This window comes from Bifidobacterium erythrocebi (assembly GCF_012932675.1).
Classification (GTDB): Bacteria; Actinomycetota; Actinomycetes; order Actinomycetales; family Bifidobacteriaceae; genus Bifidobacterium; species Bifidobacterium erythrocebi.
Genome location: NZ_JAAIIF010000014.1, coordinates 1 through 57,671 on the forward strand (window position 1 = coordinate 1; position 57,671 = coordinate 57,671).

Genomic DNA, 57,671 nt, shown 5'->3' on the forward strand with positions numbered 1-57,671 from the left:
TCAACACGGAGGCGGACAGGGAGCTGTACGCGAGGTACGAGGAGCTCGCGAAGGCCGAGCCGAACACCGTGTTCGGGGGGCGTCTGGGCACGTACAAGTACTACGACATGCACCAGGTGATCGACACTGCCCTGACCGCGTACGCCGAGCAGGTCGAGCCACTCCTCAAGAAGTAATACAGAAGCACTAAAGAAGCAATCCAAGCACCGGAGCACAACACCCGGAAAATTGTGAGGATTCGACGGAAACCTCTGTTTTTTCGACCAGACAAGGCGAAAAAACAGAGGTTTTCTCATGCCTTATGGTTACGGTAGAACATATGTCACAAACTCGTAGCGCAAGCAGTGGCCGCAGCACCCGCTCGTCGGGCCGATCCGCCAGTTCAGCGAAGACGAACGGAAATCGTCGCACGAACAGCGGTTCCCAGGCCAGGAAGAGGACGACGACTAACGCGCCGGCCGCACGCCACTACCGCGGCGGCAACCATCGCACCAACGGCAGGGGCCCGAAACTCAAGGGACGCCGCAAGCATCTTATTCTCAAATGGTTTTTCGGCCTGATCGGCGCAATACTCGTCGCAGGCATCGGACTCTTCGCCTACCTGTACATCACCACGGAGATCCCGCAGCCCGAAAAGGTCGCCATGGCGGAGAACACCACCGTGTACTACAACGACGGCACCACGGAACTGGGCACGTTCTCCAAGCAGAACCGCACCATCATCCAGTGCAACGCCCTGCCGAAGTACGTGGGCAACGCCATCGTCGCGTCCGAGAACCGTACGTTCTACAAGGACAATGGCATCGACCTGCGAGGCATCGCCCGCGCGCTGGTCAACAATCTGACCAAGGGCACGCGCCAAGGCGGCTCCACCATCACCCAGCAGTACGCCGAACGGTATTATCTGGGCGAAACCACCAGCTACAAGGGCAAGGTCAGGGAAGCCATCCTCGCGTTGAAGATCGCGCAGACGCAGGACAAGGACGAGGTGCTGTGCAACTACATGAACACCATCTACCTGGGCCGTGGAGCGTACGGCATCCAGGCGGCGGCCAAGGCGTACTTCAATAAGAACGCCCAGGATCTGACGTTGAACGAGGCCGCCATGCTGGCCGGCATCATCCCCTCCCCCTCCAACTGGGATCCGGCCGTGAACCAGAAGAAGGCCGAGTCGCGATTCAAACGAGTCATCAACATCATGCGCGAGGACGGCTACATCACCGGCAAGGAAGCCAAGGAGGCCCAGATGCCGGCGACCACGCAGAACACGCAGCTGCAGGACGTCTACAAGGGGCCCAACGGCTACCTGTTGCAGATGGTACGCAACGAGCTGGTACAGGCCAAGGCCTTCACCACCGATGATCTGGACACCGGCGGCTACAAGATCGTCACCACCATCGACAAAGGCAAGCAGGACCTGATGCAGCAGGTCGTCAGCCCGTCCAACAACGGCATGTCCGGCGTGGTGCCGGACGGCATGCAGTTCGGTGCGATGAGCGCCAATCCGCAGGACGGGTCGATCCTCTCCGTGTACGCCGGCGACGACTACCTGACGAAGCAGTACAACAACGCCACCCAGGCGCAATACGAGGTCGGATCCACCATGAAGCCGTTCGCGCTACTCGCGGCGGTGCAGGAGGGCGTAAGCCTGAACACCGTGTTCAACGGCAACTCCTACCGCACCTTCCCCGGCATCACCAGCACGGTGAGCAACTTCGGCAACGAGAACTACGGCTACATCAACCTGTACCGTGCCACCGCGCTGTCGTCGAACACCGTGTTCATGGACCTGCAGACCAAGCTCGGCACGAAGAAGATCGCGGAGACCGCCCGCACCGCAGGCGTGGAAAGCACCTCGCTCGACGGTTCCGAACCGTTCACCGTGCTCGGCAACAACGCGCTCACCGTCAAGGACATGACCGCGGCATACGCCACGCTCGCCAACCAGGGCAACAAGCCGACGCTGCATATCGTGGCCAGTGTGAAGAGCTCCGCGGGCAAGGACCTGTACCTGGCCCCCTCCTCCACCGAGCGCGTGTTCCAGGCCAATGACGTGAATCTCGTGACCAAGGCGCTGACCGGCGTGGTGCAGTCCGGCACCGCCACCGAAGCGCTGAATGTCGGGCACACCATCGCCGGCAAGTCCGGTACGTCGAACAACTCGTATGCGGCGAGCTTCTGCGGTTACACGCCTTCCGTGGTCTCCGTGTTCTCGATGTGGTACCCGGACGCCAACGGCAACCCGCAGCAAATCCCCGCCTTCGGGCAGTGGACGGGCGGCTCCGACTACCCGGTACACCTGTTCACGCAATACATGAAGCAGGCGCTGGCGGGAACACCGAACGAAGCGTTCCCGACGGCCAAGGACAACGGCAAGGTGGGCGGCTCCGATGGCACCTGGGGCACCGGGTACTCGCGGTCGTACTCGTACTCCTACCGTTCCTACGGCTGGAACTCCACCGGCGGGACCAACAGCAATAGCGGCACCACCGGCAACAGCGGCACGGATACGAACAGCGGCACCACGGGCGACGCCAACGGTACAAGCGGCGGCACCGACGACAACGGCGGAACCGGTACCGACAACGGCGGCACGAATACCGGCGGGAACACCGACGACAACGACGGCGGAGCAGGCGGCAACGTCAATTCCGGAGGAACCACCGGCGGCACCGAGTAGACCCGTTCGCACGGCCGCATCCGCCGTGTGACGCGCTGCGATATGCGAAAAGCCCTGTCCTACATGGAAACATGCGGGACAGGGCTTTTGCAGTTGTCGTTCGGCTGCGCCTTCGCATTCGCATCTCCCGACCATGCGGGAATACCCGTGTCGGCGCGCGTATCAGCGTATACGCGGTCAGCACACGGCTTTACGCGGATAAGCCGCGCACACAGACCGCATACGGGCCATACGGATAGCCGCCGGAGCCGCATAAACCAAGGGCCGCACCCGTTGCCAGGAACGGATGCGGCCCTTGCCTTACAGCTTGCGAAACGCTTCGGAGAATCAGCGCTCGGAACGGTTGATGGCCGAGATGATGGCCTTCAGCGCGCTGGTGGTGATGGAGGAATCGATGCCCACACCCCAGATGATCTGGGACTCGGCATCCTCACCGACCTGGCACTCCACATAGGAGGCGGCCATAGCGTCGGTACCAACGGACATGGTGTGCTCGGCGTAATCCATCACGGAAGCCTCGATGCCGAGATTCGACAGCGCGTTGAGGAACGCGGCGATCGGACCGTTGCCGATGCCGGAAACCTCACGCTCACGAGGCTCGTCGCCCGGCTCGATGCCACGATCAAGCACCTTGGCCTTCAGCACGGTATCGGAACCATCCTCGCCGGAAGACACGGCCACCTTGAGCAGCTTCAGACGACCCCACTGCTTCAGGGTCTCGTCCTTGCTGTCGCCGACCACCACGCCGGCGGCGGTGGCACCGGACTCCTCGACCGGCAGATACTCGTCCTTGAACAGACGCCAGATATCCTCGTCCTTGACTTCCTTCTTGGTCTCATCGGCGAAGTTCTGCACGACCTTGTCGAATTCGACCTGCAGACGCTTCGGCAGATCAAGGTTGTGATTCGTCTTGAGCAGGTAGGCCATGCCACCCTTGCCGGACTGGGAGTTCACGCGGATGATCGCCTCATAGGTACGGCCGATATCCTTCGGATCGATCGGCAGATACGGCACCAGCCACACGAACTTGTCCAGATCGGCGCCGGCACGATCGGCGGCCACCTGACGGGCCTCCAGACCCTTCTTGATGGCGTCCTGATGGGAACCGGAGAACGCGGTGAACACGAAATTGCCCGCATACGGATGACGCTCGGAGATCTTGATCTGGTTGCAGTACTCGACGGTCTTGCGGATCTCCGGCACGTTGGAGTAGTCAATCTGCGGGTCGATGCCCTGGGTCAGGAAGTTCAGACCAAGCGTGACCAGATCGACGTTGCCGGTGCGCTCGCCGTTGCCCAGCAGGCAGCCTTCGACACGGTCGGCGCCGGCCAGCACCGCAAGCTCGGTGGCGGCCACGCCCATGCCCTCGTCGTTGTGCGGGTGCAGGGACAGCACGATGGAATCACGGTCGTTGAGGTTGTTGGACACATACTCGACCTCATCCGCGAACACGTTCGGCGTGGTCATCTCGACCGTGGCCGGCAGGTTGATGATCATCGGATGTTCGGGGGTCGGCTTGATCACGCCAGTCACGGCGTTGCAGACCTCGACGGCGTACTCGGGCTCGGTGCCGGTGAAGGACTCCGGGGAGTACTCGTAGTACAGATCGATACCCTCGGCCTCGCTCTCCAGGCTCTTGCACAGTTCGGCGGCATCGATGGCCAGCTTCTTGATCTCTTCCTTGTTCTTGCGGAAGACGACCTCGCGCTGCAGTACGGAAACGGAATTGTAGAAGTGCACGATCGCACGCTTGGCGCCCTTCAGCGCCTCATACGTGCGGCGAATCAGATGCTCACGGCACTGGGTGAGCACGACGATGGTGACATCATCAGGAATGAGCTCACGCTCGATCAGCATACGGATGAAATCAAAATCGGTTTCGGAAGCCGACGGGAAGCCGACCTCGATCTCCTTGAAGCCCATCGACACCAACAGGTTCCAGAAACGCAGCTTGCGCTCGGAATCCATCGGGTTGACGAGAGCCTGATTGCCGTCGCGAAGATCGACGGAGCACCAACGCGGTGCACGCTGCAGTCGCTTGCCCGGCCACGTACGCTCCGGGTAATCAAACGGCACCTGCTTATCGTATGCGACGTACTTGGTGTACGGCATCTTGCTGGGCTTTTGCGGAGCTCCAATGAAACGCGCCGGAGGCAGCAGCGGGTCGTTGTTACCTCCGTTGGACGCTGCAGCCACAGCCGCGAGATCAAACACTGAAGATTGATCCTGACCCATCACTCCTCCTTATCTTGGTTTTGCCGGCTTTTCCGGCCAGTAATTGTTACGTGCATGTTACTCATGCGCTTGGGCTAATCCTAGCGGTTCCCCGCGCCAATAATTAACCGCGTTTCGTGATGTGACAGCATAGTGGTGCCGCACAGCATGGCATCGCCGTCATAACAATAAAGAACAATCTTGATTCCGCAGATGCGTTCAGCTATACTCATGCTGCTTTCTCTTAACAGTAAGGAAGGCTCCAAGCCGCCGGAGGTACTCCCCCGGCAATTTTTTCTCATAAACGGGTTGGGCCTGTTCCGAGGCTACGGAACAGGCCCGACTCATGGATCATCCGCGGAGCATTATTCTTCCCTAGGCACATATGCGTTGTAGGCACCGCCGTCATTCGTAAGAATGGCGGTATTCCACGATGTGCGATCCTCGTCCATGGTGCCCAGATTGATTTCCAGAGCAGTGATGACATCGGAGCCGTGGGTCATTGAGTCGAACGACGTGTTGGGAGGGTACCAGTGCCAGGTCGTGCAGGGAATAACACCTATGCTGTCCTTGTATTCTTTCTCGCCTTTATAGACGACCGATGACGCGTCGCACTGCATGTCATATCCGCCCAGACTGTTCTTCTCGATGGAAGAGAACCTGCCATGGAAGGGCATCTTAATACGCGGAGCGGTGGCGACGGAAGCACCGTGATCGAGATCCGCAACGTTCAGGTCACCCGTGAAACTGCCATCCTTGCCGACAGTGAGATACGTCAGCAGGGAACCGTCGCCGGACTGGTAGTACACATACTGGCCGGCGATATTACTGAACAGGGCCGCGTTCAAGGGCTTGCCCTGTTTGGCGTTCGTAACACCCTTGACCTTGGCGTCGGCGAGGGTGTCCCAATCGGGCTGCGTGCTTTCCACCAGGTAGTAGGCGGTGGCGTCGCTCGGAGCGGGCTTCATCCTGACCATATTCTTGCCACCATCACCATGCATCGGCACAAAGGGATTCTTGCCGAGAGAATCGCCATCCACATTCGCCGTAGTGGTCTTGTACAGTTTCGGATCACGGTACAGCAGGAACGGTCTGCTCGTATCGACGGACTTCTGAGCGCTCGCGGATTTCAACGCATCGGTGTCGAAATACCCCTTGCTCTCCAACGCCTTCAGATCCGTGCCCACCGGCGCGACCATGAAGTAGTTCATCATGCGGTATTCGCCGCCGCTGATGTCTTCATAGTCGGAATCCAAATCGTTATCGACAGGCACGCCGGCCTTACAGCGCTGGAGAGCCACACTGTTGGTAATGATGAACGATGAGCCGCACCAGTAGCCGTCATATGCACGGCGGGGAAACAGCTCGAATGCACCGGTATCGCCCTGCAATAGATAGTCATCGCCATCCGCGTGGCAGAAGAACTGTTGACCAACATCACAAGAGACTAGGACACTGTCATCTATGCCGTCTTCCTTACCAGAACCGCCCTCAGTGACCTTAATCCTGAAAACATTGGCACCTGCCTCCTCTGAACTCAGAGTTATGCAGCTACCGGAATTCGCGCACCAACGACCTTCGACCACAGTGGAGGAGCCAGCCAGAAGAGCATTATTATCCAAGTCTGAATATTTCAGCGCATACGACTGTTTGGCACCCTTGGCATCCACGCCCTCGTACAGGGTCACGGTCTGGCCGTCACTGAGCTTACTGCCGGGACCGGGGACGGAACCCGACACTTTACCCACGTACTTCTTGGATGACAGACGCTTCTCCGTCTTGACGGTGTAGCCTTTGGCCTCCAGATCCGCCTTCACATCGGACACGCCCCGGCCGACGATGTCCGCAGGCAGGCCGGCATCGCTTCTCACGGCCACACCCACATAGATACCGGTCTTCGTGTCCGTCACCCCGTAGCCCGGCTCCGGGTACGTGGCCACCACGCTGCCCGGCGCGATCTTGCCCGACTTAGAAACGGCCACCTGCTTGTAGCGCACCGGCACGCCCATGCCCCTCAGCTCGCCGGCCACCACGGACGCCTGCCTGCCCACGGTATCGGAAGGCACGCCGGGGCCCGCGGACTCGCGAACCACGACGCGCTGGCCGGCGCGCACGCGCTCGCCGCCCCTCGCGCCCTCGTAGCCCAGGAACGCGCCCTTCCGCTCGCCCGAGAACACCTGCTTCCTCGACGCCTTGAATCCCCTGTCCCCCAGCTGCTTCGCCACGCTCCGCGCGCTGGGCACCCTGCCGGACACCGACGAGCCCGCCGACACCCGAGGCAACGACCTGCCGCCCCACAGCTCCATACGGTACGTCACCACGCCCGCGACCACCGCGGCCACCAGCACGACCACCGCAACCACAACCAGAACAACCCCACGCCTGGAGAGCCTGGACTTCGACTTGCCGTTTGCCACACTATCTGTGGAGTCTGTTGCGATCGACGCTGCTTCGGTGTTTTGTGCCGGCTCATCCTGCGCGGGTTCATCCACGGCTTCCACGACCTCATCAGCAACCGACTGCAGCGGAATCGTATCGAAATCGTCGGCTTCGCCGTCCGTTTCGTCCGTTTCCCCAGCTTCATCCGCATCATGCGTCACATCGGGCTCGGACTGTGCAGGCTTAGACCGAGCAACGTCAGGCTGTGGGAGAGCAGGCTGCGAATGTTCAGGTTGCACAGGTTCGGACGCGCTTTCCGTAACCACCTGCGACTCGGCATCGCCGGTAGCATCCTGCATTGGTTCCTGAACCGACGGTATTTGATCAACGGAACCCTCATCAGTCCCGTTATGCGGCGCATTCACGCCTGCCGGCGGCATTTCCTCCAGTTTGGCGCCGCAACTGGTACAGAACCGGTCATATTCGCCGTTCCGGCTCCCGCAATGCGTGCAAAACATCCCCATCCCCTTCTCTTGGCACGGTTATAGACCCTTCTTGCATGACAAGTATAAATACCGGACAAAACCGCAGAAGGTCACACAACCGGCCAATAGGGAAAATGTTGCCCTACAGAAGGGCGCACAAACATGGACGCGAAGTCAGCGGAACAGACTGACGCCGCGGCGGGCGACGCAATAGGCATTGCCCAGCCAGGTGTGGCGTGAATTCGGCCAGACCGCACCGAGACGCGGGGCGTTCTGGCTCATCCAGATGCTCGGCACACGGCCATCCGTGGAACGCGAGCCCAGCAGATTGAAGCCGTTCTTGGTCTCCAGCCAATCAGGATGCTGGGTGGCGATGGCAAGCCCCTCCTCAAGCGTGAGGGGGAGACGGTCGTCGGCGTCGATGAGCTTGCGGGCAACATCCGGCTCGCGGTTGATATAGCAGGTGCCGGTATGCGGTTCGACGACCAGATAGAAGGGGCCTTCCGGCGGTTCAAAGCCGTCCTGCGGCAGGAAACTGGCGATGTCGCGCGGAGGCATGGTGGTGAATCCGGCCATGCGGTTGATGGAGGTTCGGGCGATCAGCGATTCCGGAGACACCAACTCGCGCGTGGGCACCAGCAGAATGTCGGAACCCAGATCGGAATGCTCCAGTGCACGGATAAGCGGAAACGCCAGCGCGCGGAAGGCGTCCGCGGACATATCGGCCACATCCGGGTAGCCCAACGCCACGATACGATCCAGCTGCTTCTGCGCTTCTTCTGATGCCTTCGACATGCCTACCAGTGTACGCACCATGCGGGAGCGATGCCTATCCAACCGTTTTCGCACCAGGTTCGGCCGCATAGCAGAGCGTTACCGTTCAGACCACCATACGGATAGCGGGAACGGCTTGACTGCACGTTTTCATAGAATTGAACAACGCGTGTGGCCGCCCACGAAGTCGTTTGGGGCCGGCTGGTCGACCTCAAGCGTGAATCAATCGAAATTTGCAGAGCAATTCCGTCATGTAAGCGAGAGGTTGTTATGTCCGAAAAGATCAAAGTCGGCATTCTCGGAGCTACTGGTATGGTCGGTCAGCGTTTCGTCACGCTGCTTGAAAACCATCCGTGGTTCGAACTGGTCACCCTTGCCGCGTCCGCGCACAGCGCCGGCAAGACCTATGAGGAAGCCATCGGCGGCCGCTGGAAGATGGAAACCCCGATGCCCGAGTTCGTCAAGAACATGGTGGTCAAGAACGTGGCCGATGTCGAAGACGTGGTCAAGGACGTCGACTTCGTGTTCTCCGCGGTGAACATGCCAAAGGACGAGATCCGCGCCATCGAAGAGGAATACGCGAAGACCGAGACCCCGGTCGTGTCCAACAACAGCGCCCACCGCTGGACGCCGGACGTGCCGATGGTCGTGCCGGAGATCAACCCGGAGCACTACGAGGTCATCGAACATCAGCGCAAGCGTCTCGGCACCAAGCACGGCTTCATCGCCGTCAAGCCGAACTGTTCCATCCAGGCATACACCCCGGCTCTGGCCGCGTGGCAGGAATTCGAGCCGCATGAGGTGATCGTGAGCACCTATCAGGCCGTTTCCGGCGCCGGCAAGACGTTCAAGGATTGGCCGGAAATGGTGGGCAACATCATTCCGTTCATCTCTGGCGAAGAGGCGAAGTCCGAGAAGGAACCGCTGAAGGTGTTCGGCCATGTGGATGAGGCCAAGGGCGAGATCGTGCCGTTCGACGGCCCGCTGCGCATCACCTCCCAGTGCATCCGCGTGCCCGTGCTCAACGGCCACACCGCCACCGTGTTCATCAACTTCGGCAAGAACCCCACCAAGGACGAGCTGATCGACCGCCTGGTCAACTACACCAGCAAGGCCGCCGAGCTCGGTCTGCCGCACGCTCCGAAGCACTTCATCCAGTATCTGACCGAGGACGATCGCCCGCAGGTGCTCAAGGATGTGGATTACGAGGGCGGCATGGGCGTTTCCATCGGCCGTCTGCGCGAGGATTCCATCTTCGACTGGAAGTTCGTGGGACTGGCGCACAACACCCTGCGCGGTGCCGCCGGCGGCGCGCTGGAAAGCGCCGAAATGCTCAAGGCGCTGGGCTACATCACCAAGAAGTGATGTGACGACTGCTCTTGCAGCAGAGTAAGCCGCCAATGGAACAGGCCGACTCTTCGGAGCCGGCCTGTTCCATTACTATGCTCACTATGCTCTTGCCATGTTGGTTGCGCTCCGAATCATTGCCAATGCATATCCATCCTCACGACCTGTACCGAGACTCAGCAGGTACGGGCACAGCAGGTACGTCGAACGCACCAAAAAGGGGTATGGCAGTGAAGCCATACCCCTTGAAGAAACGCGAAACAGCCGCAATCAGCGGCCGGTGCCGCCGTACACCACGGCCTCCACCTGGTCGGCGTCCAGACCGTATGCGGTGTGCAGCGCCTTGACGGCGTCGTTGAGCTGATTCAGCGGCACCAGCGCGGCGATGCGGATCTCGGAAGTGGAGATGATCAGCACGTTGATGCCCTTGTCGCTCAGTGCGTTGAAGAACTTGGCGGCCAGACCGGAGTGGGTCTTCATGCCGACACCCACCACGGCGACCTTGCCCACATTGGGATCCACGTCGAAGGACTTGTAGCCGAGCACGTCGTGCTTCTCGATCAGAATCTCCTGCACCTGCTTGACCGCGGATTCGGGCACGGTGAAGGAAATGTCGGCGGTGCCGACGGAAGCGCCGGCCTGCACAATCATATCGACGTTCACGCCGGCCATGGCCAGCTCGGTGAACACCTTGGCCGCCATGCCGGGCTCGTTCGGCACGCCGCGAACGGTGGCCAGCGCTTCGCTGCGGTCGTGGGCCACGCCGGAGATGACCGGAGCCTCCGGACCGAGATCGGGGAAGAGATCGCCCATGGATTCGTTCTTATCGCTCATTGTTAGTCTTGCCTTCGCTTCTTAAGGGTTGGTTCGTTGTTACTAGTCGAGGTTCGGCAGCGTGCGGGGGTCCACGCCGTTCGGCACGACCAGCGTGCCCGGGCGGTGGGAGAAGGAGGAACGCACGTGCAGCGGCATCTTGAAGCGCTGGGCGTATTCGACGCAACGCAACGCAAGCACCTTCGAGCCGCAGGCGGCCATTTCGAGGATCGATTCGTAGTCGATGTAGGGAATGCGCCTGGCGGTGGGGACGATACGCGGGTCGGCGGTGAAGATGCCATCCACATCGGTGTAGATCTCGCATACGTCGGCGTCGAGGGCCACGGCCAGTGCCACGGCGGACGTATCGGAACCGCCACGGCCGAGCGTGGTGGCATCGCCGTTGGCGTTGATGCCCTGGAAGCCGGCCACGATCGCCACATCGCCTTCGTCGAGCGCATGCTTCACGCGATCGGGCTTCACGGACTTGATGTGCGCCGCGCCATACCGTGCATCGGTGAAGAAGCCAGCCTGCTGACCGGTGAAGGAGTGCGCGCTGGCGCCTTCGGCGTGAATGGCCATGGCGAGCAGGCTCATGGAGATGCGCTCGCCTGCGGTCATCAGCATGTCCATCTCGCGTTCGGGCGGGTTGGAATCGATGCTCAGGGCCTGGTCGATGAGATCATCGGTGGTGTCGCCCATGGCCGAAACGACCACGGCAACGGAATTGCCCTTTTTCTTCGTCTCCACAACACGGCGCGCGACGCGCTTGATGGATTCCGCGTCGGCTACGGATGAGCCGCCGTATTTCTGCACGATGAGAGCCACTGTCCTATCCTCTATCTCTAAAGTTTCAAACCCGCGTCTCATAGTACGCAAGTGTGACGATTATATGGAGAAGCGTATTACCGTTTTCGGCGTCGTTCACGATTTGGGACGTTCGGAACGCCGACAAGCCGTGCGTCGCAGCCACGCCGCTAGGCCTCCCTTCGGCCGGAAAGCGCTCGGCCGAGCGTGATCTCGTCGGCGTATTCGAGGTCGCTTCCCACGGGAAGACCGCTCGCCAGACGGGTCACCTTGATTCCCACCTGGCCGAGCAGGCGGCTCAGATAGGTGGTCGTGGCCTCGCCCTCGATATTCGGATCAAGCGCAAGAATCACCTCGGTAACGCTGCCGTCGCCCAGCCGCTCCAGCAGCTTCGGGATGTTCAGGTCGTTGGGGCCGACGTTCGCCATGGGGTTGATGGCACCGCCGAGCACGTGGTACAGGCCGTGGTATTCGCGGGTGCGTTCGATGCTCATCACATCCTTGGGCTCTTCGACCACGCAGATCATGCTGTGATCGCGTCTCGGGTCCAGGCAGACCGGGCACGGCGATGTCTCGCACACGTTCCCGCACACCTCGCAGAACTTCACCTTCGCCTTCACCTCGGTGATGGCATCGGCAAGGTCGGCGGCTTCCCGCTCGTCGGCACCCAGGATGTAGAAGGCGATGCGTTGGGCACCTTTGGGACCGATGCCGGGCAGCTTGGAGAACGCGTCGATCAGGCGCTGTATAGCCCCGTCGTAAGCCAATGCCATGTGTCACTCCTCCGTATGCTTTGTGGCCTGGTGCATATTGCGCGGATTATGCGGGTCGTCCGCCGTGAATTCCTCGACCTTTTTGACCTCGAACAGGCGCTTGATGTCGTCCACGCTCATGGATGTGGCCGTTTCCAAGGATTCGTCGCTCATCGAGTACTCATCCTCGTCGGCGGCGACCTGAGGCTGCGGCGGCATGGCGGCTGCGGCGGCCATGGCCCACGGGTCGGGCTCAGTGGCCGGGTCCGGAACCGGTTCCGGCCCCGGCGGGATGGGTTCGCTGGCAGCCTGCCACGGGTCCTGCGCCGCGAGCTGATCGGCGGCGGTCTGTGCGGGTTGAACCTGCGTGTTCTGCGCCGGGCGGGACGGACCGCCGGCCAGTGGGTTCACGGATGCGGGCTGCGCGCCCGGTACCGATGCCGCTGATACCGATGCGGACGGTGCCGAGGAAGACGTTGCAGACGCTGCGGGTGTTGCAGGCGTGGCGGGTGTTGCCGGCGTGGCCCATGGGTCGATGCCATCGCTGATATCCGGCACCGCGACATGCTTGCCGTGATGACCGCCGTCCGCTCCGTTGCCGGAATCCGACTGCTGACCACTGCTCGCTTGCTGCACGGACTGTGCGGGCTTCGCGGGCACGGCCCACGGATCGTCATCCACGAGCGCCGTTTCCTGTTGCACGTTGTGCTCGGCGGTTGCTGGCACCGTGTTTTGGGTTACGGTCTGCGGCTTGGGTGCTGCCCAGCCGTCGTTTGTCGTATCGACCGGGTCTCCCCATCCGGGTACATGCTGCGAATCAGGCTGTTCCGGGGCGAATCCGTCCGCCGATCGGTGCGTGTCCCCATCGTCCGATGAGTTTTGCTGTCCGTTTGATGTGTCGGACTGTTCTCGGTCGGCTTCCTGAGCGTTTTCGCCCCATTGGGTGGAGCCCTGTGCCGTGAATCGCATGTTCTCCTGAAGCACCTGGGCTTTGATGCGCTGTTGTTCGCTTGCGGGAAGCTGTTTGAATGCCGGCGCGCGTACGCCGTCGTCCGTCAGCTTGGTCGGGGCGATTTCGGCACGTTCGCCGAATGCCTTGCGTACTTCGGCGCGTACGATGTCCACGACCTTGGTGGTGCCGTCGATTTCTTCCTTGGCAACGGCGAGCGCGAACGCGTATTTGCTGAGCGCCTTGTCGAATTTCAGCCATAAGCGGGGATTGCCGGATTTCGACACGGGATCGTATTTGATGCGCAGCACCTTGTCTCGGGCTACGTATCGGCGTACGTCTTCGGGCAGATCGCGGACCAGCGCGTCCCATTTCTCGTCCGGAGTACGGCTGTCCGTTGTCTCGACGGCAGGCGTTGAAACGCTGGCTTGAGCTGCGGCGTTCTGCGCGGATGCGGCAGCTGGGGTTGCCTGACCGCTCGTCTGCTCGCTTGCCGGGCTGTTCACCTGCTCATGGGCATGCTCTTGGTTACGGGCCGCGCCCGCGAAACCGGTATGTGTGGCAGTGTTGCGCGCGGCTCCGGCGAAACCGGTGTGCGCTCCGGCGGCAGGCGAAGACTGTTGCGCCGGCGTGGACGTAGCGGCTGCCGGTGCGCCTGAAACGCCCGGGGCACCCGATGCCATGCTGTTCGAGGACCAACCGTTTTCGCGCTCGGCGAGCAGTCTCGCGGCCAGCAGTTCCAACCGCATACGCGGGGAGATGGTGCCGGTCATATTGCTCAGCGTGGAATTCATCGTATCGGCCATCACGGTGAGTGCGGCAAGACCCAATGCCTTGCTTTGACGGTGCAGTTCGTCCATGTCCTCGCCTTCGGCGGAATCGGACAGTACGCTCTCCGCACGATCACCCGCCAGGGTGAGCACCATGAGGTCGCGCACGCGGGCAAGCAGATCCTCAACGAAACGGCGTGGGTCGAAGCCGCCAACCACGACTTTCTGCACCACTTCATACAGGGCCTCGCCATTGCCGTCGATCACCGCATCGATGGCCTGACCGATAAGCGTTTCCGGTGTGAATCCGAGCAATGCCACGGAAGCGTCGTGCGTGATGACGCCGTCGACGGAACCGATCATCAGCTGGTCGAGCACCGACAGGGTGTCTCGCATGGAACCGCCGCCCGCGCGCATGGCGAGTTTGAGTACGCCTGGTTCGGGGCGGATGCCTTCCTTCTCGCAGATCTTTTCAAGGTAGGGGCCCATGATCTCCTGCGGCACCAGGCGGAACGGATAGTGGTGGGTGCGGGAGCGGATGGTGCCGATCACCTTGTCCGGTTCGGTGGTCGCGAAGATGAACATCACATGCTCGGGCGGCTCCTCCACGATTTTGAGCAGCGCGTTGAATCCTTGCGGCGTGACCATGTGCGCCTCGTCAAGGATGAAGATCTTGTACTTATCACGGGCCGGCGCGAATCCGGCACGCTCGCGCAGTTCACGCGCGTCGTCCACACCGTTGTGCGAGGCCGCGTCGATTTCGACCACGTCGATGGACCCGGGGCCACCGGTGGCGAGATCCTTGCAGGATTCGCATTCGCCGCAGGGGTGGGATGTCGGGCCTTTCGCACAGTTGACGCAACGGGCGAGAATACGCGCGGAGCTTGTCTTGCCGCATCCTCGCGGGCCCGAGAACAGGTAGGCGTGCGTCAGCTTGCCTTCGTCCAAGGCCCTCATCAACGGCACAGTAACCTGTTCCTGCCCGATGACGCCTTCGAACGTATCCGGACGATAACGACGGTAAAGGGCCAACGCCATAATTCTCAACACCTTCCGGTACTAGCCAGCGCACACCGCGTGCACACCCGCCACCTTACTGCATTCGCATTCCAGCACCGCGTCGTCGTTGCGAGGCGGTGCATCTGCAACATACCCACTGTACTGATCACCCCGCACTGATCACCCCGCGCCGACGCCACGGCCGCTCAGGCAGCGTTCCGCCCGGCCGTATCCCGTAGACTGGTGCTATGAGTTCCGGCAAGATCACGACGCCCGGCGGAAAGGGCGATGCTCGTCGTGCGGCCATCGTGCGCGCGACACGCGACATATGCGCAGAACGAGGGTTCTCCAAGGTCACCATCAGCGATATCGCGAACCGCGCGCATATGACGCGTTCCCTGTTCTACCACTATTTTTCCGATAAGGACGAGGTTGCGGATGCAGTGCTCGACGATGTGGTCGACGGCATTCTCACCAGGATGGAGCAGTGGGACGCCTCCCGCAAGCCCGGCGATATCGATGGGGCATTGAACGATTTCGTCGATCTGACACGCAGGCTGATCGTGGATGAAAGTCCTTTCTCGAATCGTCTGGTTCAGGACGGCAACGCCGCGCTGTACATCCGTTTTCTCGATCGGGTGACCGATCGGATCGCGGATCTGCTGCAACGTACCACCGTCCAGGATTTCGAGGCGCGCCACGATCTGCCGATCGTCTGCGTGCGCGAGACGTTCATGCTGCTGGTCTCCGGCATGATATCGCTGATCCGTTCGCACCCCGACATATCCAATGCGACGGTGAAAAAGCTCATCGTTCAGACGCTGCATCTCAACGACTATGTTCGACTTGACTGAACGCTGATCGTCAAGCGTCACGCAGCCGGGCTTTGCCGCTGCCGAACACCGAAGCCCGGTTGCGTGCCGGACTTATTCGGCGAACTCACCGGTCAGCACATCACGGCCATCGCGGGAAACGACCCGCTCAAGCCGCTCCGTGTCTCGCTCCCTGCGGTGCCATTCGACTACCGCCGGCGGCACGAGCACGCGCAGCACCCGTTTGTGGGCCTCGGCATGCAATGGCAGCGATCCGACATATTCGCCATCGGCCATCAGCGTGGGAGGCTCGTCACCTTCGCCGGCCCGGGTGATGGTCACACTCTGCACGCGCTTCCACGACAGGAATCTTGCAGACAGCAGCCGGCCGTCATATGCGTGGCGCAAAGCCCGAACCAGCTCAGCGAATCCCGGCATACGATTCATCCAGACCATGTCCAGCAGCCCGTCGTCGAACGAGGAATACGGCGACACCTCGATGCCTCCGCCGATATGCCGCGAATTGGCCACCGTAAGCAGCGGCGCGACGATATCGTATTCCTCGGCCGTTCCGTCGGCCAGTGTGGCCGAGACGTGGTATCCGTACCGTTTCATATGGGCCAGTTCCGTAAGGACGGCGGCGAAATAGCGCAATGTTCCGCCAGGCAACTGCGAATGGTTGGCGCGATCGTTGATGCTCGCGTCGATGCCGCAGGACAGCATCCCAGCGAAGAAACGCCCCCGACCGTGCCCGTCCGCATCTTCGATCGGCCTCGAGTCCGCGCCCGGCGATGACGCATAGCCCATGTCGATGTCCATGTGGGAATCGCATACGACGGCACCGACGATACCCTCCACCGCCGTTTCGATGCGATTCACCGGAAGCCCCAGGCCACGGGCGAAATCATTGCCGGAGCCGACGCCGACGATGCCCAACGGAATATCGCTGCCGGCAACTGCATTGACGCCCAGGCTGACCATGCCATCGCCACCGACCACGACCAGGTAATCGTAGGTTCCCCGCGCGGCACGTATGCTTGCGACGGATTCGTCAAGGCTTTCACCGGTGAGGTCCCTCACCGCAAAACCATGCGCTTGCCCGCGTGCGCCCAGCATATCCAGCACTTGTTTGGTTGCCTTGGCGCCTTTGCCGTTGTTCGATGCGGGGTTGCCGACTACTGCGACAACCGCCTGCCGCCTACGCTCGTTCATAGCCCTACGATACGCACACCGCATCATGCCGGTCAATGGCATGCCACAGGTCCGGCACGTGCGGAAGCGACGGCTTCGGGCATGATGGGGACGCCTGTACGCACGGCAACACGTACCTCCACATCACCCCTATGAGTTCCTTCCGTCCGGCATGACAGCACGCGCGCATCGTTTGCCGAAGACACCTGTTCCGCCACCGCGCAGGGACTCCCCTGCCCGCTGTGCCAGGCCAGCGCCGCGGTGAACGAAGCCAGGTCGGCGGCCGATCTGGCATGCGCATGACGAATCACGACATGCCCCATGCCGGCGGCGGTGCTGATAAGCACTACCGCCACCATGATCAAGGCGATGCCTGCCACGGTCCCGGATCCTTCCTGCGCATGGTGCAGACGGGCGAACTGCCGTTTCAACCCATGAGCCGATTCATGAGCCCACCGTCCACGAACGCACCGCCACAGTCGATGCATGCTCATGTCATGATCCCCACTGCGCGCCCCTCGACCACCGTAGGCAGCAGCCCGTTCGGATCGGGAATCACGGGGCAACGGGTGACGACGCTCACCTGTTGCCCCGCAGCGCCGACCCGTACCGTGACACCGTTGCCGACCACAGCCTGTGCCGCCGCGGCAGGGTCCATCTCTCCACCAGCGGAGATGGCCGCTCTTGCCGCAGCCGAAGCCGCATCCTGGCAGCTGATGGACACGGCGACCAGGCGGGTCAGCGACAGCAGCAGCAAGGCCACGACCATCACGGCAGGCAGTACCGTGGCGAATTCCGCGGTAACGGAACCGCACTCGGCATGGTTCCGCCTTAGTGTCTTCGACAGCGGACGCGTCGGCTCGTCTGGCGGCCGGCGAGCGCGATATGACATGCACGTCATGGCCGTCAGCCTCCCATGCTCAGTGCCTGTTTGACGATGTCCAGCAGCATTTTGCGCACGGTATCCGATTTCATAATCGTGACCAGCAATGCGGCGAATCCTGTGGCGGCGACCAGAACGACCGCATATTCGGCGGTTGCGGCGCCTTCTTCCGGTTCGATGGCGCGCAATCGCGCCTTGGCATCCATCAAGCAGAGTTTTGCGTAGATTCCATCGCGCATTCGCGAGGCGCGGCTAACCTCATCGACAGCCCCCACCGGTTGTGTACCGGTGGCCAGCAGGTTTGCCTTGTACATGATGCTCCTCCTTGGGTGTGGTTCGGCGTCCGACCTGCTTTGGTCGGTCACCTCACTGTGCGCGGCTTGACGCACTCCAAGCAAGGCCGGAATGTCCTTGTGGTCGACACTCCCCCTGGTTATCCACACCCGGCGTGTTATCCACCGAAGTTCATGGAAGTCGAATGTTGCTTTGCGTTCACTTGCTCCGAATCGACACGCCGTCGATATGCTTCAACAGCACACAAGGCAACATATGCGCCGAGGGAAACGCACATTCCATTCCAAACCGTTTTGTTTTGCGGCCGCTTTGCACCATTTGAGCACGAAAGCGCACATGGCCCCGTGCCGGGTTGCACGGCCCTGCCGACGCGTCTAAATTGTGAGGTACAAGGACAACAGAACAGAGCAGAGCCCACAAAGAAGTAATGGTCATAAGGACTGGTACGTTGGACGGGCATTGGAAAGACTTACCGTTGCAACGATGATGTTGTGTAGAGATTCTGCTTGAGTTGGACTTGGGAGGGAACCCGCTTCGGCGGGTTCCCTTTTTTCATGCTGTCTCATGCCACCAAGCACCATCCCGCCAGACTTCGTGATCTCCTCTCCCCATAGCTGCATACAGACAACCGCAACCGCATGAACGCGCATATAGGAACATTTCGGCGCAGAAACGTACAGCATGTTCTGTGGATAACACGCCGGGGTGTGGATAACCAGGGGGAGTTCCGTCCACAGACCCCGTTTTTCGTTGCGCACGGGCAAAACTTCTGGATTCAATCGGGGCATGACTATCACATCACTATCGACCACACCGTATGGGCAGGCGACACCGGCGGAATTCCGATCCGGCAGGGCAGCGACCGCCGGCACACGCCCCTCGCGCTCCCCTGTCATGCCCTCCGTACACCGTGCAGGCACGTTCATCGCAAACGGATGCCCGAATCTGGTGTCGTTCACTTCTCCAAGCGGCGGCATCGGGCTGAGCACGATCACCGCGCTCGTGGCGCTTACGCTCAGTATGCAGAACGTCGGATGCGCACTGCTGGACGCCGATCTTCCCCATGGCGGCCTGGGAATCCTGCTGGGCATCGAACATGAGCCCGGCCTAAGCCTGCAGGACATCGACGCCCCGCTAGGAACAATCGACGGCAAGGCCCTTGACCTCGAATTGCCGCATTGGGAGGATATCGGCGTGCTTGCCTGCGCCTCCTGGCGCGGCCCGATGCCCGAATGGTGGCAAATGCAGGCGGCCATGCACGCCTTGTGCGAAGCCAATCAGGTGGTATTGGCCGATGTCGGCGACGGAACGGTATGGGAATACGTGCCGGAGCTTCTGCTGGCGCAGCACGTCATCGCCGTGGAACTGTCCGTTCTGGGGCTGGCTCGGGCCAAGGAACATCTTGCGCGGCTCCAACGCCTGCAACGGGAATTCCAAGAGGACAGTGACGAGCATGCCACGCCGATCCTAGTGTTGACAGAACCACGCGGTGCACCGAAACGGTCGACCTCATCGGCCATCGCCACCAGCGAGGCCATAGCCTATCTTGGCGGCGACGCTCTTGGCCCCATCCAACATGTTCCCCGCCTGTGTGGGGACATTCTGGACGGGCTCGGCATCGGCGCGGTTCCCCGGTGCAACCGGCTTGCTGTCCAGGCACTGGCCGACCGGATCCTGGAACCTTTGGACGCCCGGCGATGAAGCCGCACGCAACACACACCCAACTGATACTCACGAGGGAGGTTTCCCATGGCGGTATTACGGCTCGGTCCATTGGAAGAGCTCGACGGCGACCCGAGCATCACCGACGTGGCGATCACCTGCGACGGGAGGATCTGGGTCGACCGCGGGCAGGGCATGATCGAATACCACCCGCGCATCGCATTGCGCTCGCCTGCGACGGTGCGGGAATACGCCGTGCAGTTGTGCTCGCAGCTCGGCCGCAGACTCGATGATGCGCACCCCATCGCCGACGCCTGCGATGATCTCGGGGTGCGCGTGCATGCCGCCATCGCACCGCTGGTTCCCCAAGGCGCATCGATCTCCATCCGTTTCCCGGCACGGTCAAGCCCCACACTCGACGGCCTGCACCGCCAAGGCATGTTCCCCGCGCCTTGGCTTGCCGTGCTGCGCAATCTGGTGGCGCAACGGGCGACCATACTCATCACCGGAGGCACGGGCAGCGGCAAAACCACATTAATGAAAGCCCTGCTGAACGAAGTCTGGCATGGCGAGCGCATCGTCACCGTGGAGGAGACGCGCGAACTGAACGGCATCGCACCGCCGAACCATGTGGCGCTGGCCACGCGCGAGGCGAATGTGGAGGGAGCCGGTGCCGTGGACCTGCCGGAACTGGTCAAGGCGACATTGCGTATGCGCCCGGACAGAGTGGTATTGGGCGAATGCCGAGGCGAGGAGATCGCGGATCTGCTGCGCGCCTACAATTCCGGGCACCGGGGCGGCATGACCACGCTGCACGCCGATGGCGTGGCGCGTGTTCCGTCACGTCTGATCGCCTTGGGCATGCTCGCGGGGCTGCGCCCGGAGGCCTTGACCGCGCTTATCGAGGGCGCGTTCGATGTGGTGATGCATCTTGAACGCAATCGCGGGCGGAGACGTATCGCCCAATTGGGCGTATTGAGTGGGAGTGGAAGCCAACTCACCGGCATTCCGCTCTCCACTTGGAGCGGCACCGGACCGCCTTCGTACTCAGCGGAATGGGATCGCTTCGCCAGCAGATGGCTCCCGATGCAGCCACCGTCATAGCGGAACGTCGTAGCGGAACAGCGTAGCGGAACGTCGCGCGGCGGAAAATCGCAACGGAAGTCATACCGAAACAAAAACAGGAACCGGCCGAGGAATGTAAGGCAATCAACAGCCGGAATCCAGGCGGAAGTTAGTCGGAATTCAGAAGCGCACAACAAGGAACGAACGGAGCAAAACGGCATTGGAGGAATCGTGCATACCGTCCCCATCATCATCACCGTGGCGATGCTTGCCACGAGCCTCGCCATACCATGGATTCGCTCAGCTGCGGAACGACGGCGAGCACTGTGGTTACAGGCCGGGTCACTCGGATCGTCTGAAATCGGATCGCATGGAATCGGCCTACCTGAAGCATGTGGAATGCCGTCGGATACCGCTTCAGGCATCGGATCGGCCTTAGCCGCCATCATCGCGCGGACGGCGAGCGGCGGCAGTGCGGTGGATGCCTTTCAGGAGCAGCTTGGCGCACGGTTCGCAACGCCGCGCATCACCGCGGAACGTGCGGCGGAGATGCTGCGTCGCCATGCTTCCAAGGACGATACCGAGCACGATATTGCTCGCACTGCCGGGCAGCTCGCCTCCGCATGCGCATTGAGCGAACGTCTTGGCTGCGAGGTGTCGCGGTGCCTGCAGTCGGTGTCCGATTCGTACAGGCGCGAGCGCAAGGCGCGTGATCTGCGCAGGGAGGCGTTCGCCGCGCCGAAGGCGACCATTCGTCTGCTCAGCGCGCTCCCCCTTGCCACGGTGTTGCTTGGCGAACTTATGGGAGCGAAACCGGTTGCGTTCCTGCTTGGTTCCCCTACCGGGATGGTCTGCCTGATCGGCGGAATCTGCTGGTACGGTCTCGGTCTGCTGTGGATACGCCATCTGTTCGCACGGTTCACCACAGGGCACCATGGCGGCGCACAGGTACCGCTGACGCTGGAGATGCTGGGGGCCGCGATCTCGCAGGGTGCACCCATACCTATGGCGTTACGTGCCGTGGGCGAGTCCCTGGACGGCAGGCTTGCGGCTGCACTGCGCCATGCCGGGGAAGCATTGCTCAGCCAGGTGACTTGGCGCGAGGCATGGATCGGTGCCTACGGGGCCGCAACGCAACAGGCGGATGCTCCAATACGCACGCAAGCAATACCGAGACGTGCCCGTGATGCGCCGATTGGCATGGCTGACAGGCGCGATTACGCGACCGACATGCAGGCACCCACCGGGGCACCCAGGCAACGCAACGGCACACGCGCCAGAACGACCACCGGCATCACCGCACATGCGCAGGCACCTAGGCATCACGATGCGGAGGATATCGAGTTGCGACGGCAGGTCACGCTGGTTGCGAACTGCCTGGAGGAATCATGGGTTCATGGCGCGTCCCCCATGGCGCAGCTTCGTCTCGCCATCGCGGAGCACGACAACGCCCAGCGCAGCGCCATCGAGCAGGCCGCCGCACGCCTGTCCATCCAGCTGCTCAGCCCCACCGGACTGTGCTTCCTGCCGGCATTCATCCTCATCGGCATCGTTCCCGCCATCGCCTCGTTCGCCGCATGAATGGCACGGTCGGCAGCATGGCAAACAAATCCCCCAGCAGCCGGCTGAGGAACATGCCTCCGACCGGATATCGAACCGGTGGATCGCAAGGCATATTGCCCGGTGGATTACGAAATCGCGCGCAAACAGCAAGGAACACTCGTTCCGCCCGTTCGGGCAATCTCCCGGCACAGCCGAGAACCCCGTCAAAGGCACGTACTCGCACGCCACACCGACCGATTTCCGCCCTCAGTCGCAACCGCTCAGGAAAGGAGAAACCGAAGCCGGCATACGGTGGCAAACCGCCGATCGACGAAACCGGCACGACATAGTTATTGAAATAGTTATCAATTGGTTATCGGGAATGTAAACCCCTTTTGAATTTTCTGGAATCCGACTGGACGTAAAGGCCTTGAAAAGCCTACGATGAAACCTATGGCACAGATTTTTGACGCACCCTCAAAGGCGATTCTGCGTAGTCAGATTGCAGAACACATCGCCGAGACGAATAAGAACGACAGACGAGAGACGCTGGAAGGCGAGGCGCCGTTGCCTCCCGACCGCTTCTTCGACCGCGAGCTGAGCTGGCTGAAGTTCAACAAGCGTGTCCTTGAGCTTGCCGAGGACGAGGATCAGCCGCTGCTGGAACGCACCAATTTCGCAGCGATCTTCGCCAACAACCTCGACGAGTTCTTCATGGTCCGCGTGGCCGGCCTGAAGCGCCGCATCGATTCCGGCATCGCGGTCCCCTCCGCCTCCGGACTGAGCCCCCGCCAGCAGCTGCGCGCCATCAGCGATCAGGCGCACGCCCTGCAGGACGAACACGCGCATTACGTGATCGACCACATCCTGCCCGCGCTGGCCAAGGAGCACGTGGTGCTGCTGAGCTGGGACAAGCTCACCACCGAAGAGCAGGAACGTCTCTCCCGCTACTACCGCCAGCAGGTGTTCCCCGTGCTCACCCCGCTCGCGGTGGATCCGGCCCACCCGTTCCCCTACATTTCCGGTGGTTCGTTGAACCTCGCCGTATTGGTGGAGAACCCGACCAGCGGCAAGTCCCACTTCGCCCGCGTGAAGATCCCGGACAACCTCAACCGCCTGGTTCCGGTGGACGACATGACCGATGAGGAATCCAAGGAGGAGCGTTATGGCTTCATCACCATGGAGAACCTCATCATCGCGCACCTTGAATCGCTGTTCCCGGGCATGATCATCAAGGAGGCACGTTCCTTCCGCGTCACCCGAAACGAAGACATCGACGTTGAGGAAGATGATGCCGAGAACCTGCTCAACGCCATGGAGAAGGAGCTGCTGCGTCGCCGCTTCGGACCGCCGATCCGCCTGGAGATCTCCGACGAGACCAGCCCGTTCCTGTCGCAGCTGCTCGCCGACCAGCTGCGCGTCAGCGTCGACGAGGTCTACCGTCTTCCCGCCCCGCTGGATATGACCGTGCTGTTCGAGCTCGGCGGCATCGACCGCCCGGATCTGAAGAACCGACCGTTCATTCCGACCACGAACCGTCAGATCGCCGAAGTCGAATCCAGCCGCGCGCAGGACATCTTCGCCGCCATCCGCGAGCGCGACATCCTGCTGCACCACCCGTACGACTCCTTCTCCACCTCCGTGCAGGCGTTCCTTTCGCAGGCCGCCGCCGACCCGAAGGTGCTGGCCATCAAGCAGACGCTGTACCGTACCAGCTCCAACTCGCCGATCATCGACGCCCTGATCGATGCGGCGCACGCAGGCAAGCAGGTGCTGGCGCTGGTCGAGATCAAGGCACGTTTCGACGAGGACGCCAACATCAACTGGGCCCGCAAGCTCGAACGCGCGGGCGTGCATGTGGTGTACGGCATCGTCGGTCTGAAGACGCACTGCAAGCTGATCGAAGTGGTTCGCCAGGAGCAGGACGGCCTGCGCCGCTACTGCCATGTGGGAACCGGCAACTACAATCCGAAGACCGCACGTCTGTACACCGATCTTGGCCTGCTGACCTGCGATCCGGTGGTCGGTCAGGACATGACCCGACTGTTCAACCAGCTGAGCGGGTACGCGCCGAAGTCGAGCTTCCATCGTCTGCTCGTCGCGCCGCGCACCATCCGTACCGGCCTGATTCAGCGCATCCGCCGCGAGGAGGAAGCCGCACGTGCCGGCAAGGAAGCATGGATCAAGATCAAGGTCAACTCGGTGGTGGACGAAAAGACCATCGACGCGCTGTACCGCGCAAGCCAGGCCGGCGTGAAGATCGATATCGTCGAACGTGGCATCTGCTCGCTCAAGCCCGAGGTTCCCGGGTTGAGCGACAACATCCGCGTCCGTTCGATTCTCGGCCGTTTCCTGGAGCACAGCCGCATCTACGCGTTCTGCAACGCCGACGGCCCGCAGATCGGCGAAGGCCCGCTGTCCGGCCCCGAAGTGTGGATCGGTTCCGCCGATCTGATGCACCGCAACCTCGACCGCCGTGTCGAGGCGCTGGTCCGCATCACCGCGCCGGAACAGATCAACGAACTCATCAAGTACATCGACATGCAGATGGCCGATTCGACGATCAGCTGGCACATGCAGGCCGATGGCACGTACGTGCATCATTCCAAGGATGAGGAAGGCAGGCCGCTGATCGACAGCCAGGAATACCTCATCAAGCAGCATCTGCGCCGTCCGGCCACCCATAACTGACCGGTCACCGTCGGGATAGCCGCAAGACGATGACCTACGTTGGGAAGAGCCCGGGAAACCGGGCTCTTCCCTTGCCATCAGGCATATCCCCCACCATCGGCGTAGGATCGTTCCCGAACGTGATTGAAGGCAGGATTGAGGACAGGATCGTGAGACGAATTGTTGAAGCCGCAGGCGGCATCGTATACCGCAGGCGCAAAGGCAGGAACGGCGAACCGGACGATATCGAGGTATGCCTGGTGCACCGGCCCAAATACGACGATTGGAGCTGGCCGAAGGGCAAGCTCGACGCCAACGAGTCGCATCGCCACGCCGCAGTGCGCGAGATCGGCGAGGAGACCGGCCTGCCGGTCACGCTCGGCCCCTACCTGGACGACGTGGAATACCCGCTGAGCGACGAGGGGAAGAAGAACCGCAAGGCCAAGGGCACCGCGTCCGTGCTCAAGCATGTGAAGTTCTGGATGGCCACGCCGATCAGCGTTCAGGACGATCTCAACCGCGCCCCGGCATTCGGCCCGGTGCACCGCGCCGATGTGGGCGAGATCAATTCGGTGATCTGGCTCACTCCCGCCGAAGCACGCAAGAAACTCACCCATTCCACCGACAAGGACCTGCTGGCTGTCTTCATGGATCGCATCAACGAAGGCGCCGAGCAAGCCGTCCCGTTCCTGGTGGTCCGCCACGGCAAGGCCGAGTCGCGCAAGGCTTGGAAGGGCGAGGAAGGACACCGTCCGATCACTCCGCGCGGCGCCGCCTGCGCGTTCGCGTTGAGCTACGAGCTGGCCTGCTTCAACCCCACGCGCCTTGTCTCCTCCCCCTGGACGCGCTGCCTGGAAACGCTGGACATGTTCTCGTGGCAGACGCATCAGAACATCATCCGCCTGCCGCAGCTCACCGAGGACGCGTTCGCCCAGGACCCGCACAAGTCCTGGGAATGCTTCTACACTGAGATGCTGCACGCCGTCCGCTCCGGAACCCCGACCGCGATCTGCATGCACAGGCCGGTGATCGGCGGCATGTTCGAGCACATGCGCGGCATCTGCGCCACGAAGTCGCTCGCCAAGCAGCTCATCGCCAAAACACCCTATATGGCCACCGGCACGGCAATCGCAGTATTCGCCATTCCGAAGGCCGACGGAACACTGACCATCATCGATCTGCAAAAGGTGGTACCGCTTGTCTACTAGGCCACAGGACCCCGGTTCGTCGAACTCCTCCGCAGCCGCTGCCGCGTCACGCGCCGCACGATACACCGTGAACGGCCCGGGATTCGCGTCCCTGCGCACATCGGGCACCGGATTCGCACCCCCGCGTCTCGGTGCCTCACGCCCGTCACGCCCAGGCCAGCTGAGCCCCGCCGTGGCCGAGAACATCGCGGGAGGCATGGACCCGCAGGACATCAGCGAAATCAGTCATCTTTCCGCAGCGGCACTGCTCGACCGTGTACGGCACAGCGAAGACCCCGAAGTGGTGCACCGCGTGCTGACGTTGGTGGAGACCGTGGGCGTGGACGAGATCGCCGAATTGTGGAGCAAGTCGGAACCCGATTCGCTGCCCGGTGTGCTATGGCGCTTGTATCTGCTGCGCACCTGGATGCGCACGCATCGTGAGGCCATAGCACGCCTGTGGCGCGTGGGCGAACCTGTGGCGACCAGCGCCTCCGCCATCGCCGGCGTGGATCAGGCACCCACCGAGGATGACATCGCACGCACCGCGGATTCGATTCTGTCCGGCGCGTTCACCGGCGATTTCGCCATGGCATTGGATCGCGCAGCCGCATTCGTCGACGTGGTGGTGCTCGGCTTGCGCATCGAATCAAAGTACATGACGGCCAAGGCCGCGCAGATGCACCCGGAATCGGAGAAGCAGATTCGCACGAAAGCGGCCCGTCTGCTACACACCGCGGGCAATCTGAGCGTGACGGCGAAGGATTTCCAGCACGGCGCCGCGCTGTGGCGGTGTGGCAAACTCGAATAGTGCGTATACTGTTATCTGCGCCGGGCCGTGCTTAAGCCCCGGGCTCCATTTTTTGCCGCTGCGAGCGGCCTTTGCGCCGACAGGCGCTTTCATGGTTCGGCGCATTACACGTCAAACGGCGGTTCCCTCCACATGGAGGGAACCGCCGTTTTGTTTCCGCAAGCCGAGGAGGGCAAGCCGAATCGCCGCAAGCCGAACCGGGCAACCCGCCTCTACTTTCGGCTTCTGCCCACCTCATACCCGCGTCGCCGCGCGGACTCGGCGTAATGCCGGTACGCACCGTAGGAGATGAGCGACACCGCCGCCAACGCCAATCCGCCCAGCAGTATGCCGCGCATGGTCGTTCCGCCGGTGAACGGCAGCTCCTGCACGGCCACCCTGTTGACGAACGCCGCGCCGTCGAAGGTCTTATACCCCGGCGTGCTGGCACGCACCGATAGCACGCCCTTCTCCTGGTCTTCGGTCACCACGAATCGCACGTACCGCACGCGCGAATCGTAGATGATGTCCGCGATGTCGCCGGCCTTCTCACGCACCTCGTACACGTAGGTGCCGGTTTTCGAGAAAGTGAACGATCCGAACGTCACCTTGCCGTATGTGCCGTCTATCAGCGTCGGCCCGCCGCTCACCGAAACCTCGTACCCTGAGGTCGGGTCGGGCAGCTGCGCGAGCGTTACGCTGTTGGTGGTGCATCCGATCGTGCCACCGTCGATGGTGAAGTTCAACGTGTTCGCGGAAGTGTCCGTACTGTAATTGCACTTCCTGGCCGTGAACGTGAACGCCGTGTCGGCCTCCCATTGCCGGCCGACGAGCTGCTTGTACAGCGGCGATGAGGCCTCGATGGTGGCCGGGGACAGCACTTCGTAGGTATTGGCGAAGGAGAATATCCAGCCTGTCAGCCTGTCTGTTTTCGTTTCGCCGTTGACGACGCCCGCGGTCGCGGTCGGGCTGCCGCCGGTGTACTCGCGGAAAACCGCGTCGTCGCCGTCCTTCTTCAACGCCTTCGTCACGGTGTACATGGTGCCGTCGCCGTTGTCGTGCACGGTGACTTCGGCCATGTACTGCGTCTGTTTGAACCAGACGTTGTCGATGCGCACATCGCCCTTATTATTGCCGCTGGCGATGGGATTGCCATCCACATCGTCGAGCGTCGTATTCGTCGAGCCGTCGATGGTGTGCTGCGGCTTCTCCCTGATGATGAATCGGTACGTTTTGCCGGCATCGGACTGGTTGAACACCAGACCATGCTCGGTGCCGTCCGTATCGATGGAGCCGGCGAGCTTTTCGGTCATGAGATCGGTCGCCTGACCTTGTTTGCCGGAACCATCGCCTTGCGATGCCGTTGCATCAGTGGTGGCGGCATTGCTGAATTCACGGTCCTTGACGAGGCTGCCGCCCGAGATGCGCTGCTGTGACGCCTCATCGGCGCCTTCGATGGTGAACGTGAACTCGCCGGCGCGAAGATTGCGCGTGGTGCCCGCATTCATGTTCAACAGTATTTTCTCCACGTCGAAACCGGTGTACGCCAAGCGTGCCCGATAGCCGTTGGTGAACGCCGCCGCACCGGTCGCATTCCTATCGGCCGCCGTGGTCGCCTGCGCATTGTCATACACCGTGGTGACCGACAGCTTGCCGCAATGTTTGCCGTTCGCATCCAGATCACTGACCGTGAAGATGACGGTGGACTGATGCGCATCGTAATCGATGTAGCTCAGATCACCCTTGGTTTCCGCGATGGCGAACGTATACGTTCCCGCTCGTTTGAACTGCAGCGTGCTGAACATCTTCTCAATCGACGTGCCAACCGCCGAACCGGTGGTACCGCCGGCCTTGACCGTCACCTTCATAGACTTACCGTCTGCCAGGCAGCCCGCAGCAGTACCCGTGCAATCCACGTCACTGCTCGCAATGGCTTGGCTGGTCGTCTCATCAGCGGCCGATAGCGTGAAGTCGAACGCGAACTTGGACCAGTCGTGGCCGGTCAGCGTCTTGCGCACCTTCGGCGTGGCCGTTACCGCGCTCGCCGTATACGAGTTCGTGAAATTCAACGGCGTACCGTTATCGGAAGCCGTCACCTTGGTCAGGGTCGCCGTCGCCAGCCCGGACGGGTCGGTGCAATCGGCCTTGTAATACGTCACATCGGCATCCACCACCGTCTTGCCCACCGTGGCATCCGCGTCGGTTCGCGTGCTGACCGTCACCGCCGCCACATACATGGTGGAATCGTACTTCACCGGATCCTCGCCATCCTTCTGGCTGGAACTGCCGGTGGCCGTATGCTGCTTCTCGGAAATCGCATAGAAATACGTCTTGTTCGCGTCCCCCGCCTCGAAGGCGATATTCGGGAACGTGCCTGTGTAGTTCGCGTCGAATGCAGCGTCCACCGAAGCCAGCACCGCGCCGCTGGCCTGCTGGGGCATCGGCGCGCAGGACGTAGAGGCGGCATCCGAACCGCACGCCACACTACCTGCCGAACCGAGCACATCCGCCATCTTCACCGTATCGCCCAGTGTCACATTGGCCGTGGTCGCGCTTGCCACGGGCTTGAGTGTGGAGGCGAACATGCCCGCCTGGTACGCGTAGCCGTTCTCCGTATAGGTTTTATGCGTTTTGAAACTCACGTACCGCGGGTCGGCGCTATACGTGTTCGTGAATTCCGCCGGATTGCCTTTCGCGTCCACGGCGGTGCCGTTCGTGGCGAAACCGGCGTCATTGCGCGTCTGTTTGACGGTGACCCCGGTGACCACGAGCTTGCCGTCTTGCACCGCGACGGTCACGGCGACCTCGTAGACCGCATTGGAATAGCTGAAATACTGCCGGTACAGGCTCGTATCCGCAGCGGTCGGCGTGTATTCGGTGAGCCTGTAAGTGTAGGTTCCCGGCTTGCTGTAGGTGATTGCGCCGAAGGTCATGTCACGGCTGTTTGCGGCATCCGCACCCGTTACGCTCTGCCCAGTGGTCGAGTTCAGCACCTTGTCCATGACGGCGTCGCCGGTCGCGCTGTCCGTGCCGGTCGAGCACACGGCGGTGTCGGTGATGGCGCCGCAATCGGGCATGGGCGCGTCGTTGTCGCTTTCCAAGTGGAAGCGGAACGCGAAATCGTTGTTCCATGCGGTGCCTTGCACGGTTTTGCGCACGGTGATGAAATCACCGGCCTGCAGGTCGACCGTCATGCCGCCGTACTGGTTGGTGAACACCGCTTTCCCGGTGCCGCTGGCGCGTGTGATGGTACCGGTCGTGCCGGTCGCGCCGATTTGTTTGAACCCTTCGGGCATGGGCGCATCGGTGGCGTCGGTCGGCTCGCTGACCGCATAGGAAACGCCGTCCGTGATGTTGGCGATGTTCAGCGTCTCGTTGTTCCGCAACGTGATGGTCTCGGTGCTCGCGCAACGTTCCTCGTCGGTCGCATTGGATTCGTCGGTGACCTTGGCGGTGCATAGCTTGAGTTCGCCCTGTGCGCCGGTGCCACTGGCCGCGACGCCGTCGAGCTTCATGACCACGCTTCTCGCCGTACCGTTCTTCCCGCCGCCGGTGACGGAACCATGATAGTAGAAGGTTGTGCCGTCCTGTTTCAGGGCGTTCTCATCGGCACCTTTCAGCACGACCTTGAAGGGGAACCGCTGATCGTCGAGCGCGGACACGGTTTTGCCGTCCACGGTTTTCGTCGGCCCCACGTAGCCTTCCGCGACACTCGCCTTCTTGGTGATTGTGAGGCTGGGCTTGCGCTTGTCGGTCACGCGCACGATGGTCGCGCCGGTGAACAGGTGCGCCAGGTCGGAATCCTTGAGCGAGAATTTCACGCCCATACCGCCCAGATCGTCATCAAGGTTCTGCTTCACGCCGAGCCCCGTCCAACCGGTGGTGTTGGCGAAGCCATTATCGGTCATATTGCTTTCGTCGGCCAACCAGTAGCCGCCGACGCTCTTGCCTTCCTTATCCTGTTTGAGCTTCCAGGTGACCTTGACGGATTTGCTGGTGGTCTCCCACTTGCGGTCGGTCACACACTGCTCGGTTTCGCAGCGTTTCTGTGTCACGATGAGGTCGGACAGCGTGCGGTTGACGTCACGGTTCGAGGCGAACTGATACAGCGACTGGTTCAACGTGCCGACGTGCGTCACCGTGGATATGCCGTCGTTCTCCGTGCCGGCGTCGGCGTAGATGCCGTCGTCGGTGATGAGCACTTTGGCCAGGGTGCCGTTGATTTCGTAACCGGCCGGCGCCGCCATCTCCTTGATGTAGTACGTGCCGTTGCCGAAGTTCACACCGCTGGCTTTCATGCCGAACATGCATGAACCGTCCATGGGGTACGGATAGTCCGTGTCTTTCGTCACGCAGGTCTGTATGGGTTCCGCATCCGATTTGAGCGTCACCGTGCCGTCTTCGGCCGTATCCGTCTGGTTTTCCGCGTAGATGCCGAAGGTCGCGCCTTCGACGGGGTTGCCGTCCTCGTCGACCTTCTGCACGATCGGCGCGTTGCGCACGTCGGTGACGGCGATCTGCACGCCATGCTGGCGGATGAACTGGTCGCCGTATTTCGTGCCTTCCACCGACGACAGTCGCACCGTATTGTCACCGTTGATGTCTTCCGTGTTCTCCGCAGTCGTGTAGTACACGGCCACGGTGTACAGCGCATTGTACCGTTCGTCCGGTTGCATCATGTTGTAGTACGTGAAGATGTTGCCGGGCAGGTTGTTGACCGAAACGGAGTATTTGCCTTCCGAATCCTTGGTGAAGAAATGGAAGTAACTGGTGGTACCGGCCGCATCCGATTTGGCGAGATCGGCCAGCGAATCGAGGTTTCCCACCTGATTCTTGGATAGTTCCCAGCCTTGCAGCGCGTTACCGGATACCGCATACCACGGATCGGACGCGATGCTGCCGCCATTCTTCTTGTCGCGCTGCAGAATGACCGCGAAGGCATGTCCACCGTCCTGATCGAGGTCGATGGGAACGTCGGCTTTCGAACCGGATGCCGGGTATACCTTGGTTCCCTCGTTCACCGTCAGGGTTTCACGTGGCACCGACCATGCACCGCTGTCCCATTTGCCTTGTTCCTCGTTGCACAGCAGCAGGCCGTTGCCCGTGGCGCCCTCCTGGTAGCGTAGTTTCACGTCGCGTGAGACGCGGTAGCCGGCCGGAGTGTCCACCTCCTTGAGCACGTAATGCGTGATGCCGTCGCCGTCGCGTGCGAGCGAGGAGAAGTTGAGCGGCGTATCCGTGTCAAGATCCCTGAACACGTATGAACCGTTCTCGTCGGTCACGCCTTCGCTCAGCAGGTCGCTGTCGGTGTAACTGTAGTCCTCTCGGGCGGCGTACAGCCTGAATTTGGCTCCCGCCACACGGTTGCCCTGCTGATCGACCTTCACCAGATTGTTGTCGGGGACGGTGGCGAGGTTGAACTTGAGCTTGAGGTTCGAATTGCCGCCGCCGCGCTCCAGGTAGAAGAAGTCCAGGGTGTGCGAACTGCCGTCGGCGAAGGTGTCGCCGGAGAAGTTCAGCTTGCGGAACGCTTCGGAATCCTCGCCGTAGGCATCGGCGAAGGCCTGTTTGATGGTCGTGGTGGTCGAGTCGTACACATAATCCTTGTGCTTGTTGAGGACCCAAGCCGGGTAGTTGGCGCCGTTCGACACCGTGACCTTGCCGGATTGGAAGTCGATGCTCAGTTTCAGACGGTCGTGCAGGCCGCTGACATCGCCTACAAGCACGCCGTCGATGAACACCCACACGTCATCGTCGCCGGAGAAATCGAAGGTCATCGGATCGCCGTTCACCGTGCCGCCGGTCGGCTGGATGAAATACGCCTGCGAGTGCAGGCCGAAATAGTGGTTGAGGCTTTTGCCGTCGAATTCGGATCTCGAATTCACTTTTGAGCTCAACGCGCCATTGGTGCTATTGACTCTGAACACCTGTTCGGCGGTGTTGAACGGGAAGAACTGGCCGCTCTGCTGGTCCTTGCCGCCGTTCGGCGTCGTCACCGCCGGAGTGTCGTACAGTTTGAAGCGATTGGTCGCGGCGTCGAATGAGGCGAAGTTCTTCTGGGAGTCATAGACATAGTAGCCGTCCTCCAACTGCAGCAGACCGCCGACGTTCTGGTACGCCTGCTTGTAGTCGGCGGACTCCCTGTTCCTCGGGTTGAACAGATAGGCCAGGGACTCGTCGCCCTTGGTGGTCGGTGCACCACCTGTGCGCCATCTGCCCCACTTGTTATTGGGGGCGAGCGTCGGGTAACCGTCGGTGAGCGTCCGGTTGACGATGCCGAGCGACTTGGTCCAATCGGGATAGTCGGACTTCCAATATTCCTTCCAGAAATCGCTCCATGGGCCGCCGTTGTTGTACTTGTATTTTTTCTGCGACTGGGTTTTGCCGAAGCTCGGATCGCCGGTCCACTTATTGATGTAGCTGCCGTCGTTATCGCCGATGCCATCGTAGGTGAATTTGAGCGGATGGCCATTGTTGATGCCGGCGCTCTCCTGATCGGAGAGATCCTTATTGTCGTTGGCGTCTCGCGTGGTTGTCCAATAATCGAACAAATCGGTGGACACCGACGATGGATTGATATCGTTTGCAACGACGTGACGCTCATATGGGTCGGCGGTCTCGCTTGCCGCTGCCACCGCGGTGAACGCCGGCATGGTCAGGGAACCTGCCACCGTCGCCACTGCGACGATAACCGCGAGCAGCCGTCCGCCCGCATGTCCCTGTGCGCCAGCTCCGTATGCATGATGACGGTTCCGAACCGGACGCCGAGAAAACATCACTATCCTTTCGGCACGCAGCAGCGTGCTATCGCCAAGAACACAAAAACAGCCTGTCCCATGCAGAAAATTGACAGACTGTCCGATTTATCAGCTAGCAGGATAGCACACGAAACGAAACCCCCGAATCATGCCATCGTTCTCATGGCGAAACCGCGGCAAGCCCTACGTATCAACCCGTTATACGGCATGCCGCCATCCCCCCCCGTCACAGCCCATCGCACGTCGGGCACATCGCGGGCACCGCCGACGCACGACACCTGCGGGAGACATCATCAATGCTTCTTCCTACGTCCCTTGATGAGAATGTCGAGCACGATCCAGCATCCCAGCGCGAACGCCACGATGTACCCCATGAAGCCGACGATCGGAATGCCGAACACCACCGGTTTGATGCCCGCATAGTACACGATGGACGATCCGATGAACAATCCGACCACGATCAACGCCATCGTCAGCCTGTTCACCATATCCGACAGCTGCTGGAACGGCTCCTCCGAGCCGACGAGCTCCATATTCACCCTCAACTGGCCACGGGTGAGCATGCGCGTGGCATGCTTCATCTCGGTCAACGCGGCCATCGCATCATGCAGCGCCTGCCGACCTTCGATGGCCAATGATTTCGCCTCGTTCTTCACCATCGTTTCGGGGGTTTGCGAGGCGGCGATATGCGCGGAGATGATCTGGATCATATTGACGTTGGGAATGAACTCGTCGAGCAACCCCTCCAACGTGACCAACGCGCGACCGACCGTGGTGATGCTGCTGGGAATCTCGATGCCGTGGCGCGACGCGAGCTGGGTAAGCGACGTGAGGAACGCCGCAATGTCCAATTCGGACAAATCGACCGTGCCGAACTCCTGGACGACCATGTCGAGATCGGCGAGCAGCGATGGGTAATCCTCGCTATCCGGACTGGCGACGGCGAACCGCAGCAGGCTGTCGGCCAGGGCGGGCGAATCCTGCTGGGCGACAGCGAACAGCATGTCCTTGAGCACGGTGCGGGTGCGCTGATCCAGCCGCCCGGTCATACCCAGATCGATGAGCACGATCTGCCCGCCGCGCACGATGATGTTGCCGGGGTGCGGATCCGCGTGGAAGAAGCCCTCATCCAGAATCTGCGTGGCGTAATTGTCGACCAGCTTGGTGCCGATCTCCTTGAGATCGTATCCGGCGTCGAGCAGACGGCCGGGATGCGAGACGGAAATGCCGTCGACGTAATCCATCACAACCACATGTTCGGTGCACAGCTCCGCGTATGGAGCCGGGCAATCCATGTATTTGTAGGCCTTCGAGAATTTCTTGAAGGCGGCGAGGTTACGCGCCTCGACCAGGAAGTCGGTTTCGGCTTCGAAGGTGTCCCACAGTTCCTCGACCACTCCCTTGAAGTCGATGATCTGCGTGTCGGGGAACAGTTTCGCGGCGACCTTGGCCAGCGAGCGCATGATCGCCACATCCTGCGCCATGGTTTCTCTCACGCCGGGGCGTTGCACCTTCACGGCCACGTCCTCGCCGGTCGTGAGCGTGGCGCGGTGCACCTGGGCCAGCGACGCCGAGCCCAACGGCTTGGAGTCGATGCTGGAGAAGATCTCATCGATGGGTCTGCCGTACTCCTTGGCGAGCGTGTCCACCACGGTTTGGTACGGCATCGGATCGGCGTCGGCGCGGAGTTTGGACAGCTCGTCGCAGAAGGATTGCGGCAGCATTTCGGAACGCATCGACAGGATCTGCCCCACTTTCACGAACGTGGGGCCGAGCGCCTCGAACATGAGCCGCATCTTGACCGGTGTCAAGCCGTGGAAGATGTCGAACTGTTTGGCGATGCGGACGATTTCCCTCAGCCGCTTCGCCTTGCCGCGCCGCGTGAGATGGTAACGCTCGGAGAAGCTGTCTCGGCGCAAACCGAACAGCGAGAAGGTCACGCCTTCCCGCTGCACGGCTCGCTCAAGATCCACCGTGGAATCGGTGGGCTGGGAGGTGGGATCGATCACTCGGACTTCTCGTCCTCGTTCTTGGTCGCCGTCTCGGCGGTGGCCTTCGCGTCGTCCACGACTTCGCTCACCTTGCGCTTGAGCTCGGTGTTCAACGCCTTGCCCTGTTCGACGGTGATTTCGCCCTTCTTGACGAGTTCGTCCACGATTTCGCTGCTCTTCTCGTATGTGGTGGCCAGGGCTCCGATGCCCGCCAGCACGATCTTGCGCAGGCCTTCGCCCAGATTGAGATCAGCCATGATGTCCTCCTTGTCGCAGAGTGGATGCGGCCAAACGCCGCATCGCTATTCCCTAGACTACCGCACGCGCCGCGCGGAAGCCCTGAACAAACGCCAGGAGATGTCAGGGTCAGCGCGGCCTTGATGCGGCGACTTCGCGGGCTTTCGCACAGTATTCGTCGAGTCGCGCAAGTTCGGCGCGCCCTTCCTCCGACTGTTCCGACAGGTCGAAGGAACCATATCGGCGTTCCACGGCGGTGCGGATGAGGAAATCGCTGATCGCCGGGTTCTTCGGCAATAGCGAGCCGTGCATGTACGTGCCGATCACGTTGCGCACGCGCGCGCCTTCGGTGCCGTCCTCGCCGTTATTGCCCAAGCCTTCGCCGACCTTGCCCAGCGGTTCCACGCCTTCGCGCAGGAAGGTCTGGCCGGAATGGTTCTCGTAGCCGATGATGTCGCCGAAATCCTCGGAATGTTCGACCAGATTGCCGATGCGCCGCACGTCGCTGCCCACGGTGTACGCGCCGATTGCGCCGATGCCGTCGAGCCTCGTGCCGTCCACGGTTTCGAAATACTCGCCGAACAGCTGGTACAGGCCGCAGATCATGAGCATCGGCACGCCCTGCTCCACCAGCGAGCGCAGCAGATCGGCACGGGCGAACAGGTCCGTGATGATCTTTTTCTGGCCGGTGTCCTGGCCTCCGCCACCAAGCACCATGTCGGCGTGCTGAGGCCACGGGTCGCCCTGGTTGACCAGGTGCACCTGCGGATCGTACCCGTACAGGCGCAGGCGGCGTGTGATGGCGAGCACGTTGCCGGTATCGCCGTAGATGTTCATATCCTTGGGGTATAGGGATACGATGTCGATCTGTTTGCTCATCTGCCCACCCCCGCATCGGAGACTTCGGTGATATGCCCAAGCACGGCACGCGCCTTGAGCATGGCGGTGTACGTGCAATACATGTGTTTCGGTTTGTCTGGATTAGCGGTTACGAATTCGGTGACGGCGTGTTCGAAGTCGGTATCGACCTTGGCCACCGGCACCTCCTCGTAGCCCAGCCGCAATGCCATATCCCACGCGCGTACGCCCGACACCATGGCGACGCCAGCCGTACGCAGCGAGGTGAAGTCCACGTCCCACAGCCAGCTCATGTCACGCCCGTCGGCGTATTCGTCGTTGATGGCGATCATGGTGTCGCAACCTTCCGGCGCGAAGGAGGCGAGCGAAAGACGGAAGCCCATCGGGTTCTTGACCAACAGCAGTTCCACCGGCGAACCGTTGACCTCGATCACCTCGCCGCGCCCGAAGGCCGGCGTCACTTGGGACACCGCCTTGATGAGCGAATCGGCGTCGCTGCGCATCGCCGTCTGCGGCACGTCGGCCGCCACGGCACGCACCAGGGCAAGTGCGGCCGCCGCGTTGTACAGGTTGTAGACGCCTTCGAGCTTGACGTCGGTATCGTGGTTGCGCCCGTCCATCAGGAAGGTGGCGGCATGGTCGCGCACCTCCACCAGGGTCACGTCGGCGCAGTGCTCGCCTGCGGCCGCTCCCCCGGCCTGCGTCTGTTCCGCGCCCGCGGCGGGTTTGGCCGCGCCGGTGAGTTCGGCGTTCATCTCGTCATCGGTCGGGAAATAGTGCTTCAGCGCCTTCGCCAAACCGAAATACCTGACGGCCGTGTCGTGCGGCACCTTGCCGGCGAGCGCGGCGATGCGTGGATCCTCGCGGTTGAGCACCACGGTTCCAGTGGTCGCTTCGGCCACGTGCCCGAGGAGGCGTGCGGTGTTGTCGATTTCGCCGAACCGGTCGAGCTGATCGCGCATCACGTTGAGCAGCAGGCTGTACTTGGGGCGCACCTGCTTGACGAAATGGACCGCGTAGGCCTCGTCGAGTTCGAGCACGGCGATGTCGGCGTCGAGTTTGCCGGTGAGGCTGACTTCGGTGAGTAGCGCGGATACCACGCCGCGTGTGAAGTTCGATCCGGTGGGGTTGGTGAAGACGCGCAATCCCAGGTCGCTGAGCATGGAGGCGACCATGCGCGTGGTGGTGGTCTTGCCGTTCGTGCCGGAGACCAGCACCACGCCGTACGGCAGCTGGCTTAGGGTGCGGGCGAGGAAACCGGGGTCGATGCGTTCGACCACCTTGCCCGGCAGGGCACTGCCGCCGTGGTGGGTCAGGCGTGCGAGACGGCGCACGCATCGTCCTATGGCTACTGTTGCGAACAATCGGATCACACTCCCTGCGCGTAGTCCTGCGGCATGTCCTTGAACTTCGATGTGGCGCCAAGGAACGCCAGGTGGAAGGTTTCGGTCGGGCCGTTACGGTGCTTGGCCATGATGATGTCGGCCTCGCCCGGGCGGTCCTCCTTGTCGTAGAAGTCGGGCCTGTGCACCAGGAACACCACGTCGGCGTCCTGTTCGATCGAGCCGGATTCACGCAGATCGGACAGCTGCGGTTTCTTGTCGTTGCGCATTTCCGGGCCACGGTTCAGCTGGCTCAGCGCCACCACGGGCACTTCGAGCTCCTTGGCGAGCAGCTTCAGCGCACGCGAGAAGTCGGAGACCTCCTGCTGGCGGCTTTCCACCTGCTTGCCCGAGGTCATGAGCTGCAGGTAGTCGATGACGACGAGCTTGAGATCGTTGGTCTGCTTGAGCCTACGGCATTTCGCGCGGATCTCCATCAGGCTCATGTTCGGCGAATCGTCGATGAACAGCGGTGCGTCGTCGAGCTTGGACCAGAAGTTGTTGAGCGTGGCCCACCGGTCGGGGGTGATCTCGTCGGCGCGGCGCAACGCACCCAGCGGGATGTCCGTTTCGGCGGAGATGATGCGCTGCGCGAGCTCCACCTTGCTCATTTCCAAACTGAACACGATGGTGGTCAGGTGGTGGTGCAGCGCGGCGGAACGGGCGAAATCGATGCCGAGCGTGGACTTGCCCATGGCCGGTCGGCCTGCCACGACGACCATCTGGCCGGGCTGCAGGCCCTGGGTCAGATCGTCGATGTCACGGAAGCCGGTCGGCACGCCTTTCTGGACCAGGCCCTGCTGCAACTGGTCGATCTGGTCGAGCGCGTCGTGCACCACCGGACCGATGGCGGTGTAGTCCTGGCGCACCTTGCCCACGGACATCTCGTAGACCTCGGACTGCGCGAGGTTGACCACGTCCTCGGCCTGCGAGCCTTCGGCGGAGTAGCCGAGCTGCGCGATCTTGGTGCCGGCCGCGATCACGTTGCGCAGAATGGCGCGCTGATGGACGATGTCGGCGTAGTAGGTGGCGTTGGCCGCGGTGGGCACGGATGCGACGAGCGAATGCAGGTAGTCGACGCCGCCCACCTTGTCGAGGTCGCCGTGCTTCATCAGCTCGTTGGCGACGAGCACCGCGTCCACCGGCTGCGACGCGGAGAACAGGTTGATGATGGACTCGTAGATGGTCTGATGCTTGGGCTGGTAGAAGTCGGTGACGTCGATCATCTGACTGACCTCGCCGATGGCGTCCTTGCTCATCAGCATGCCGCCGAGCACCGCCATCTCCGCATCGTCGTCGTGCGGGGGCACGCGGTCGAACAGCGGATCGCGCACCGGCGTTCCCGTCCTGCCGGGCACATAGCCGGTGGACGCGCCTTCCTGAATATCGTCTTCCCAAGGTTCCTGAGCCATGGTTCCCCAGTATAGGAGAGGCGCGGGAAGGTGGTTTCGCCGGGCCATGGAGGTGGCCGTGCGGCCGGTGTGATTCGCCGGGCGATTCATTTGGCGGCATGCCGGATGATTCACCGAGTGGATCACCCGGCGAAATGAACATCGGTGCTGTGCGAACGTGAACGACGGGCGAACAGTCGTTGACGGGTGCGCAACACGCGCGGGATGGCAATGTGGATAGAAAAATTAGTTATCCACATTTCGGGGATAACTATGTGGATATCGTATATGGTTATCCACATTGTGGGGATAACTCGGTGCATAACATGAGGATAACTTTTCCACCACCGGCAAGCGGGTTGCGTAAAAGCCGATTCCATGGTAAATCGTTCGACGATTGCACCAAACCCGCCATTTTCCAACCGTTCGCGGCGATTCGTCACATGTGGTAGCGCGCGGCGGTGTACATGGTACGCACCAAGGTCTCGCGCCACCTGCTCCATCCGTACTGTTTGCTTATCGTTTCGCCCGCCGTGGCACCCAGGGACGAGCCGTCGGCACGTGTGAGGTCGAACAGCATATCCAGCAGCACCGGGTCCCGGTCGACGCAGGCGGCCAAGTCGTCGCCCACAGCCGGGTCGTTGGGATTCTTGCCGGTCGCGAAATCGGACAGGGTCAGATGCTCGCGCACCAGCACCGTCACCCACCGGACCGTGTTCGCGTCGTAACCCATGCGTTTGAGGATCGCGCAGGCATGGCGGGCGCCTTCGGCGGCATGGTCGCGCACCCCCGGGCGTTTGCCGATGTCGTGCAGTATGCCGGCCAGCAGCAGCGCGTGATAGTGCGCGTCGTCGTACGGCGTGCCGCTGGGCGACATGCGGCCGAGCCGGGTGACCACCTCGACCATATGCCGGTCGATGGTGTAGCGGTGTGCGGCGGAAGCGCTCGGCCGGTTGCGCACGCCCAGCCATTCGGGAATCCAACGCCCCGGAATATCAACGAAATCAAGCTCCTCCCACACGGACAGCAACGATGCGGAACATTCCAGCAGCCGCACGAACAGCTCGCGCGACTCGTCGTCCCACACGCTGTCGCGAATCGGGCAGCGCCGAAGATTGTTCAGCGTGCCCGGCGCGATGGGCAGCCCCGACTCGGCGGCCGCCACGCCCACGCGCAGCGCCAGCGCGGCATCGGCCGCCGGGTCGACGCCGGGGGCGAGCACCACTTCGCCCTCGTGCTTGGCGATGCCGGGGGCAAGCAGCTCGAACTTCGGCGCCTCGCGCTTGCCGTGCGCCTTGGTGCGCGCCAATTGGAAGAACGCGAACCGGGGCTTCTCATGCGTGAGCGAATGCCCGGCGCGCGACGCGGTGGAATCGAGCGAGAACGCGATCTGGCGGCCGAGCCTGGCCAGCAGGGTCTGCAGATCGTCGATGGATTTCGCCTCGCGCTCCCCCTCGGGCAGCGTCGGGTCGGCAAGACCCAGCATCGCGGCGACCTTGGCCTGGTAGGGCGAGAGCAGCCTGTTCGCGTCCTTGCCGGCGACCAGGTGGATGCAGTCGCGTACGTCGAGCAGCCGTTCGACCGCATCGTCGTAACGCCCGTGCGGGCGATCCGCCAGCCAGGAGGCCGCCAGCGCGGATACCAGCACCGCATCGCGCAGGCCGCCACGCGCCTCCTTGATGTCCGGCTGGTTGAGATATTCCATGCGCCCGAACTCATCCAAGCGTGATTTGGCGGAATCAAGCAGTTCGGGAAGCCGCTTGCGCGCGGCCTTGCGCCAACGTTCCAGAATCGACAGGGCAGTGGAACGAATCAGCTCGGTATCGCCGGCGACCGGCACCACATCGAGCCAGCCCATCGCGGCCGGCAGATCATGGTCGGTCACCGCCTCGCACTGGGCCCGCGTACGCACCGACTGGTCCAGGTCCAAGCCGGAATCCCACAGCGGGTACCACAGTTTGTTCGCCAGAGCGTTGAGCTGCTGGTCGTTGAGCGCCTTGGGCTCGTAGATCACCACCAGGTCGAGATCCGAGCTCGGCCCCACCTGGCCGCGGGCCAGCGAGCCCACCGCGCCAAGCCCCACGCCCGTGGCAGGCACGTCGAACGGTACCGCCGCGCAGGCCTCGTCCCACAATGCGCGCAGGCACCCCATGGCCAGCTCCGTACGCGCCCGGCGCTTCGCCGCACCGTCGCGGTACACGCCGTCCTCATCGGCACGGCTCAGTTCCATGAACCGTTGCTTGAGCCCATCAACCGCAGAAGTCACGTCACCCTCGTTTCATACCCATACGTTGCATACCCATGCGCCACACGCACCACGCCCATGCATCATGCCCGCGCATCATGCTCCAGTAACAGCGATCCCCGCATGGAGACTGGCTCGCATGCGGGGATCGCATCATTCATAGTCCAACCGACCGAACGGATCAGATCGCGGCGGAACCGGTTTCGCCGGTGCGCACGCGGGTCACGGAATCAAGCGGCGTGACCCAGACCTTGCCGTCGCCGATGGTGCCGGTGCCGGCCGCCTTGACGATCACACCGACCAGCGTTTCGGCGTCGGCGTCGTCGGACAGCACCTCGACACGGATCTTCGGGATCAGGTCCACGGTGTATTCGGCGCCACGGTAGACCTCGGTGTGGCCGCGCTGACGGCCGTAGCCGTTGGCCTCGGACACGGTCAGGCCGTGCACGCCGGCCGCCGCAAGGGCTTCCTTGACATCGTCGAGTTTATGCGGCTGGATGATAGCGGTGATGAGCTTCATCTCACCTCACCTCCTTGAGAACGGAGCTGGCAGTGCCAGCGAAATCGTATGCGCGTTCGCCCTGATCGGCCAGATCGATGCCGCCGACCTCCTGGGCTTCGGTGACGCGCCAGCCGATCGTCTTCTCCAGAGCGAAGGCGATGATGCCGGTGATCACGGCGGACCAGACGATGGCGACCAGTGCGACCAGCAGCTGCACGACCAGCTGACGCCAATCGCCGCCGGCCAGCAGGCCGGTGCCCTCACCGAAGAAGCCGATGAGCACGGTGCCGGTGAAGCCGCCGACGCCATGGACGCCGACCACATCAAGGGAATCGTCGTAGCCGAGCTTGAACTTCAGACCGCAGGCCAGGCAGGTGAGCACGCCGGCGATGGCACCCATCACGATGGCCCACAGCGGGGAGACCACATCGGCGGCCGGGGTGATGGCGACCAGACCAGCGACGATGCCGGAAGCGGCGCCCATTGCGGTGTAGTGGCCGGTACGGATCTTCTCAGTGAAGCCCCAGGACAGCATTGCGGCAGCCGTAGCGGCGGAAGTGGAGACCCAGGCGTAGCCGGCGGTGCCGTTGGCGGCGAAGGCGGAACCGGCGTTGAAGCCGAACCAGCCGAACCACAGCAGGAAGGCGCCGAGCATGACGAACGGGACGTTGTGCGGGCGGAACGGCTGCGTGCCGAAGCCCTTACGCTTGCCGATGATGAGCACGATGATCAGTGCCGCGACTGCGGCGTTGATATGGACGACCGTACCACCTGCGAAATCATGCGCCTGAGCGCCGATGGCCTGGGAGATCGCGCCGTCGGCGGACAGCAGGCCGCCGTTCCACACCATGTGCGCGAGCGGAGCGTAATCGAAGGTGATCCACAGCGCCACAAAGATCATCCACGTGCTGTACTTCACACGTTCGGCGATGGCGCCGCAGATCAGGGCGACGGTGATCATGGCGAACGCGGCCTGGAACGCCACGTCGATGCTCACCGGGTACTTGTTATCGTTCAGACCGGTGGCGGTGAACACGCCATCCTTGGCGATCATGGAATCCTTCAGCAGGAAACCGCTGGCAGGGTCACCGAAGATCCCTCCAACGGACTTGCCGGCGTACGCGATCGACCAGCCCCAGAACACCCAGACGACCATGGTGACCGACAGAGCCGCGGCCTCCATGATCATCATGTTCAGAACGGCCTTGGCACGAACCATGCCTCCATAGAAGAACGCCACACCCGGCGTCATGAGGAAAACCAGGGACGCGGAAGTCAATATCCATGCGGCATTTCCGGTATCCATGTCTACCTCCCTCTCTTAATGCGTAACGCCCCGCATACGGGGCTCTCTCAGTTATTCGGCCCTCTCGGGGCTCACAGTTGAGTAGTGAACGCCGCAAGCGTTTTCTGCACGTTACAGCACGTTACATATGTGTTAAGCATGTAAAAACCGTGTAATATGCAGGCGCTTGCGGCGGATGGACCGGCCAACATGCGGTCGGTCCGATAAACAGTCGCGCCGGCGAACGTGCCGGCGAGCAGGCTCGTCAGGCGAGAATGCCGTCGACGAAGCCCTCCGGATCGAACGGCGCGAGATCGTCGGGCCCCTCGCCCAAACCGACCAGCTTCACCGGAACACCCAGCTCCTTCTGCACGGACACCACAATGCCGCCCTTGGCGGAACCATCGAGCTTCGACAGCACCACGCCGGTGATGCCGATCGCCTCGGCGAACACCTTGGCCTGCGCCATACCGTTCTGACCAGTGGTGGCGTCGAGCACCAGCAGCACCTCATCCACCGGCAGATTCTTCTCGGTCACACGGCGGATCTTGCCCAGCTCGTCCATCAGATTCGACTTGTTCTGCAAACGGCCGGCGGTATCGATGATGAGCACATCGGCGTTCTCCTCCTTGGCCTTGGCACTGGCCTCGAACGCGACCGACGCCGGATCGGCGCCATCCTTGTCGGAACGCACGACCGGCACGTTCACACGCGAACCCCAGGTCTCCAGCTGATCGGCCGCAGCGGCACGGAACGTATCCGCAGCACCCAGCACGACCTTCCTGCCATCCGCCACGAACAGACGCGCAAGCTTGCCCGCGGTGGTGGTCTTGCCGGTACCGTTCACACCGACCATGATGATGACGCTCGGCTTGTTCGCGCCCTCCTTATCGGCGTTGAGACGACGATCCGTATCACGGCCGACCACATCCAGCAGCTTCTCCCTCAACGCAGCACGCACCTCGGAGGCATCGGCCTTGCCGGTGACACGGGCATCGCGGCGCAGCTCATCGACCAGGCGCTCGCTGGCCTCGGCACCGACATCGGCGAGCAGCAGCGTATCCTCCACGTCCTGCCAATCGTCCTCGGACAGGTTGTCTTTGGCGAGAATATTGAACAGCGCCTTGCCGAAGGGGTTGGCGCTGCTGGCGAGCTTGGCCTTCAAGCGGGTCATGCGCGAGCCGACGGATTCGGGGGATTCGATGGAGGACTTGGCCTCGGCGGCGGGCTGCTGCGCTTCGTTCGTTCCGGTAGGCTCGGCAGACTCAGCGGACTTCGCGGATTCAGCAGACTTGGCAGATTCGGCGGATTCGGCCGATTCCTGAGCCTCGACCGTTCCCTGCTGCTCCGCAGCGGACTCGGAACCGGCCTGCTGGCCCTGGGACTTGGCCGAAGATGCCGACTCGGCGGGCTTCGTGCCCTTCGACTCCAGCGCCTTGTCCAAATCCTTCTTGCGGGACTTCTGCATCCACACACTCACGGCGATCAGCGCGACCACCACAACAACGATGCCTACAACGGCAAGAATCATATTCGTATCCATAACGCCCCAGTCTACCGAGGGCACCGCCGCCCGTTCCGCCCACCGCCAACGCTTCACCCATTCCACGGCTTTGCCCGGTCGCTTTTCCAGTGGGCGTGAAAAACTAGGCGGCATGGCCAATACTTCACGAATGTCATCCCTGCAGCGCCGCGAACAGCTCATTCAGGTGGCCCGTTCGCTCTTCGCGGCCAAAGGATTCGAAGCCGTGAGCGTGGAGGAGATCGCCGCCCACGCCAAGGTCTCCAAACCCATCGTCTACGAGCATTTCGGAGGCAAGGAAGGCATCTACGCGGTGATCGTCGACCGAGAGATGCGCACGCTGACATCCGTGCTCATCGAATCGCTGTCCGACCCGACCGCCCACCCGCGCCAGATCGTGGAACGTGCGGCAATGGCGCTGCTCACCTACATCGAACAGAACACCGAAGGATTCCAGGTGCTGGTGCGCGATTCGCCGACCACGGACCCGTCCGGATCGTTCAGCTCGCTGCTGGGAGACATCTCGCTGCGCGTCGAGGACCTGCTCACCGCGGCCTTCAAACGCCAGAAGCTCTCGCCCAAGGGCGTGCCCTACTACGCGCAGATGCTCGTGGGCATGACCGTGTTCACCGGCCAGTACTGGGCCACGCATCCGAAGGTCAGCAAGGAGCAGATGGCCGCATACCTGGTGGATCTGGCATGGCATGGGCTGAGCAGGCTCGATTCCAAGCCGAAACTGCTGTTCGAGGATGCGCGCGCGAAGAAGAAGGGCAAGGATACGGCCAAGAGCGGGAACGGTTCTTCCACCCAAGCCGATACAGTGCTACCGTGTGAAGCTGACAGTGAACAGACCGACTGACATGATCTGACCTAGTGGGGCTGAAGAGGACATAGAGGACATACGTGATGACGACAACGTCGAAGACGCTTACTTTTGTGATTCCCTCATACAATATGGAGGGCTATCTCGACCGATGCGTGAATTCGCTGCTTTCCGCACGCAACACCGACGACATCGAAGTGCTGATCGTCGATGACGGCTCCAAGGACGGCACCCTCGCCTACGCGCAGAAGCTGGAACGCAACAACCCCGGCATCGTGCGTGCGATCCACCAGGAGAACAAAGGTCATGGCGGCGCGGTGAACACCGGCATCGCGGAGGCGACCGGCACCTACGTGAAGGTCGTGGACGCCGACGACTGGGTGGACCCCGAATCGCTGGAGGAAGTGCTCGCCACGCTGCGCGAGGAGACCAAGCGCGACGACCCCATCGATATGCTGGTGACGAACTACGTGTACGACAAGGTCGAAAAGCGCCACAAGCACGTGGTGAACTTCCGTCACGCCATGAAGCCCGGCAAGCGGCTCGGCTGGGACGATCTGGGGCATTTCGGCCTCGCGGAGTACATCCTGATGCACGCGCTGACCTTCCGCACCGACGTGGTGCGCGCCTCCGGCATGAAGCTGCCCGAGCACACGTTCTATGTCGATTTCATCTACGCATACCAGCCGTTCCCATGGGTGAAGACGCTGAAATACCTGGATACGCCGTTCTACCACTACTACATCGGGCGCGAAGGCCAGAGCGTGCAGACCGAGGTGATGATCAAGCGCGTGGACCAGCTGCGGCTGGTGAACCAGTGCATGGTGGCGGCGACGCCCGAACGCGGCACGGTGCCCGACGGCCTGTACCGCTACATGATCCACTTCCTGTCCATCCAAAGCTCCGTGGCGAGCGTGTTCATGATCCTCTCGAAGGACCCGGCGAACTACGCCAAGAAGGAAGCGATGTGGGACGACATCAAGGCCCATTCGCCGTCGATCTACGCGGACGTGCGCAAGAAGGCGATGTCGCGCGCGTTGAACCTGCGCGGTTCGGCCGGGCGGTTCATCATCCGCAACGGCTATGTGGTGGCCGAGAAGGTGGTCGGTTTCAACTGAGTTATATGGGTGTGGGCGTTGGAATTCCAGCGCCCACACCCATATAATCCGCCATGCGTGCCACGGATACGCCCACCGAGACGTTTCGGCGGGGGCGTGCGGCTCAGTTCCAGCGGTCGGACATGGCGAAGCTGTTGTGCATCAGATTGCTGGACGTGTACAGCACATCGTTGAGCAACTTGGTGGCATGCTTGCGCAGGTATTCCGCCATTTCGGTGTTGGCGGCCTCCAACCGCGCGGCGACCGGCTCGCCCTCGGTCTGCCCTGCCTGCTCCAGCGCCGCATCCGTACGCTCGACCAGCCTATGCCCGAACACGCGAGCGCTTTCCGCGAACGCCTCGACGGCGTTGCTGGTCTCGTAGAAATGCGCGTCCGCGAGCGCCGCGATCAGGCGGTTCGTCCAGTACAGGTTGCCGGTGGAGACCTCGGGCGTGGTGTCGCGCAGGTAGGCGGGCGTATCGTTCACGTTCGCGTAGAACGGCGTGGCCGCGGTGAACGGGCCGGAACCGTAGGAGATCCACATGATCGAGCGGCTTTCGGCCGGCACGTAGGGGCGGATCTGCATGGCGACCATGTGACCGGTGCGGTTGATGCCGATCGGACGGTAGCGGTGGCGGCTTTCCGGGGTGCCGAGCGTGCCATACGGGTCGTAGGGGGTGCCTTCGAAGTGGGCACCCATGAGGAAGTCGACGTCTTCGATGGTGACGGCGTTCTCCGGCACTCGGCACCAGGGGATGTCGTCGGAGGCCGGCGTGTAGCGGGCGGCGGGCGAATCCCAGTCCTCGCTCGGGTTGAGGTGGCGCTGCATGTACCAGGCACGCGGGGTGTTGTAGATGTGGTCTTTGGTGGTGGCGGTGCCGAATGCGGTGCGCGGGTTGAACCGGTCGAGGTCGGCGGCCGGGTCGATCGTGCGGTTGAGGTGGTGCGCGTCCATGAATTCGCGCAGGTCGGCGCTGCACAGGTGGTCGTGCCGTTCGCCGAAGGCGTCGGCAAGGTCGAAGGAGTCGATGCCGAGCTGATTGGGGATGGTGGCGTAGCAGTCGTCCGGCACGCGGCGGGCGATCCAATGGTGGCCGCCGATGGTTTCGACGTACCAGATCTCGTCCACGTCGGAGATGATGATGCCGTTCGCCTCGTAGGTGCCGTATTCCTCCAGCAGCGCGCCGAGACGTGCGACGCCTTCGCGTGCGGTGGCGACGTACGGCAGCACCAGGGTGATGATGTCCTCTTCGCCGATGCCACCGGGCGTGCCGTCTTCCTGCAGTTCGACCATGGGGTCGGCGGCGAGCACACGCTCGTTGACCGCGATGGTCTCGGTGGCGCTCATGGCCACGTTGTGTTCGTTGACGCCGGCTTCGGCGAGCACGCCGCGGTTGGGCAGCACGTTCGGCACGATGCTGTAGCGGCATGGGTTATCCGGCAGGTCGATCTCGACATGGCTCAGCACGCTGCGGTAATGGCGCGGCTGGTCTGGGGGCGCGACCGCGATGAAGCGTTTCGGATCGTAGCGCCCGGAGCCGGAATCGTCGTCGCGGGCGATGATGGTGGAACCGTCGTAACTGGCTTTCTTGCCTACAAGAATCGTTGTGCATGACATGCTGCATTACTGTAGGCGGGCGTGCAGAAGAGCCGTGAAGCCCGTGGCGGCCGGACTGGCATGGTCGCATATCCGAACACAACGATGAACATATGGACATGCGCGTTTGGCACATCGCCCGGGGATGCTGTATAATGGCCGACTGTTGCCCCTCTAGCTCAACGGTTAGAGCAGCGTCCTTTTAAGTCGTGGGTTGTGGGTTCGAATCCCACGGGGGGCACCGATTCACACAGACCAGCTTCGGCTGGTTTTTTTTGTTGCGAAGGCACCTACCTGTCACAAGCGCTACAGCAGGTGCTCCCGCACACAGATGCGGATGGCTTCGGCACGGCTGTGCACGCCCATTTTCCTATAGGCATTGCCCATATGCGTCTTCACCGTTCCCTCCGACATATGCAGCAGATGCGCGGTCGCCGCCGTCGTGCGCCCACGCAGGTACTCCCGCAAGACGGCGATCTCGGTATCGGTCAGCATCATGCGCACGAACGCCCACGAATGCTCCCGCCACTGTTCCAAATCGCCGCGGCCGGCCACATGCGCGATATTGCGCACGTAATCCTGCAACGACGCCTCCTTGCGCAGGATGAGCGCCATGCCCGACTCGCTTCCGCGCCGCTCGGCATCATCGATCCGAAATGCCGTAAGCCCCACAACGTGTATTTCGGGACACGCCTCGCGCACCCGGCGGCACGGCGAGACAACCGGGACAGATGGGATCGCATTGCCTTGCGAACATCGGGGCGGGAAAGCAAACGGGCGGGGATATACTGAGACGCGAATACGGCGAAGTGAACGAACACGGGAGGAAGCCGATGATCAACGAGCAATACAAGGCGATGCTGGGCGGCAAGTCCGTCATCCGCGAGCTGAGCGAATACGCTACCAAGCGCGGCGCGGAGATCGGCTACGAGAACGTCTTTGACTTCTCCCTGGGCAACCCCTCCGTGCCGGCACCGCAGGACTTCACCGACGCCATGGTGGACCTGTACGAGCACGGCGACCCGGTCGCCATCCACGGCTACTCCCCCTCGCTGGGCATCCCCTCGGTATGCGCCACCATCGCGGACTCCCTGAACCGCCGCTTCGGCATGGACTACGAAGGCCGCCACATCTTCCCGACCACGGGCGCGGCCGGCGCGTTGTCGCACGCCATGCGCGCCGTGACCAAGCCGGGCGACGAGATCATCACCTTCGCCCCGTACTTCCCCGAATACCAGCCGTATGTGAACGGCACCGGCGCGCACCTGACCGTCATCCCCGCCAATACCGCCAACTTCCAGATCAACTTCGAGGCGTTCGAGGCGGCGCTGAACCCGAACGTGCAGGCCGTGCTCATCAACACCCCGAACAATCCTTCGGGCGCGGTGTACTCCGCCGAAACGCTGACCCGCCTGGCCTCGATCTTGGAATCCAAGCAGCGTGAATACGGCCACGACATCTTCCTCATCAGCGACGAGCCCTACCGCGAGATCGTGTTCGACGGCAACACGCAGCCCTACCCAGCACGCTTCTACGCCAACACGCTCACCTGCTATTCCTTCTCCAAGTCGCTCTCGCTGCCGGGCGAGCGCATCGGCTATGTGGCCGTGAATCCGAAGGCCACCGACGCCGACCTGTTGGTACCGATGATGGGCCAGATCAGCCGCGGCACCGGCCACAACTGCCCGCCGAGCTCGATCCAGCTGGGCGTGGCGAAGGTCATCGACGAGACCAGCGACCTGAGCGTCTACGAGACGAACATGAACCTGCTGTACGACGCGCTCACCTCGCTCGGCTTCGACGTGGTGCGCCCCGGCGGCACGTTCTACATCTTCCCGAAGGCGCTGGAGGAGAACGCCACCGCGTTCTGCATGAAGGCGAAGGACTACGACCTGATCCTGGTGCCGTCCGAAAGCTTCGGTGTGCCGGGCTACTTCCGTATGGCGTACTGCATCGACACGGAGAAGGTGAAGCGTTCGATCGGCGCGCTGGAGCGCTTCGTGCACGAACAGTACGGCAAGTGACGGCGCCGGCCGATCGGCGCGGCGGAACCGTGCCGGACAAAACCGTATGAAACGCCAGCGGGCGGGATGGGTTCTTCCATCCCGCCCGCTCGTCGTATGCGTGTATGCGACGCGCGCAACGTACGAAGGCACAATCGGAAATCGAAGATCTTGCGCTTACGACGTTACGGACGCCCGGCCACGCTCGGATCGATGTGCATGGTAGGCAGACGCTGCTCCATCACCTCGTTGGGGAAATGCAGGTCGATCCACTGCACGACCGGCGAACTCGAATGGATGCCGGCCAGGCGCATATACCAGCAGTCGATGGCCATAAGCGTGAACAGGGCGTCGACCAGCAGCAGGATGAAGCAGACCGAGGTCAGCGAATAGCGGATCTGCCAGGGGATGCGGTTGATGCAGTTGAGCAACGCCGGCAGGATCAGACGCATCCACACCACGCCCAGCACGCCCCAGAAGAACATGAACTGCCCGCAGGTGCGCCCGCCGATCGACAGCCATTTGCCGGTGTAATCCCAGGCTTTCATGCCGACGGTCACTTCCATGAACCAGCTGCTCACCCATTCGAACGCGCCGCCCAGAATGGCCGAGGACAGGAAAATCGTAACGATGTTCGAACGGTACATGCGGTTGAGGCATACGGAGACCAGCACCACGCCGAACCCGTAGATCGCGGAGAACGGGCCGTACAGGAAGCTCGCGCGGTTCTGATAGCCGCCGAACACCACGGCGTGGTACACCGTTTCGACGGCGCAGCCGAACACGCAGCCCACGGCGAACAGCCAGAACACGTTGAAGAAATTGAGCTCCATGTAGCCTTTGCCAGTGCGGTCGCGGCCGAGCATGCCGTCCCGCTCGTCCTCGAAGAACGCGTCGCGCTCGTTCATGCGCCGAAGCGTGCGTTGCAGGCGGCGTTCCTCGCGCAGACCCGGGTCGACCGTGACCGACAGCGCCGCCAACAGCAGGAACCGCACGACGGCCACCAGCAGATCCCAGCCGACGCCGTGCAGACAGAGGGAGAACATGATCTCGATGAAGGTGAGCGGCATGAGCACGTACGTCCAGGGTGCCGCGCGATGGCGTTCCTTGCGCAGGATCAGCAGCACGCCGAAGACGATCATCAGCGCGGAGTTCACCAGGAACAGCGCGGTGCCGACCACAGACATGATCACCGTGAGGTTGAGCGGATTGACCCGCTGGTAGCCGAGGATCACCGCGCCGACGGCCTTGACGACCTCACGTAGCAGCAGTGGCAGCGAAACGATGCCGTCAAGCAATACCAGATCGCCGAAAATGGTGACGATAAGCGGCATGTTGCGTTCGGCATCGTAGGTGTGGTCGCGCTTGGACTTCGGCTTCGAGACAACGCGATCGGTGTGTTGAGCAGTGTCCGGCATGCTATCTCCCTACCTTCCCAGTACATGGTCAAAGCTAACAAATCGGCCATACTTCACCGTTGAATCCAACGCCGAATCCACGGCCCGCATAATCGGAACCGCGCCTGCCGCATGGCTTTGCGGGACCTGCACCCGATTCCGCCCGGAGCCGAACCGGACTCCCCGCTTGCACCCCGACCGGGCACTCGCAAGCGTCATGCCGGCCGTTGGCGAACGGCAACACCGGCATTCAGCAACCATTCGGAAAAGTTCCAGACAACGCGTCGAGAGCGCCAAGTGCCATGTGAGGAACGAGGAGTGTACTGACAATCAGCAACCACACGGAAGCCGGCAACGGCAAGTCCGCGCGGCACAGGCAGGAACACCAGCCACTAGAGGAAAGACCGCACCATGAACAAGAAATCCGGTTCCGCACCGCACAGAACAGGCACCGCGAACCCAGGCGGCACGGCCATCGCCGCAGTCGCCGCCATCTCGCTGATCACAGGATTCGGCTACGGCATGGCAGGCTGCGCCTTCGCGCAGACCCTGAACCAGGGCCAGCAGCAGTCCTCGCTCGGCGCAAAGCCCTCGGGCGGCGGCAGTGCCGACACCATGAGCTACGACTACACCGGCACGTATTCCGGCGTGCTGACCGCCGACGGCAAGTCCGTCTCCTCGTCCGCCACCACCACGGCGACGAAATCCGACCAGAACGCCGCATTGGCGCGCAACGGCGGCACCCTGACCGTGACGAACGGCACACTGGTCAAGTCGGGTGATTCCGACAACGCCGACAACAACAACTTCTACGGCACGAATTCCATTTCGCTCACCGTGGGCGAGCAGTCGACCAGCGTGCTCGACAACACCACGCTGAAGGCCACCAGCTCCGGATCGAACGCCATCTTCGCCACCGATTCGGGAACCGTGCTGGCGCGCAAGCCGACCATCTCCACCACCGCGGCGAATTCGCGCGGCCTCGACGCCACCTACGGCGGCACGATCCTGGCCGGTAGCGTGAAGGCCACCACCAAGGGCGACCACAGCGCCACCCTCGCCACCGACCGCGGCGGCGGCAACATCTCCGTGAACGGCGGCACGCTGAGCACGGCCGGATCGGGTTCGCCGCTGCTCTACTCCACCGGCGACATCGAGGTGAACGGCGTGACCGGCACCGCCAGCGGATCGCAGATCGCCGGCATGGAAGGTCTCAACACCATCCTGATCAACAACTCCACACTGGAAAGCGATGTGACCGGGGCCACCGCGTCCGATCCGGTGGCCAACGGCGTGATCATCTACCAGTCCACCTCCGGCGACGCGGAATCGACCACCGGCAGCGCGGCGACCTTCCAGGCCAAGGACTCCACGCTCAAGTCCGCGATCGAATCCGGATCGATGTTCTACTTCACCAACACCAAGGCGAACGTGGTGCTGAGCAACACGACGCTGGACTTCGATTCCGATGCCGCGGCGCTCATCACCGCGGCGGGCAACGATTCGAACAACTGGGGCAGCGCCGGGTCGAACGGCGCGACGGTCACCTTCACCGGGCGCAACCAGACGCTCAAGGGCACGGTGAGCGCCGATACGATCTCGTCGGTCACGCTCAATCTGCTTGACGGCAGCGCGTGGACCGGAACCGCGAGCATCACCGACAACGCTTCGGCGGTTTCCGGCTCGGCGAGCGCGCAGCCGATCAGCGTGAACGTGGACGGCTCGTCCACCTGGACGGTGACCGGCGACACCACGGTCTCGGCGCTGAACGTCGCCGAGGGCGGCAAGGTGGTGGACGCCGACGGCAATATGGCGACGATCGTGGCGAACGGCAAGACCGTGGTGCAGGGCACCGGTTCGGTGACGGTGACCGTGACCGGCAGCTACGGCACCAGCGTCGATGGCGATGCCGATGGCACCACGCTGACGGACGATCTCATCGACCGCAGCGACTACGACAGCACCTTCGACACCTCCAGCTCGTGGAGCATGAGCTGAGCGCGAGCCGACTTCGCACATGCCTCGGCCGCATCACCGATATTCGCCTCATCCAATAACCCGCAACCCACACAATTCACAACCCCAACAGGTCTTAAGGAAAGGACCCATCATGACCAACACTAACCCGTTCCTTCAGAACACGAACGCCGCAGACGAATCCGGCAACGGTAAGCACCGCGGCGAGCCGGAAACCCTCATCACGCCGCAGCATGAGATGTACCGCCAGCAGGAACAGGCGGCGCAGGGCGCACGAACCGCGCAACCCACACAGACGGCGCAGCCCGCACAGTCCGCACAGGCAAGGCAGAACGCGCAGTACGCCAACGCCTTCGCCGTGAACGGCAGGCCACAGCAGGGCAACGCACAGTATGCCGCAAACACGAACCCCGCCGGAGCTACGGCCAAGGCGGCGAGCGCGACCGCCGGCAGATTCAGCGGCAAGATGATCGCCGTGCTGGTGGGCGTGAGCCTCGCCTTCGGCGTGCTCGGCGGCTTCGGCGGCGGCGTGGCCTACGGCATGATCGCCAAGTCCGGCTCCTCCTCCAGCCAGCAGCAGGGCATGCAGGCTCCCGGCGGTCAGCAGGGTCAGAGCAACCAAGGCGGCCAGAGCGGTTCCGGCAGCTCCAACGGCATGCCGGGCGAACCGCCGAGCGGTGGACAGGGCGGCCAGAACAGCCAGGGAGGTTCGAACGGTTCGTCCGAGTCCAATGGATCAGGCAGCTCCAGCAACTCCGGCAGTTCCAACAGCTCCAATAGCTCAAGCGATTCGGGCTCCAGCTCCTCCGGCAGCTCCTGGAGCTCCCAGGGAACCGGCAGCGGCACGGACATCGCCTGATCCGCCGACCCCGGCATAACGAGGCCCGATCCCGTTCTCGTCTCCTTCCCATACATCCCCATTCATGCGCGTCGACGCACCACCACAACCAACGGCGGTGCGCCGACTCGTATTACCGGGGTTCTGGGGACGGGGTGCTGTACGCTACTTGGTGCGTAGCGCTACGTGTTGCGTAGCGCACAGTCAGGCAGCGATTCACACACTTCAAGGAGACCGATGGGCAACGTACTCGCGATACTCGCACGCGATTTCAAACGCTTGCTGAAGGTGCCGTCCGCATGGGTGGTGGCGATAGGCCTCGTGCTCATCCCGCCCATGTACGCATGGTTCAACATCCGCGGGTTCTGGAACCCCTACCACAACACCAAAGGCGTGGAAGTGACGGTGGTGAACAACGATCAGGGCACCACCAACAAGCTCATCGGCAAGGCCAACCTCGGCAGCCAAATCGTCACGCAGCTGAAGGCCAACGACCAGCTCGGCTGGAACTTCGCCGACGAACAGGAAGGCATGGACCGCGTCCGCTCCGGCAAGTCATACGCCACCATCGTCATTCCCAAGACCTTCTCCAAGGATCTGGTCGACACCATCACCGGCACCGGCAACCGTCCCGAACTCAAGTACTACGTCAACGAAAAAGTCAGCGCCATCGCGCCGAAGATCACCGACACCGGCGCAGGCACCGTAGACACCCAAGTGAACAGCACCTTCGTCTCGACCGTAAGCGAAGTGCTTTCCGACGCCCTGAACACCCTCAACGGCACCATCTCCACCACAGCCGGCACCATGCAGACGAACACCGTGCGCTCGCTGGACGAGGCGCAAAGCACCATCTCGTCGGCACGCGGCAAACTCGCCACGATCATCAGCACCATGGACTCCACGCCCGCCAAGACGAAGGCCGCACGCCAATCGCTGGCCAGCCTGCAGCAGGCCGCCGTCGACGCAGGCAACAGCCTGACCGCCACCTCCACGCTCATCACCACGGCCCAGAACGGGCTGAACGACTTCGCCGCCACCACCTCCAGCGGGCTCGACCAGGGCACCGCCCTGCTCACCCAGACCATGCAGGAGACCACCGGCACCATCAACACCGTCACCGCCGGCCTGTCCAAAGCCAACACCACCGCCGGCAACGCGGTCACCACCCTGCAGAACGCGAACGCCAACACCGCCTCCGTGCTGGATACGCTGAGCAACCTGCCCGTCAGCACTCCTGAGCTGAAAGCCGCCATCGCACAGCTCAAGGCCAGCAACGAGAACGCCGCCGAAACGTTGCGCGGCATTCAGGCCCTGAACACCAGCACCGGCAAAAGCATCACCGCCGTCTCCGACCTGGCGACGAGCGTGAACAACGCCGCACAGCAATCGTTGACCGCCACCAGCACCGCCCGCTCGGCAATCACCTCGGGAGCGCTGCCGCAGCTCAACAGCGGACTCGGCTCCCTGGCCGGCGCCGCAGGAACGCTCGGCGGCGGACTGAGCAACCAGACCGCGCTGGCCAGCCAGACCGACGTGGTGCTCGACCAGCTCGACAAGGCCAGCACCGACACCGCGGCCGCACTGCGCACCACCGACAAGGCCCTGGCCAAGCTCGGCACCAAGCTCGGCACCATCGCCACGGATATCAACGCCCTGAGCATCTCGTCCGCACTGAGCTCCATGCTCGGCTCCGACGGCGAACTCGACACCAAGCGCATCGCCTCGTTCATGCTCTCCCCCACCGTGCTCGACACCACCGTGCTCTACCCCGTGAACTCCTACGGCTCGGGCATGGCGCCGCTGTTCACCAACATGGCGCTGTGGGTGGGCGCGTTCGCGCTTGTGGTGATCTTCAAAACCGAATCCGACAGCGAAGGCATCACCGCCATGACCGCCACGCAAGGCTATATGGGCCGGTTCCTGTTCCTCGCCGTATTCGCCGCGCTGCAGGGCCTGGCCGCCACCATAGGCGACTTGCTGCTCGGCGTGCAGACCGTCAACGCCCCGATGTTCATACTGACCGGCGTGCTGACCTCGCTGGTGGACCTGTCGCTCATCTTCGCGCTGTCCACCGCGTTCCTGCACGTGGGCAAGGGCATCTGCGTCGCGCTCATCATGCTGCAGATCCCCGGTGCCTCAGGCCTCTACCCCATCGAGATGATGCCGGACTTCTTCCGCACGCTCTACCCGTTCTTCCCGTTCAACTACTCGATCAAGGCGTTCCGCGAAACCATCGGCGGCTTCTACGACGGCCACTGGGCGCACAACATCGTCTACCTGCTGCTGTTCACCATCATCGGATTCGTCATCGGACTCGTCGTCCGCCCGCTCATGGCCAACACCAACCGCATGTTCGCCCGGCAGATCCGCGAAAGCGACATGATCGTAGGCGAGGACGTGCACCTGCCCGGAACCGAATACCGCATCTCCAACGTGCTGCAGGCGCTGACGAACCACAGCGGCTACAAGGCGTCCATCGAACGCCGGGCCGCACGCTTCGAAGCGCTCTACCCCAAGCTCAAGCGCGGCGCGCTCATCGTCGGACTGGTGGTGCCGATCATACTGGCGGTCACCTTCTCGCTGACGACCAACACGAAGCTTGAAGCGCTGCTCGCCTGGGTCATCTGGGTCCTGCTCATCATCGGATTCCTGCTGACCATCGAATTCATGCGAGATAACCTGCGCAGACAGCGCGAACTC

41 protein-coding genes, 1 tRNA gene and 1 pseudogene (1 of these 43 running past the window's edge) are annotated in these 57,671 nt (G+C 62.3%); 17 read left to right on the plus strand and 26 right to left on the minus strand.

Annotation, left to right across the window (positions count from 1 at the left end):
* Both G1C98_RS07770 and G1C98_RS07775 read left to right on the plus strand, forming a co-directional pair.
* Window positions 1-176, plus strand: a 176-nt coding sequence (locus G1C98_RS07770) for a UDP-galactopyranose mutase (RefSeq protein ID WP_277347569.1), incomplete at its 5' end; no start/stop codon positions are given.
* A gap of 143 nt (window positions 177-319) precedes the next feature.
* Window positions 320-2,680 (plus strand): transglycosylase domain-containing protein, encoded by a 2,361-nt coding sequence (locus tag G1C98_RS07775; RefSeq protein ID WP_240944969.1) that lies wholly within the window; start codon window positions 320-322, stop codon window positions 2,678-2,680.
* Between the two features lie 327 nt (window positions 2,681-3,007).
* Here G1C98_RS07775 and leuA read toward each other — a convergent pair whose 3' ends face one another.
* The 4 genes and pseudogenes from leuA to G1C98_RS07790 all read right to left on the minus strand — a co-directional run bounded on the left by leuA (window position 3,008) and on the right by G1C98_RS07790 (window position 8,553).
* The gene (gene leuA / locus G1C98_RS07780) at window positions 3,008-4,915 is read right to left on the minus strand and encodes a 2-isopropylmalate synthase (RefSeq protein WP_169080663.1); all 1,908 of its coding nucleotides are present in this window, start codon (window positions 4,913-4,915) and stop codon (window positions 3,008-3,010) included.
* A 344-nt stretch (window positions 4,916-5,259) separates the two neighbouring features.
* A complete protein-coding gene (locus tag G1C98_RS07785; RefSeq protein WP_169080664.1) occupies window positions 5,260-7,494 on the minus strand; it encodes a PASTA domain-containing protein in 2,235 nt (744 codons plus the stop codon).
* Between the two features lie 231 nt (window positions 7,495-7,725).
* Window positions 7,726-7,797, minus strand: a pseudogene (locus G1C98_RS09550) (zinc-ribbon domain-containing protein); the annotation flags it as partial.
* Between the two features lie 135 nt (window positions 7,798-7,932).
* On the minus strand, window positions 7,933-8,553 hold the full coding sequence (locus G1C98_RS07790; protein ID WP_169080665.1) for a DUF5701 family protein: 621 nt from the start codon (window positions 8,551-8,553) through the stop codon (window positions 7,933-7,935).
* A gap of 249 nt (window positions 8,554-8,802) precedes the next feature.
* Here G1C98_RS07790 and asd point away from each other — a divergent pair, with 249 nt between their 5' ends.
* The gene (gene asd / locus G1C98_RS07795) at window positions 8,803-9,897 is read left to right on the plus strand and encodes an aspartate-semialdehyde dehydrogenase (protein ID WP_169080666.1); all 1,095 of its coding nucleotides are present in this window, start codon (window positions 8,803-8,805) and stop codon (window positions 9,895-9,897) included.
* A gap of 252 nt (window positions 9,898-10,149) precedes the next feature.
* Here the strand turns inward: asd and G1C98_RS07800 are convergent, their stop codons facing one another.
* The 4 genes from G1C98_RS07800 to dnaX form a co-directional block, all read right to left on the minus strand.
* Entirely contained in the window at window positions 10,150-10,713 is a 564-nt protein-coding gene (locus tag G1C98_RS07800) for an ACT domain-containing protein (RefSeq protein ID WP_169080667.1), read from the minus strand.
* A gap of 42 nt (window positions 10,714-10,755) precedes the next feature.
* Entirely contained in the window at window positions 10,756-11,520 is a 765-nt protein-coding gene (locus G1C98_RS07805) for an aspartate kinase (protein ID WP_169080668.1), read from the minus strand.
* Window positions 11,521-11,669: 149 nt separating this feature from the next.
* Complete coding sequence (gene recR / locus G1C98_RS07810) at window positions 11,670-12,272, minus strand: recombination mediator RecR (protein ID WP_169080669.1); 603 nt, start codon at window positions 12,270-12,272, stop codon at window positions 11,670-11,672.
* A gap of 3 nt (window positions 12,273-12,275) precedes the next feature.
* Complete coding sequence (gene dnaX / locus G1C98_RS07815) at window positions 12,276-15,008, minus strand: DNA polymerase III subunit gamma/tau (RefSeq protein ID WP_169080670.1); 2,733 nt, start codon at window positions 15,006-15,008, stop codon at window positions 12,276-12,278.
* Between the two features lie 209 nt (window positions 15,009-15,217).
* On the opposite strand from dnaX, the gene G1C98_RS07820 reads away from it, so the two are divergent.
* Window positions 15,218-15,823: a TetR/AcrR family transcriptional regulator gene (locus G1C98_RS07820; RefSeq protein ID WP_169080671.1), complete on the plus strand. Its 606-nt coding sequence runs from the start codon at window positions 15,218-15,220 to the stop codon at window positions 15,821-15,823.
* 72 nt (window positions 15,824-15,895) lie between these two features.
* On the opposite strand, the gene G1C98_RS07825 is transcribed toward G1C98_RS07820, so the two are convergent.
* From G1C98_RS07825 to G1C98_RS07845, 5 genes are all read right to left on the minus strand, one after another.
* Window positions 15,896-16,993: a diacylglycerol/lipid kinase family protein gene (locus G1C98_RS07825; RefSeq protein WP_169080672.1), complete on the minus strand. Its 1,098-nt coding sequence runs from the start codon at window positions 16,991-16,993 to the stop codon at window positions 15,896-15,898.
* Window positions 16,994-17,025: 32 nt separating this feature from the next.
* The gene (locus G1C98_RS07830) at window positions 17,026-17,466 is read right to left on the minus strand and encodes an Rv3654c family TadE-like protein (protein WP_335341299.1); all 441 of its coding nucleotides are present in this window, start codon (window positions 17,464-17,466) and stop codon (window positions 17,026-17,028) included.
* Window positions 17,463-17,864 carry a TadE family type IV pilus minor pilin gene (locus G1C98_RS07835; RefSeq protein WP_169080674.1) on the minus strand — a complete coding sequence of 134 codons (402 nt, stop codon included), beginning with the start codon at window positions 17,862-17,864 and terminating at the stop codon, window positions 17,463-17,465. The genes G1C98_RS07830 and G1C98_RS07835 overlap by 4 nt, the downstream gene beginning before the upstream one ends.
* A gap of 14 nt (window positions 17,865-17,878) precedes the next feature.
* Complete coding sequence (locus G1C98_RS07840; protein ID WP_169080675.1) at window positions 17,879-18,169, minus strand: DUF4244 domain-containing protein; 291 nt, start codon at window positions 18,167-18,169, stop codon at window positions 17,879-17,881.
* Between the two features lie 411 nt (window positions 18,170-18,580).
* Window positions 18,581-19,045, minus strand: a complete 465-nt coding sequence (locus tag G1C98_RS07845; protein WP_169080676.1) for a hypothetical protein — start codon at window positions 19,043-19,045, stop codon at window positions 18,581-18,583.
* Here G1C98_RS07845 and G1C98_RS07850 point away from each other — a divergent pair.
* The 6 genes from G1C98_RS07850 to G1C98_RS07875 all read left to right on the plus strand — a co-directional run bounded on the left by G1C98_RS07850 (window position 19,044) and on the right by G1C98_RS07875 (window position 27,086).
* On the plus strand, window positions 19,044-19,850 hold the full coding sequence (locus tag G1C98_RS07850; protein ID WP_169080677.1) for a CpaE/TadZ family protein: 807 nt from the start codon (window positions 19,044-19,046) through the stop codon (window positions 19,848-19,850). The genes G1C98_RS07845 and G1C98_RS07850 overlap by 2 nt on opposite strands.
* A 48-nt stretch (window positions 19,851-19,898) precedes the next feature.
* Window positions 19,899-20,915 (plus strand): TadA family conjugal transfer-associated ATPase, encoded by a 1,017-nt coding sequence (locus tag G1C98_RS07855; protein ID WP_169080678.1) that lies wholly within the window; start codon window positions 19,899-19,901, stop codon window positions 20,913-20,915.
* Between the two features lie 360 nt (window positions 20,916-21,275).
* Window positions 21,276-22,457, plus strand: a complete 1,182-nt coding sequence (locus G1C98_RS07860) for a hypothetical protein (protein WP_169080679.1) — start codon at window positions 21,276-21,278, stop codon at window positions 22,455-22,457.
* A 414-nt stretch (window positions 22,458-22,871) separates the two neighbouring features.
* Window positions 22,872-25,109 carry an RNA degradosome polyphosphate kinase gene (locus tag G1C98_RS07865; RefSeq protein WP_169080680.1) on the plus strand — a complete coding sequence of 746 codons (2,238 nt, stop codon included), beginning with the start codon at window positions 22,872-22,874 and terminating at the stop codon, window positions 25,107-25,109.
* A gap of 179 nt (window positions 25,110-25,288) precedes the next feature.
* Window positions 25,289-26,296: an NUDIX hydrolase gene (locus G1C98_RS07870; protein WP_417852306.1), complete on the plus strand. Its 1,008-nt coding sequence runs from the start codon at window positions 25,289-25,291 to the stop codon at window positions 26,294-26,296.
* Window positions 26,286-27,086 (plus strand): hypothetical protein, encoded by an 801-nt coding sequence (locus tag G1C98_RS07875; protein ID WP_205831952.1) that lies wholly within the window; start codon window positions 26,286-26,288, stop codon window positions 27,084-27,086. Before G1C98_RS07870 ends, G1C98_RS07875 begins: the two co-directional genes overlap by 11 nt.
* 212 nt (window positions 27,087-27,298) lie before the next feature.
* On the opposite strand, the gene G1C98_RS09485 is transcribed toward G1C98_RS07875, so the two are convergent.
* From G1C98_RS09485 to ftsY, 10 genes are all read right to left on the minus strand, one after another.
* Complete coding sequence (locus G1C98_RS09485) at window positions 27,299-33,745, minus strand: Spy0128 family protein (RefSeq protein WP_169080682.1); 6,447 nt, start codon at window positions 33,743-33,745, stop codon at window positions 27,299-27,301.
* A gap of 371 nt (window positions 33,746-34,116) precedes the next feature.
* Window positions 34,117-35,796, minus strand: a complete 1,680-nt coding sequence (locus G1C98_RS07885; protein ID WP_335341300.1) for an ABC1 kinase family protein — start codon at window positions 35,794-35,796, stop codon at window positions 34,117-34,119.
* Between the two features lie 32 nt (window positions 35,797-35,828).
* Window positions 35,829-36,071 carry a phasin family protein gene (locus G1C98_RS07890; protein ID WP_033522623.1) on the minus strand — a complete coding sequence of 81 codons (243 nt, stop codon included), beginning with the start codon at window positions 36,069-36,071 and terminating at the stop codon, window positions 35,829-35,831.
* A gap of 109 nt (window positions 36,072-36,180) precedes the next feature.
* On the minus strand, window positions 36,181-36,930 hold the full coding sequence (locus G1C98_RS07895) for a type 1 glutamine amidotransferase (protein ID WP_169080684.1): 750 nt from the start codon (window positions 36,928-36,930) through the stop codon (window positions 36,181-36,183).
* A complete protein-coding gene (locus G1C98_RS07900; protein WP_169080685.1) occupies window positions 36,927-38,273 on the minus strand; it encodes a Mur ligase family protein in 1,347 nt (448 codons plus the stop codon). Before G1C98_RS07900 ends, G1C98_RS07895 begins: the two co-directional genes overlap by 4 nt.
* 5 nt (window positions 38,274-38,278) lie before the next feature.
* Window positions 38,279-39,703 (minus strand): replicative DNA helicase, encoded by a 1,425-nt coding sequence (dnaB, locus tag G1C98_RS07905; RefSeq protein ID WP_205831953.1) that lies wholly within the window; start codon window positions 39,701-39,703, stop codon window positions 38,279-38,281.
* Window positions 39,704-40,121: 418 nt separating this feature from the next.
* Window positions 40,122-41,948, minus strand: a complete 1,827-nt coding sequence (locus G1C98_RS07910) for a [protein-PII] uridylyltransferase family protein (RefSeq protein ID WP_169080686.1) — start codon at window positions 41,946-41,948, stop codon at window positions 40,122-40,124.
* Between the two features lie 160 nt (window positions 41,949-42,108).
* A complete protein-coding gene (locus G1C98_RS07915; RefSeq protein WP_044280483.1) occupies window positions 42,109-42,447 on the minus strand; it encodes a P-II family nitrogen regulator in 339 nt (112 codons plus the stop codon).
* A 1-nt stretch (window position 42,448) separates the two neighbouring features.
* Window positions 42,449-43,735, minus strand: a complete 1,287-nt coding sequence (locus G1C98_RS07920) for an ammonium transporter (protein ID WP_169080687.1) — start codon at window positions 43,733-43,735, stop codon at window positions 42,449-42,451.
* A 244-nt stretch (window positions 43,736-43,979) separates the two neighbouring features.
* Window positions 43,980-45,257: a signal recognition particle-docking protein FtsY gene (ftsY, locus tag G1C98_RS07925; RefSeq protein ID WP_169080688.1), complete on the minus strand. Its 1,278-nt coding sequence runs from the start codon at window positions 45,255-45,257 to the stop codon at window positions 43,980-43,982.
* A gap of 130 nt (window positions 45,258-45,387) precedes the next feature.
* Here ftsY and G1C98_RS07930 point away from each other — a divergent pair, with 130 nt between their 5' ends.
* Together G1C98_RS07930 and G1C98_RS07935 are read left to right on the plus strand one after the other, a co-directional pair.
* Complete coding sequence (locus G1C98_RS07930; protein WP_169080689.1) at window positions 45,388-46,095, plus strand: TetR/AcrR family transcriptional regulator; 708 nt, start codon at window positions 45,388-45,390, stop codon at window positions 46,093-46,095.
* Between the two features lie 47 nt (window positions 46,096-46,142).
* A complete protein-coding gene (locus G1C98_RS07935; protein ID WP_169080690.1) occupies window positions 46,143-47,177 on the plus strand; it encodes a glycosyltransferase family 2 protein in 1,035 nt (344 codons plus the stop codon).
* A 103-nt stretch (window positions 47,178-47,280) separates the two neighbouring features.
* Here G1C98_RS07935 and G1C98_RS07940 read toward each other — a convergent pair whose 3' ends face one another.
* A complete protein-coding gene (locus G1C98_RS07940) occupies window positions 47,281-48,774 on the minus strand; it encodes a C69 family dipeptidase (RefSeq protein WP_169080691.1) in 1,494 nt (497 codons plus the stop codon).
* A 147-nt stretch (window positions 48,775-48,921) separates the two neighbouring features.
* Here G1C98_RS07940 and G1C98_RS07945 point away from each other — a divergent pair.
* Window positions 48,922-48,994: transfer RNA gene (locus tag G1C98_RS07945), tRNA-Lys, on the plus strand.
* 65 nt (window positions 48,995-49,059) lie between these two features.
* Here the strand turns inward: G1C98_RS07945 and G1C98_RS07950 are convergent.
* Window positions 49,060-49,368, minus strand: a complete 309-nt coding sequence (locus G1C98_RS07950) for a response regulator transcription factor (protein WP_169080692.1) — start codon at window positions 49,366-49,368, stop codon at window positions 49,060-49,062.
* A 218-nt stretch (window positions 49,369-49,586) separates the two neighbouring features.
* Here G1C98_RS07950 and G1C98_RS07955 point away from each other — a divergent pair, with 218 nt between their 5' ends.
* Window positions 49,587-50,777 carry a pyridoxal phosphate-dependent aminotransferase gene (locus G1C98_RS07955; protein WP_169080693.1) on the plus strand — a complete coding sequence of 397 codons (1,191 nt, stop codon included), beginning with the start codon at window positions 49,587-49,589 and terminating at the stop codon, window positions 50,775-50,777.
* Window positions 50,778-50,941: 164 nt separating this feature from the next.
* Here the strand turns inward: G1C98_RS07955 and G1C98_RS07960 are convergent, their stop codons facing one another.
* On the minus strand, window positions 50,942-52,174 hold the full coding sequence (locus G1C98_RS07960) for a putative ABC transporter permease (protein WP_240944970.1): 1,233 nt from the start codon (window positions 52,172-52,174) through the stop codon (window positions 50,942-50,944).
* Window positions 52,175-52,564: 390 nt separating this feature from the next.
* On the opposite strand from G1C98_RS07960, the gene G1C98_RS07965 reads away from it, so the two are divergent.
* From G1C98_RS07965 to G1C98_RS07975, 3 genes are all read left to right on the plus strand, one after another.
* A complete protein-coding gene (locus G1C98_RS07965) occupies window positions 52,565-54,151 on the plus strand; it encodes a beta strand repeat-containing protein (RefSeq protein ID WP_240944971.1) in 1,587 nt (528 codons plus the stop codon).
* A gap of 112 nt (window positions 54,152-54,263) precedes the next feature.
* The gene (locus G1C98_RS07970; RefSeq protein ID WP_169080694.1) at window positions 54,264-54,989 is read left to right on the plus strand and encodes a hypothetical protein; all 726 of its coding nucleotides are present in this window, start codon (window positions 54,264-54,266) and stop codon (window positions 54,987-54,989) included.
* 216 nt (window positions 54,990-55,205) lie between these two features.
* Window positions 55,206-57,671 carry the 5' portion of a YhgE/Pip domain-containing protein gene (locus tag G1C98_RS07975; protein WP_169080695.1) on the plus strand. 66 nt of this gene lie beyond the right edge of the window, so only the first 2,466 of its 2,532 coding nucleotides appear in the window; the start codon lies at window positions 55,206-55,208; the stop codon falls past the right edge of the window.

What these genes read in the sequence shown, in the direction of transcription:
- G1C98_RS07970 (WP_169080694.1), top strand. Translation starts at nt 54,264, where the DNA reads ATGACCAACACTAACCCGTTCCTTCAGAACACGAACGCCGCAGACGAA.
- leuA (WP_169080663.1), bottom strand. Translation starts at nt 4,915, where the DNA reads ATGGGTCAGGATCAATCTTCAGTGTTTGATCTCGCGGCTGTGGCTGCA.
- dnaX (WP_169080670.1), bottom strand. Translation starts at nt 15,008, where the DNA reads ATGGCGTTGGCCCTTTACCGTCGTTATCGTCCGGATACGTTCGAAGGC.
- dnaB (WP_205831953.1), bottom strand. Translation starts at nt 39,703, where the DNA reads ATGGCTCAGGAACCTTGGGAAGACGATATTCAGGAAGGCGCGTCCACC.
- G1C98_RS07890 (WP_033522623.1), bottom strand. Translation starts at nt 36,071, where the DNA reads ATGGCTGATCTCAATCTGGGCGAAGGCCTGCGCAAGATCGTGCTGGCG.
- G1C98_RS07935 (WP_169080690.1), top strand. Translation starts at nt 46,143, where the DNA reads ATGACGACAACGTCGAAGACGCTTACTTTTGTGATTCCCTCATACAAT.
- G1C98_RS07930 (WP_169080689.1), top strand. Translation starts at nt 45,388, where the DNA reads ATGTCATCCCTGCAGCGCCGCGAACAGCTCATTCAGGTGGCCCGTTCG.
- G1C98_RS07920 (WP_169080687.1), bottom strand. Translation starts at nt 43,735, where the DNA reads ATGGATACCGGAAATGCCGCATGGATATTGACTTCCGCGTCCCTGGTT.
- ftsY (WP_169080688.1), bottom strand. Translation starts at nt 45,257, where the DNA reads ATGGATACGAATATGATTCTTGCCGTTGTAGGCATCGTTGTTGTGGTG.
- G1C98_RS07850 (WP_169080677.1), top strand. Translation starts at nt 19,044, where the DNA reads ATGCCCTCCGTACACCGTGCAGGCACGTTCATCGCAAACGGATGCCCG.
- G1C98_RS07960 (WP_240944970.1), bottom strand. Translation starts at nt 52,174, where the DNA reads ATGCCGGACACTGCTCAACACACCGATCGCGTTGTCTCGAAGCCGAAG.
- G1C98_RS07955 (WP_169080693.1), top strand. Translation starts at nt 49,587, where the DNA reads ATGATCAACGAGCAATACAAGGCGATGCTGGGCGGCAAGTCCGTCATC.
- G1C98_RS07835 (WP_169080674.1), bottom strand. Translation starts at nt 17,864, where the DNA reads ATGTCATATCGCGCTCGCCGGCCGCCAGACGAGCCGACGCGTCCGCTG.
- G1C98_RS07790 (WP_169080665.1), bottom strand. Translation starts at nt 8,553, where the DNA reads ATGTCGAAGGCATCAGAAGAAGCGCAGAAGCAGCTGGATCGTATCGTG.
- G1C98_RS07800 (WP_169080667.1), bottom strand. Translation starts at nt 10,713, where the DNA reads ATGAGCGATAAGAACGAATCCATGGGCGATCTCTTCCCCGATCTCGGT.
- G1C98_RS07830 (WP_335341299.1), bottom strand. Translation starts at nt 17,466, where the DNA reads ATGAGCATGCATCGACTGTGGCGGTGCGTTCGTGGACGGTGGGCTCAT.
- G1C98_RS07845 (WP_169080676.1), bottom strand. Translation starts at nt 19,045, where the DNA reads ATGACAGGGGAGCGCGAGGGGCGTGTGCCGGCGGTCGCTGCCCTGCCG.
- recR (WP_169080669.1), bottom strand. Translation starts at nt 12,272, where the DNA reads ATGGCATTGGCTTACGACGGGGCTATACAGCGCCTGATCGACGCGTTC.
- G1C98_RS07820 (WP_169080671.1), top strand. Translation starts at nt 15,218, where the DNA reads ATGAGTTCCGGCAAGATCACGACGCCCGGCGGAAAGGGCGATGCTCGT.
- G1C98_RS07860 (WP_169080679.1), top strand. Translation starts at nt 21,276, where the DNA reads ATGCCGTCGGATACCGCTTCAGGCATCGGATCGGCCTTAGCCGCCATC.
- G1C98_RS07775 (WP_240944969.1), top strand. Translation starts at nt 320, where the DNA reads ATGTCACAAACTCGTAGCGCAAGCAGTGGCCGCAGCACCCGCTCGTCG.
- G1C98_RS07950 (WP_169080692.1), bottom strand. Translation starts at nt 49,368, where the DNA reads ATGGCGCTCATCCTGCGCAAGGAGGCGTCGTTGCAGGATTACGTGCGC.
- G1C98_RS07940 (WP_169080691.1), bottom strand. Translation starts at nt 48,774, where the DNA reads ATGTCATGCACAACGATTCTTGTAGGCAAGAAAGCCAGTTACGACGGT.
- G1C98_RS07825 (WP_169080672.1), bottom strand. Translation starts at nt 16,993, where the DNA reads ATGAACGAGCGTAGGCGGCAGGCGGTTGTCGCAGTAGTCGGCAACCCC.
- G1C98_RS07865 (WP_169080680.1), top strand. Translation starts at nt 22,872, where the DNA reads ATGGCACAGATTTTTGACGCACCCTCAAAGGCGATTCTGCGTAGTCAG.
- G1C98_RS07840 (WP_169080675.1), bottom strand. Translation starts at nt 18,169, where the DNA reads ATGTACAAGGCAAACCTGCTGGCCACCGGTACACAACCGGTGGGGGCT.
- G1C98_RS07965 (WP_240944971.1), top strand. Translation starts at nt 52,565, where the DNA reads ATGAACAAGAAATCCGGTTCCGCACCGCACAGAACAGGCACCGCGAAC.
- G1C98_RS07915 (WP_044280483.1), bottom strand. Translation starts at nt 42,447, where the DNA reads ATGAAGCTCATCACCGCTATCATCCAGCCGCATAAACTCGACGATGTC.
- G1C98_RS07855 (WP_169080678.1), top strand. Translation starts at nt 19,899, where the DNA reads ATGGCGGTATTACGGCTCGGTCCATTGGAAGAGCTCGACGGCGACCCG.
- asd (WP_169080666.1), top strand. Translation starts at nt 8,803, where the DNA reads ATGTCCGAAAAGATCAAAGTCGGCATTCTCGGAGCTACTGGTATGGTC.
- G1C98_RS07895 (WP_169080684.1), bottom strand. Translation starts at nt 36,930, where the DNA reads ATGAGCAAACAGATCGACATCGTATCCCTATACCCCAAGGATATGAAC.